At 64.4% G+C, this 56,799-nt stretch carries 52 protein-coding genes (2 of these 52 running past the window's edge); 30 read left to right on the plus strand and 22 right to left on the minus strand.

What is annotated here, in order from left to right; genetic code table 11:
- From HB860_RS04825 to HB860_RS04845, 5 genes are all read left to right on the plus strand, one after another.
- Positions 1-933, plus strand: the 3' portion of a protein-coding gene (locus HB860_RS04825; RefSeq protein WP_247625895.1) for a carbohydrate porin. Its footprint begins 558 nt before the window's first position; only the last 933 of its 1,491 coding nucleotides appear in the window; the start codon falls outside the window, past its left edge; the stop codon is at positions 931-933.
- 154 nt (positions 934-1,087) lie between these two features.
- Entirely contained in the window at positions 1,088-2,002 is a 915-nt protein-coding gene (locus HB860_RS04830; protein WP_247625960.1) for an aminoimidazole riboside kinase, read from the plus strand.
- 82 nt (positions 2,003-2,084) lie between these two features.
- Entirely contained in the window at positions 2,085-3,449 is a 1,365-nt protein-coding gene (locus tag HB860_RS04835; protein ID WP_247625896.1) for a sucrose-specific PTS transporter subunit IIBC, read from the plus strand.
- On the plus strand, positions 3,449-4,864 hold the full coding sequence (locus HB860_RS04840; RefSeq protein ID WP_247625897.1) for a glycoside hydrolase family 32 protein: 1,416 nt from the start codon (positions 3,449-3,451) through the stop codon (positions 4,862-4,864). Before HB860_RS04835 ends, HB860_RS04840 begins: the two co-directional genes overlap by 1 nt.
- A 27-nt stretch (positions 4,865-4,891) precedes the next feature.
- Positions 4,892-5,902: a substrate-binding domain-containing protein gene (locus tag HB860_RS04845; RefSeq protein ID WP_247625898.1), complete on the plus strand. Its 1,011-nt coding sequence runs from the start codon at positions 4,892-4,894 to the stop codon at positions 5,900-5,902.
- Positions 5,903-5,971: 69 nt separating this feature from the next.
- Here the strand turns inward: HB860_RS04845 and HB860_RS04850 are convergent, their stop codons facing one another.
- The 3 genes from HB860_RS04850 to HB860_RS04860 form a co-directional block, all read right to left on the minus strand.
- Positions 5,972-6,700, minus strand: a complete 729-nt coding sequence (locus HB860_RS04850; RefSeq protein ID WP_139436338.1) for an MgtC/SapB family protein — start codon at positions 6,698-6,700, stop codon at positions 5,972-5,974.
- A 228-nt stretch (positions 6,701-6,928) separates the two neighbouring features.
- Entirely contained in the window at positions 6,929-7,294 is a 366-nt protein-coding gene (locus HB860_RS04855) for a hypothetical protein (RefSeq protein WP_247625899.1), read from the minus strand.
- A gap of 365 nt (positions 7,295-7,659) precedes the next feature.
- On the minus strand, positions 7,660-7,845 hold the full coding sequence (locus tag HB860_RS04860) for a YgaP family membrane protein (RefSeq protein WP_043132505.1): 186 nt from the start codon (positions 7,843-7,845) through the stop codon (positions 7,660-7,662).
- A 92-nt stretch (positions 7,846-7,937) separates the two neighbouring features.
- Between HB860_RS04860 and HB860_RS04865 the strand changes: the two genes are divergently transcribed.
- The 9 genes from HB860_RS04865 to HB860_RS04905 all read left to right on the plus strand — a co-directional run bounded on the left by HB860_RS04865 (position 7,938) and on the right by HB860_RS04905 (position 17,697).
- Positions 7,938-8,252: an ArsR/SmtB family transcription factor gene (locus HB860_RS04865; RefSeq protein ID WP_247625900.1), complete on the plus strand. Its 315-nt coding sequence runs from the start codon at positions 7,938-7,940 to the stop codon at positions 8,250-8,252.
- On the plus strand, positions 8,252-8,665 hold the full coding sequence (locus HB860_RS04870) for a YeeE/YedE family protein (RefSeq protein WP_247625901.1): 414 nt from the start codon (positions 8,252-8,254) through the stop codon (positions 8,663-8,665). Before HB860_RS04865 ends, HB860_RS04870 begins: the two co-directional genes overlap by 1 nt.
- A gap of 13 nt (positions 8,666-8,678) precedes the next feature.
- Entirely contained in the window at positions 8,679-9,125 is a 447-nt protein-coding gene (locus tag HB860_RS04875; RefSeq protein ID WP_247625902.1) for a YeeE/YedE family protein, read from the plus strand.
- Between the two features lie 41 nt (positions 9,126-9,166).
- Positions 9,167-10,237 carry an efflux RND transporter periplasmic adaptor subunit gene (locus tag HB860_RS04880; protein WP_247625961.1) on the plus strand — a complete coding sequence of 357 codons (1,071 nt, stop codon included), beginning with the start codon at positions 9,167-9,169 and terminating at the stop codon, positions 10,235-10,237.
- Positions 10,230-13,382: an efflux RND transporter permease subunit gene (locus tag HB860_RS04885; RefSeq protein ID WP_247625903.1), complete on the plus strand. Its 3,153-nt coding sequence runs from the start codon at positions 10,230-10,232 to the stop codon at positions 13,380-13,382. Before HB860_RS04880 ends, HB860_RS04885 begins: the two co-directional genes overlap by 8 nt.
- Positions 13,383-13,461: 79 nt before the next feature.
- The gene (locus tag HB860_RS04890) at positions 13,462-14,601 is read left to right on the plus strand and encodes an efflux RND transporter periplasmic adaptor subunit (protein ID WP_247625904.1); all 1,140 of its coding nucleotides are present in this window, start codon (positions 13,462-13,464) and stop codon (positions 14,599-14,601) included.
- Entirely contained in the window at positions 14,594-15,283 is a 690-nt protein-coding gene (locus HB860_RS04895; protein ID WP_139436348.1) for an ABC transporter ATP-binding protein, read from the plus strand. The genes HB860_RS04890 and HB860_RS04895 overlap by 8 nt, the downstream gene beginning before the upstream one ends.
- A complete protein-coding gene (locus HB860_RS04900; RefSeq protein WP_247625905.1) occupies positions 15,284-16,498 on the plus strand; it encodes an ABC transporter permease in 1,215 nt (404 codons plus the stop codon).
- Complete coding sequence (locus HB860_RS04905) at positions 16,498-17,697, plus strand: ABC transporter permease (protein ID WP_247625906.1); 1,200 nt, start codon at positions 16,498-16,500, stop codon at positions 17,695-17,697. The genes HB860_RS04900 and HB860_RS04905 overlap by 1 nt, the downstream gene beginning before the upstream one ends.
- On the opposite strand, the gene HB860_RS04910 is transcribed toward HB860_RS04905, so the two are convergent.
- The gene (locus HB860_RS04910) at positions 17,694-20,150 is read right to left on the minus strand and encodes a diguanylate cyclase domain-containing protein (protein ID WP_247625907.1); all 2,457 of its coding nucleotides are present in this window, start codon (positions 20,148-20,150) and stop codon (positions 17,694-17,696) included. The two genes, HB860_RS04905 and HB860_RS04910, sit on opposite strands and share 4 nt — an antisense overlap.
- A gap of 396 nt (positions 20,151-20,546) precedes the next feature.
- Here HB860_RS04910 and HB860_RS04915 point away from each other — a divergent pair, with 396 nt between their 5' ends.
- The gene (locus HB860_RS04915; protein ID WP_247625908.1) at positions 20,547-21,563 is read left to right on the plus strand and encodes a lipoate--protein ligase A; all 1,017 of its coding nucleotides are present in this window, start codon (positions 20,547-20,549) and stop codon (positions 21,561-21,563) included.
- A gap of 173 nt (positions 21,564-21,736) precedes the next feature.
- A complete protein-coding gene (locus HB860_RS04920; protein WP_247625909.1) occupies positions 21,737-23,431 on the plus strand; it encodes a pyridoxal phosphate-dependent decarboxylase family protein in 1,695 nt (564 codons plus the stop codon).
- A 70-nt stretch (positions 23,432-23,501) separates the two neighbouring features.
- Here the strand turns inward: HB860_RS04920 and HB860_RS04925 are convergent, their stop codons facing one another.
- The 9 genes from HB860_RS04925 to HB860_RS04965 form a co-directional block, all read right to left on the minus strand.
- The gene (locus HB860_RS04925; RefSeq protein WP_247625910.1) at positions 23,502-23,858 is read right to left on the minus strand and encodes a copper-binding protein; all 357 of its coding nucleotides are present in this window, start codon (positions 23,856-23,858) and stop codon (positions 23,502-23,504) included.
- Positions 23,859-23,899: 41 nt separating this feature from the next.
- The gene (locus HB860_RS04930; RefSeq protein WP_247625911.1) at positions 23,900-27,028 is read right to left on the minus strand and encodes an efflux RND transporter permease subunit; all 3,129 of its coding nucleotides are present in this window, start codon (positions 27,026-27,028) and stop codon (positions 23,900-23,902) included.
- Entirely contained in the window at positions 27,025-28,542 is a 1,518-nt protein-coding gene (locus HB860_RS04935; RefSeq protein WP_247625912.1) for an efflux RND transporter periplasmic adaptor subunit, read from the minus strand. The genes HB860_RS04930 and HB860_RS04935 overlap by 4 nt, the downstream gene beginning before the upstream one ends.
- A 273-nt stretch (positions 28,543-28,815) precedes the next feature.
- Positions 28,816-29,265 (minus strand): hypothetical protein, encoded by a 450-nt coding sequence (locus tag HB860_RS04940; RefSeq protein WP_247625913.1) that lies wholly within the window; start codon positions 29,263-29,265, stop codon positions 28,816-28,818.
- Between the two features lie 153 nt (positions 29,266-29,418).
- Positions 29,419-32,538: an efflux RND transporter permease subunit gene (locus HB860_RS04945; protein WP_247625914.1), complete on the minus strand. Its 3,120-nt coding sequence runs from the start codon at positions 32,536-32,538 to the stop codon at positions 29,419-29,421.
- Positions 32,539-32,547: 9 nt separating this feature from the next.
- On the minus strand, positions 32,548-33,747 hold the full coding sequence (locus HB860_RS04950; RefSeq protein WP_247625915.1) for an efflux RND transporter periplasmic adaptor subunit: 1,200 nt from the start codon (positions 33,745-33,747) through the stop codon (positions 32,548-32,550).
- 271 nt (positions 33,748-34,018) lie between these two features.
- Positions 34,019-34,825: an exodeoxyribonuclease III gene (gene xthA, locus HB860_RS04955; protein ID WP_247625916.1), complete on the minus strand. Its 807-nt coding sequence runs from the start codon at positions 34,823-34,825 to the stop codon at positions 34,019-34,021.
- A gap of 240 nt (positions 34,826-35,065) precedes the next feature.
- A complete protein-coding gene (locus HB860_RS04960) occupies positions 35,066-36,028 on the minus strand; it encodes an ion channel (protein WP_247625917.1) in 963 nt (320 codons plus the stop codon).
- Positions 36,029-36,087: 59 nt separating this feature from the next.
- Positions 36,088-37,734, minus strand: coding sequence for a tetratricopeptide repeat-containing response regulator (locus HB860_RS04965; RefSeq protein WP_247625918.1), 1,647 nt, complete (start codon positions 37,732-37,734; stop codon positions 36,088-36,090).
- A 256-nt stretch (positions 37,735-37,990) separates the two neighbouring features.
- Here HB860_RS04965 and HB860_RS04970 point away from each other — a divergent pair, with 256 nt between their 5' ends.
- Positions 37,991-38,416 (plus strand): Hsp20/alpha crystallin family protein, encoded by a 426-nt coding sequence (locus HB860_RS04970; RefSeq protein ID WP_139436372.1) that lies wholly within the window; start codon positions 37,991-37,993, stop codon positions 38,414-38,416.
- 42 nt (positions 38,417-38,458) lie between these two features.
- Here HB860_RS04970 and HB860_RS04975 read toward each other — a convergent pair whose 3' ends face one another.
- Positions 38,459-39,496 (minus strand): FAD:protein FMN transferase, encoded by a 1,038-nt coding sequence (locus tag HB860_RS04975; protein ID WP_247625919.1) that lies wholly within the window; start codon positions 39,494-39,496, stop codon positions 38,459-38,461.
- 301 nt (positions 39,497-39,797) lie between these two features.
- On the opposite strand from HB860_RS04975, the gene azu reads away from it, so the two are divergent.
- Together azu and HB860_RS04985 are read left to right on the plus strand one after the other, a co-directional pair.
- Complete coding sequence (gene azu, locus HB860_RS04980) at positions 39,798-40,238, plus strand: azurin (RefSeq protein WP_247625920.1); 441 nt, start codon at positions 39,798-39,800, stop codon at positions 40,236-40,238.
- Between the two features lie 199 nt (positions 40,239-40,437).
- Positions 40,438-40,641: a hypothetical protein gene (locus tag HB860_RS04985; protein ID WP_247625921.1), complete on the plus strand. Its 204-nt coding sequence runs from the start codon at positions 40,438-40,440 to the stop codon at positions 40,639-40,641.
- A gap of 12 nt (positions 40,642-40,653) precedes the next feature.
- On the opposite strand, the gene HB860_RS04990 is transcribed toward HB860_RS04985, so the two are convergent.
- Positions 40,654-41,214 carry a HutD family protein gene (locus HB860_RS04990; protein ID WP_247625922.1) on the minus strand — a complete coding sequence of 187 codons (561 nt, stop codon included), beginning with the start codon at positions 41,212-41,214 and terminating at the stop codon, positions 40,654-40,656.
- A gap of 137 nt (positions 41,215-41,351) precedes the next feature.
- On the minus strand, positions 41,352-41,774 hold the full coding sequence (locus HB860_RS04995; RefSeq protein WP_247625923.1) for a MarR family winged helix-turn-helix transcriptional regulator: 423 nt from the start codon (positions 41,772-41,774) through the stop codon (positions 41,352-41,354).
- An 81-nt stretch (positions 41,775-41,855) separates the two neighbouring features.
- Here HB860_RS04995 and HB860_RS05000 point away from each other — a divergent pair, with 81 nt between their 5' ends.
- The 3 genes from HB860_RS05000 to HB860_RS05010 all read left to right on the plus strand — a co-directional run bounded on the left by HB860_RS05000 (position 41,856) and on the right by HB860_RS05010 (position 43,720).
- A complete protein-coding gene (locus tag HB860_RS05000; RefSeq protein ID WP_247625924.1) occupies positions 41,856-42,158 on the plus strand; it encodes a DUF3861 domain-containing protein in 303 nt (100 codons plus the stop codon).
- 170 nt (positions 42,159-42,328) lie between these two features.
- Positions 42,329-43,297 (plus strand): nucleoside hydrolase, encoded by a 969-nt coding sequence (locus HB860_RS05005; RefSeq protein WP_139436384.1) that lies wholly within the window; start codon positions 42,329-42,331, stop codon positions 43,295-43,297.
- A gap of 93 nt (positions 43,298-43,390) precedes the next feature.
- On the plus strand, positions 43,391-43,720 hold the full coding sequence (locus HB860_RS05010; protein WP_247625925.1) for a DUF3634 family protein: 330 nt from the start codon (positions 43,391-43,393) through the stop codon (positions 43,718-43,720).
- A gap of 87 nt (positions 43,721-43,807) precedes the next feature.
- On the opposite strand, the gene HB860_RS05015 is transcribed toward HB860_RS05010, so the two are convergent.
- Positions 43,808-44,716 (minus strand): LysR family transcriptional regulator, encoded by a 909-nt coding sequence (locus HB860_RS05015; RefSeq protein WP_247625926.1) that lies wholly within the window; start codon positions 44,714-44,716, stop codon positions 43,808-43,810.
- A gap of 119 nt (positions 44,717-44,835) precedes the next feature.
- Here HB860_RS05015 and HB860_RS05020 point away from each other — a divergent pair, with 119 nt between their 5' ends.
- The 8 genes from HB860_RS05020 to HB860_RS05055 all read left to right on the plus strand — a co-directional run bounded on the left by HB860_RS05020 (position 44,836) and on the right by HB860_RS05055 (position 52,753).
- Positions 44,836-45,279 (plus strand): carboxymuconolactone decarboxylase family protein, encoded by a 444-nt coding sequence (locus tag HB860_RS05020; protein ID WP_247625927.1) that lies wholly within the window; start codon positions 44,836-44,838, stop codon positions 45,277-45,279.
- A gap of 500 nt (positions 45,280-45,779) precedes the next feature.
- Complete coding sequence (cyoA, locus tag HB860_RS05025) at positions 45,780-46,853, plus strand: cytochrome o ubiquinol oxidase subunit II (RefSeq protein ID WP_139436390.1); 1,074 nt, start codon at positions 45,780-45,782, stop codon at positions 46,851-46,853.
- Between the two features lie 3 nt (positions 46,854-46,856).
- Positions 46,857-48,833, plus strand: coding sequence for a cytochrome o ubiquinol oxidase subunit I (gene cyoB / locus HB860_RS05030; protein ID WP_139436392.1), 1,977 nt, complete (start codon positions 46,857-46,859; stop codon positions 48,831-48,833).
- On the plus strand, positions 48,754-49,449 hold the full coding sequence (locus HB860_RS05035; RefSeq protein ID WP_139436394.1) for a cytochrome o ubiquinol oxidase subunit III: 696 nt from the start codon (positions 48,754-48,756) through the stop codon (positions 49,447-49,449). The genes cyoB and HB860_RS05035 overlap by 80 nt, the downstream gene beginning before the upstream one ends.
- A 74-nt stretch (positions 49,450-49,523) precedes the next feature.
- Positions 49,524-49,856: a cytochrome o ubiquinol oxidase subunit IV gene (locus HB860_RS05040; RefSeq protein ID WP_139436396.1), complete on the plus strand. Its 333-nt coding sequence runs from the start codon at positions 49,524-49,526 to the stop codon at positions 49,854-49,856.
- 10 nt (positions 49,857-49,866) lie between these two features.
- Positions 49,867-50,760 carry a heme o synthase gene (gene cyoE / locus HB860_RS05045; RefSeq protein ID WP_010673685.1) on the plus strand — a complete coding sequence of 298 codons (894 nt, stop codon included), beginning with the start codon at positions 49,867-49,869 and terminating at the stop codon, positions 50,758-50,760.
- A 188-nt stretch (positions 50,761-50,948) separates the two neighbouring features.
- Positions 50,949-52,310 (plus strand): MFS transporter, encoded by a 1,362-nt coding sequence (locus HB860_RS05050; RefSeq protein ID WP_247625928.1) that lies wholly within the window; start codon positions 50,949-50,951, stop codon positions 52,308-52,310.
- A gap of 74 nt (positions 52,311-52,384) precedes the next feature.
- Positions 52,385-52,753, plus strand: a complete 369-nt coding sequence (locus tag HB860_RS05055; RefSeq protein WP_247625929.1) for a DUF1428 domain-containing protein — start codon at positions 52,385-52,387, stop codon at positions 52,751-52,753.
- Positions 52,754-52,841: 88 nt separating this feature from the next.
- Here the strand turns inward: HB860_RS05055 and tauD are convergent, their stop codons facing one another.
- The 5 genes from tauD to HB860_RS05085 all read right to left on the minus strand — a co-directional run.
- Entirely contained in the window at positions 52,842-53,693 is an 852-nt protein-coding gene (gene tauD / locus HB860_RS05060) for a taurine dioxygenase (RefSeq protein ID WP_247625930.1), read from the minus strand.
- Between the two features lie 106 nt (positions 53,694-53,799).
- Positions 53,800-54,630: a taurine ABC transporter permease TauC gene (gene tauC, locus HB860_RS05070; RefSeq protein ID WP_247625931.1), complete on the minus strand. Its 831-nt coding sequence runs from the start codon at positions 54,628-54,630 to the stop codon at positions 53,800-53,802.
- Positions 54,627-55,394, minus strand: a complete 768-nt coding sequence (gene tauB, locus HB860_RS05075) for a taurine ABC transporter ATP-binding subunit (RefSeq protein WP_247625932.1) — start codon at positions 55,392-55,394, stop codon at positions 54,627-54,629. The genes tauC and tauB overlap by 4 nt, the downstream gene beginning before the upstream one ends.
- Before the next feature lie 16 nt (positions 55,395-55,410).
- Entirely contained in the window at positions 55,411-56,385 is a 975-nt protein-coding gene (gene tauA, locus HB860_RS05080; RefSeq protein ID WP_247625933.1) for a taurine ABC transporter substrate-binding protein, read from the minus strand.
- 322 nt (positions 56,386-56,707) lie between these two features.
- A protein-coding gene (locus HB860_RS05085) for a YdcF family protein (RefSeq protein ID WP_247625962.1) crosses the window boundary here: on the minus strand, positions 56,708-56,799 show its end. 1,012 nt of this gene lie beyond the right edge of the window; only the last 92 of its 1,104 coding nucleotides appear in the window; its start codon lies off the right edge, out of view; it ends in the stop codon at positions 56,708-56,710.

The following is a 56,799-nucleotide window of genomic DNA, read 5'->3' on the forward strand; positions in this document are numbered from 1 at the left end:
AGCTTCAGCGGCCCCTTCCAGCACTCGGTGCTCTGGGCGGGCAAGCGCTTCGATCGGGACAACTTCGACATCCACTGGCTCGACTCCGACGTGGTCTTCCTGGCCGGGACCGGCGGCGGCGTCTACGACGTGCAGCTGGCCGACAGCTGGAAGGCGAACTTCTCCCTCTACGGGCGCGACTACGGCGACATCAGTGCCAGCGGTCTGTCGGACATAGAGAGCTACATCCTCACCATGAACAACCGCTTCGGCAACTGGCAGTGGATGCTGAACGGCCTCTCGGCCAAGGACAACGAGGCGCGCATCAACGACGGCGGCGTTGGCAGCGAGGCGGCGGACAAGGGGGCGCACACCCTGGTGGCCTACCACGCGGACAGCTTCTTTGGCATCAGCCCCGGCTTCTCCAAGGCCGCCGTGCTCTATGGCCATGGCCTGGGGGCCGAGCTCAAGGGACTGGGCTCCGACAGCGAGCTGCTGCCGGATGCCGACGCGGTGCGGGTCGCCGTGTTTGGCGCCACCGACCTCAACCCGCGCTGGCGTGTCGCTCCGGCCCTGCTGGCGGAGCAGAGCCAGGATCGCTACGTGAAAGGGGATGAATACCAGTGGCTGACCCTCAACACCCGGGTGGCCCAGGTGCTGAGCCAGAACGTAGAGCTGGTCTACGAGGCGGCCTGGCAGTACATGGACTTGGATCCCCAGGGCTACAAGGGGCGTCAGGCCGTGAGCGGCAACTTCACCAAGCTCACCTTCGCCCCCACCTTCAAGGCGCAGACCGCCGGCTTCTTCGAGCGACCCGAGTTGCGGGTGTTCGCCACCTGGATGGACTGGTCCTCCGAGCTCGACAACTACGCCAGCACAGATGCTATGGGCCAGAGCGATTTCACCGCCGGTGGCGAGTGGAACTTTGGCGTGCAGATGGAAACCTGGTTCTAGTTCGTTATCCCGATCACAAAAATGGCAGCCGGCGCCGGGATCTGTTGGTTGGCTAAAACGGTTTAGCTGATAATGCGGACCAAGAGAACAGAGCCCGGCTCTGGCAAATCCTGTGCAGCAGTGGAGTAGCAAGGTGGGGAATCGTGTGTGGGTAATGGGGGATGCGGTGGTGGATCTTATCCCGGAAGGGAAGGAGCACTACCTCAAGTGTCCGGGCGGTGCGCCCGCCAACGTGGCGGTGGGCGTTGCCCGGCTCGGCGGGGAATCGGCCTTTATCGGCCGGGTCGGCGCCGATCCCTTTGGCCGCTTTATGGCCGAGACCCTGACAAGGGAGGGCGTCGACATTCGCCACCTGAACCAGGATCCGGCCCATAACACCTCGACCGTGCTGGTGGAACTGGATGAAGAGGGGGAGCGCAGCTTCACCTTTATGGTGCGCCCCAGTGCCGACCAGTTCCTCGAGCCGGCTGACTTGCCCCGCTTCGAGGCCGGTCAGTGGCTGCTCACCTGCTCCATCGCGCTCGCCAACGAGCCGGTGCGCAGCAGTTGCCTGCAGGCCATGGCGGCCATCAAGGCGGCCGGGGGGCGGGTCTGCTTTGACCCGAACCTGAGGCCCGAGGTGTGGGGCAACCCGGCCGAGATGCTGCCGCTGGTACGTCAGGCCATGGCCCTGGCGGACGTGGTCAAGCTCTCGGTGGAGGAGCTGCAACTGCTGAGCGGCCTGGATGATCTCGCCGCGGGGCTCGCCACCCTTTCAGGGCCAGCCCTGGTGCTGGTGACCCGGGGGGCGGCCGGTGTGGTGGCCCGTGTGGGTGGCGAGTTGCTGGAGTGGGTGGGGCAGAAAGTGACGCCCATCGACACCACGGGGGCGGGGGATGCCTTCGTCGCCGGTCTCCTGGCGGCGCTGGCCGGGCGCTCGTCGCTGCCGACGCTGGCCGAGCTGCCCGCCATCCTGGCTCAGGCCCACGGCTGCGGGGCGCTCGCCACCACCGCCAAGGGGGCCATGACGGCGCTGCCCACCCACACCCTGCTGGATGAATTTTTGCGATCGGGCGCAAGCGGCCGTTGATCTGCGGCTAGAAGCCCGGCTCGACAGCCCCTACTCTCATGTGACAAGGGCCCGCCAGCTGGCGGGTCATAAGAGGAAGATTATGAATATCAGTGCGATAGCCAAGGATCTGGTGCCCCTGCTCGGGGGCAGGGAGAACATCGTCAGCGCCGCCCACTGCGCCACCCGGCTGCGGCTGGTGCTGGCGGACGACAGCAAGGTGAACAAGGCCGCCATCGACAAGCTGGACGGGGTCAAGGGGTGCTTCAGCAACGCCGGCCAAATTCAGGTCATTTTCGGCACCGGCCTGGTCAACAAGGTCTATGCCGAGTTCGTCACCCTGACCGGGACCGGCACCGCCAGCAAGGCGGAGCTGACCGACATGGCGACGGCCAAGCTCAATGTGGCCCAGCGCCTGGCGCGGACCCTCTCCAACATCTTCGTGCCCATCATTCCGGCCATAGTCGCGTCCGGCCTGCTGATGGGGCTGCTCGGCATGGTGCGCACCTACGGCTGGGTCAATGCCGACAGCGCGCTGTTTGTGATGCTCGACATGTTCAGCTCGGCGGCCTTCATCATACTGCCGATCCTGATCGGCTTCACGGCGGCGCGGGAGTTTGGCGGCCACCCCTACCTCGGGGCGACCCTCGGCGGCATTCTCACCCACCCGGCCCTGACCAACGCCTGGGGCGTGGCCGGCGGCTTCAAGACCATGGACTTCTTCGGGCTGGATGTGGCCATGATCGGCTATCAGGGCACCGTCTTCCCGGTGCTGCTGGCGGTCTGGTTCATGTCGCACCTGGAGAAACAGCTGAGAAGGCGCATCCCGGATGCGCTGGATCTCATCCTCACCCCTTTCCTGACCGTCATCATCACCGGCTTCGTGGCGCTGCTCTTTATCGGCCCGGCGGGTCGGGTGCTGGGGGATGGCATCTCGTTCGGCCTGAGCGCCCTCTATGAGCAGGCGGGCTGGCTGGCGGGGCTGGTGTTTGGCGGTACTTACTCGCTTATCGTCATCACCGGCATCCATCACAGCTTCCATGCCATCGAGGCGGGGCTGCTGACCAACCCGCAGATCGGGGTCAACTTCCTGCTGCCCATCTGGGCCATGGCCAACGTGGCCCAGGGCGGTGCCTGCCTCGCGGTCTACTTCAAGACCCGGGATGTGAAGATCAAGGCGATTACCGTACCGGCGGCCATGTCCTGCCTGCTCGGCATCACGGAGGCGGCGATCTTTGGTGTCAACCTGCGCTACATCAAACCCTTCCTGGCCGGTCTGTTCGGCGGGGCTTGCGGCGGCGCCTACGTGGTGGCGGCCAAGGTGGGCATGACGGCGGTGGGGCTGACCGGGATCCCCGGCATGGCCATCGTCCAGCCCATGAGCCTCATCCACTACGTCATCGGGCTGGTGATCGCCTTCGGTGCCGCCTTCGCCGCCTCCTACCTGCTCAAGTACAAGGTGGAGTGATGAAGGACGCCTATCTCCTCAACCAGGTTGTCCGGTCCCTGCTGGCCGGACAGCTCAAGGCGGCGGCCGATCCCCATCGGCCCCGCTGGCACCTGGCAGCCCCGGTGGGGCTGCTCAACGACCCGAACGGCTTTATCGAGCACGACGGGCGCTACCACCTCTTCTACCAGTGGAATCCGCTCGGTTGCGAGCATCGCAACAAGGGCTGGGGCCACGTCACCTCCACCGATCTGCTGCACTGGCAGCACGAGCCGGTGGCGCTCCTGCCCACCGAGGCCTATGAGAGCCACGGCTGCTATTCGGGCTCGGCGGTGAGCGACGAGCAGGGGCGCCTGACCCTCGTCTACACCGGCAACGTCAAATACCCGGATGGCAGCCGCACCGCCTACCAGTGTCTGGCCCGCGCCGACGGTGAGGGCGGTTTTGCCAAGCTGGGGCCTGTGCTGGATCTGCCGCCAGGCTACAGCGGCCATGTGCGCGACCCCAAGGTGTGGCACGACGGCCAGCAGTGGCTGATGGTGCTGGGAGCCCGCACCCTGGATGACAAGGGTGAAGTGCTGCTCTATCGCGGCGACGCGCTGGATGCCTGGACGCTGGTGGGCCCCATCGCCGGTAGCGGGCGCGGGGGGCTGGGGGACTTTGGCTATATGTGGGAGTGCCCGGATCTCTTCCCGCTAGGGGATCGCCATGTGCTGATCAGCTGCCCCCAGGGGATTGCCCCGCTGGGGGACGATTATCGCAATCTCTATCAGTGCGGCTGGCTGGCAGGCGCCTTCGACGGCGAGCGTTTCGTTCACGGCGCCTTCCACGAGCTGGACCGGGGCTTCGAATTCTATGCACCGCAAACCACCCAGGACAGCCAGGGGCGGCGCCTCTTGTTCGGCTGGCTGGGGTTGCCGGAGGAGAACGAGATGAGCCAGCCCACCATCCCCTATGGCTGGCTGCACCAGATGAGCTGCCCGCGGGAGCTGTTCTGGCAGGATGAGTGGCTCTGCCAGCGGCCGGTGGTGGAGCTCGCGGCATTGAAGGGGGAGCAGACCCGCTTCGAGGGGGCTGTGGACGAGCTGCCTGGCCTTGCCATCGATTCGGCCTGGCTCGATCTGCACCTCGGCGGGGAGGGGAGCCTCTGGTTCGGCACCCTGGTCGAGCTGCACTGGCAGCCGGGACGCATCATCCTGCGCCGCCAGAACTGGCAGAGCGGGGCCTGGGAGGAGCGATGCAGCCCCTGGCTTGGAGGCAAGATCACCGTCCTGTGCGACAGCTCCAGCCTGGAGTGTTTCGTGGACGGCGGCCGCCAGACCCTGTCTACCCGCTACTTCCCCGGTGAAAACCCAGTACTTTCCGCACGTTGCGGTGGTGATGGCAGCAAAATTTGTCTCGATCACTGGCCGCTGGCGGCCTGCCTAGTACAATAGCCCGGTCTCAGTGTGCCGGGAGGTCAGGTGGAGAAGAAGAAACGGATCACGATTGCCCAGATAGCCGAGCTCGCGGGGGTCTCCAAGGCCACCGCCAGCCTGGTGCTCAACGGCAAGAGTGCGGAGTACAGGATTGCCGACGATACCCGCAAGCGGATCCAGGCGGTGGCGGACGAGTGCCACTATCAGCCGAGCTTTCATGCCCGCTCCCTGCGCGAGAGCCGCAGCTACACCTGGGGGCTGGTGATCCCCGATCTCACCAACTTCGGGTTTGCCAGCATAGCGCGCGCCCTGGAGGCCCACTGCCGGGAGGCGGGGATCCAGCTGCTGATCGCCTGCTCCGAGGATGATCCCACCCTGGAGCAGCGGGTGGTGGACAACCTCATCAGCCGCCAGGTGGACGGCCTCATCGTCGCCTCCAGCGGCCACAGCGACGACATCTATGCCCGCATTCACGACCGCCTGCCGGTGGTGCAGCTCGACCGCCACATCGGCGAGTCGCGCCTGCCCATGGTGATCTCGGACGCCTGCAAGGCCACCGCCGAGCTGGTACGGGACATGGCGATCGAGTGCGACACCGAGATCTACTACTTCGGCGGCCTGCTGGATCTCTCCCCCAGCCGTCACCGGCTGGCGGGCTATGAGCTGGGTCTGCACCGGGCCGGGCTGGAGGCAGATCCCGCCCGGGTACGCCATCGCGACTATCAGCCGAGCTCGGGTTATCAGCTGATGGCCGAGCTGGTGGAGGAGCTCGGGGCGCCGCCCCGGGGGCTCTTCACCGCCTCCTTCACCCTGCTGGAAGGGGTGCTGCGCTACCTCAACGAGGCGGGGCTGATGGAGACAGGCATGCGCCTGTGCACCTTCGACGATCACGATCTGCTCGACTGCATTCCCATGCGCATCGACTCGGTGGCGCAGGATTGTCCGACCCTGGCCCGGGCCGCCTTCGAGCTGATGCAGCAGCTGATCGCGGGTAACCCTCCTGAGCAGACCGCCCAGGTGATCCCCCCCAGGGTGCGCTGGCGCAGTCGCCGCTAGTCATCCATCAGGTCTCATATGAAAAAGCCCCGCCATTGCTGGCGGGGCTTTTTGCTGTGGGCAGCGGGCTCAGTCCGTGGTGCTGGCGCGCCAGAAGATCTGCTTGATGCGGGGATGCTCCCCGAGCGTCTTCATCAGGGCGTCCAGCTCGTCGCCGTCGATGGAGGTGGCGAGCAGCACAGCCGAGATCTCGATGTCCTGCTCCCCGAAGGGCTCTATATCCAGCTCGCTCAGGGGGTAGTTGGCCTGCTCCAGCTTCTGCTCCAGCCAGGGCAGCACCTCTTTCTGGTGAGTGCGGCGGATGAGCGCCGTGACGCGGTAGGTCACCTCGGTGTCGGTATTGTCCACCGGATGACGGTTGATCTGATTGACCAGGGGGCGCAGCAGGGTGTTGGCCGCCAGCACGAAGAGGGCGCCGAGGATGGCCTCCATGGCGAAGCCGGCGCCGCTGGCCGCCCCCACCGCCGCCACGCCCCAGAGGGTGGCGGCGGTGTTGATGCCGCGGATGTTGCCCGACTCGCGCATGATGACACCGGCGCCGAGAAAGCCGATGCCGGAGACGATATAGGCCACCACGTGCACCACCCCATAGCTGCCGCCGTGCAGGTCATAGATGCGCTGGGCCAGGTTGACGAACAGGGCCGCCCCCACGGCGACCAGCACGTTGGTGCGAAGGCCGGCGGTGCGCTGGCGGTACTGGCGCTCCAGCCCGACCAGGCTGCCGAGCACGAAGGCGAGCAGCAGGCTGGCCAGGGTGTCGATCAGGGCAAGCAGATCAAATTGTTGCCACATTCTCATGGGGTACTCCTTCTGATGAGCGATGGCTGCACGCAATCCATGATGAAACGCCGCACAAGAGGGCGGAAGAGCCCTGCGATGATTGCGCTGCTGGCCAGCAAAAAATGAAACACGGCGTGCGGGGCGTCCCCTGTGCATCCCCATAGGTGCCGGGCAGAGAGCGCGCCCCAGAGTTCAGGGGGCCAGCATGGCCGGCCCCTGAACTCTGGTTAACACAGTATGGTGCTGTCAGGTGCGCCCGGGATCGCCACCGCGAGGGCGCAGTTCCCAGCGAACCGGGTGGGCGGCCCCGACCTGATGGACAAACTGCACCAGATAGCGGCGCTGGGGCGGGGTGCACTGGAGGTTGAGCACCAGCTCACGCCCGCCGCTGCGGCCCGGTGTCATGGACTGCATTGGGTGCAGCCCGGCCGGTTGCAGGGTGTGGTTCACCATCTCCAGCACCTGCTCCAGATCGGCGCGATCCTCGCAGCGGATCTGCAGCCGGTAGTGGTGCTGGCGCCGTTTGCCCCGCAGCCAGCGCGGCAGCATGCCAAGGCCCAGCTTGTTCAGCAGGGGGTGAGTCGATACAGACTGGGTTGATATCAAACGCATAGCAGCCTCCTTGTGGGAAGCAGAAACTATGCAGGCAAGGCGCCCATGGCCATTGGCCAGGAGTCACCCGACGTCAAGTGTATAAAGAGAAGAGGGGAGTGGATTTCCGCTTCTCGCAGGGCTGCGAGTTGCGGCAGAGGGACTCTGCGGCTAGCTCGCGACCAGGGTGCCGACGACAGGAGTCGGCGTGGATCTGTCACTTGATGAGTTGCCCACCGACGGTCTCCGCTATTGATTAGAGGCGACATGGTAGCCGATACGGCCGCCGGGGTAAACCCTGGGCCCCCGACAGCAACATATTGAAACAAAATGAGGTTTTACCACGAGGGAGCCATAGCTCCCTCGTTTTCATCGTCCGGTCTGGGCTATTTCATGCCCATTCGCTTCAGGATCATGGCGGCGGGGCAGAAGCCGGTGAACGCACTCTGTATCAGGTTGACCCCGACAAAGACGCTCAGCCAGACGAAGCCCGGGTGGACCCAGGCAGTGAGCAGCAGCGACAGCAGCAAGATGCAGCCTGCGACCACTCTGACTCCGTTATCGACTGTCATGTGTCTCTCCTCTTTTTTGGTTGTTTAGTGGTTGCTAATTTAGTGTTGATTTATACAATAGACTAAATATCAGCAATTGCTAATTTATGCTTATGAGCCCATTCGACGAGATGACCGGACACGCGACGGCGGCCGCCTCCCTGCTCAAGGCGTTGGCCCACCCTGAGCGCCTGATGGTGCTCTGCCAGCTGGTGGAGGGGGAGAAGGGGGTCGGGGAGCTGCTGGCCCACAGCCAGCTCGGGCAGTCGGCCTTCTCCCAGCAACTTTCGGTATTGAAGCGCCATGGCCTTATCCGTTCGCGCAAGGTCTCACAGCAGATCTACTACTCGCTGGTGAGCGAGGCGGCCGCCGATGTGCTGGCGGCGCTGCAAACCCATTTTTGTCACTCAGAAAATAAGGAATCTTGATGATGGAAAGCCAATGGCTGCTCTCTTTGGGCGGCGGCATGCTGGCGGGGCTGTCGGCCCTGATCCTGATGTTGTTCAACGGCAGGGTCGCCGGGATCAGCGGCATTCTGGCCGGCGCCTTGCAACACCGGGCGCCGTGGCGCTGGCTGTTTCTGCTGGGGTTGGGGGGCGGTGCCTGGCTGGCACTGACCCTGGGCTGGGCCACCATGCCCGCCTTCACGGGTCTGCCTGGCTGGCCCGTCGTGCTGCTGGCCGGCCTGCTGGTGGGCATAGGCACCCGCCTTGGCAATGGCTGCACCAGCGGTCACGGCATCTGCGGCATGGGGCGGCTCTCCCTGCGCTCCATCGTCGCCACCCTGACCTTTATGGCGGCCGGTGTCATCACCGTCTTTCTGACCCACCACCTCTTCTGACAGGTTGATTGCCATGAGATTGCTGACAAGTTTGCTCGCGGGTTTGCTGTTTGGGCTGGGGATGGCCATCTCCGGCATGGTGGATCCGGCCCGGGTCATCGCCTTTCTCGATCTGGCGGGAGGCTGGGATCCCAGCCTCGCCTTCGTGATGGGAGGCGCCCTGCTGGTCTTTATGCCGGGTTACTTCCTGCTGGTGAAGCCTCGCAGCCGGAGCCTGCTGGGTGAGCCCATCGTCGCCGTGCCGCCCCCCGTGCTGGATGGATCCCTGGTAGGCGGAGCCGCGCTGTTTGGCATCGGCTGGGGGCTGGCGGGCATCTGCCCTGGGCCAGCCTTGAGTCTCATTTCCAGCGGGCAGCCCATGATAATGTTGTTTATAGCGGCCATGGTGGCCGGGATCTTGCTGGTCGACCGGGTGCTGGTTCACGCACGGAACAAGGCTCGCCAGCCCCATACCGCCTGATCCCGTGAAGTGACTGATGACGCTAGGGAAGGAGAGTGATGATGGAAAAGATCCGGTTGCTGGGGATCACCTTGCTGGTGATGACATCGCAGGCCATGACATCCACCCAGGCCCTGGCCGCAGCAGGGGAGCCTATTGCCCCACTGACAGAGCCCCCGCAGACAGAGCCCTTGTTGACAGTGGCGCCACAGCCGGTGACCGACTGGCTGACCCTGGATGGTACCGTCAGCGCCATCCATCAGGGGACTGTGGCGGCCCAGACCAGCGGCCGGGTCTCCCGCATGCTGGTGGATGTGAACGACGAGGTGGTGGCGGGGCAACCGTTGCTGGAGATCAGCGGCAAAGAGCAGTTTGCCGCCGTCACGGGGGCCGAGGCGCGACTAGCCCGGGCGCAGGCCCAGCAGGTGGAGGCAGAGCGCCAGCTCGCCCGCTTTCAGGCGCTGATTGCCAAGGGGGTGATCACCCGCGCCCAGCTTGATAATGCCGAGGCCTCCGATCGCGCCGCCCGCGCCGAGGTGAATGCGGCCGATGCGGCCCTCACTCAGGCCCGCGAGGCCTACGGTTATACCCGCATACTGGCCCCCTACGCCGGTGTGGTGACCAAACGGTTGGTGGAGTTGGGGGAGACGGTGGCCCCGGGTACGCCGCTGCTCTCCGGCTTCTCCCTTGACGAATTGCGAGTGGAGGTGGAATTGCCCCAATCCGCGCTCGCCCTCGCCGGTCAACCTGCGGATGTGCAGGTGCTGCTGCCCGATGACAAGACCGTTACCCCCGCCAAACTGACCCGCTTCAACTATGCCGACAGCCAGAGCCACGCCTTCAAGTTGCGCCTCGACCTGCCGCCGCAAACCGCCGGGGTATTGCCCGGCATGTGGCTCAAGGTGCAGCTCAAGCAGGGTGAGCGTCAGGTGCTGCAGGTGCCGGACCGCTCCCTGCTGCGGCAAGGGGAGTTCAACGGTGTCTATCTGCAGCAGCCCGCTGGCTGGGCCTTGACGCCGGTGCGGGTCGGCCATTGCGTCGAGGGACAGTGCGAGATCCTGGCCGGTCTGCAAGCCGGTGACAAGCTGGCTCCCGATGCCTGGGCGCAGCAGCAGGAGGTGGCCCATGAGTAGCGAGCTGAACGGCAACAAGGAGAGGCTGGGGCCTGCCGGTCGGCTGGCTGCGCTGTTTCAGGGCTCGGCCATCACTCCGCTGTTGGCGCTGGTGGGGCTGTTGCTCGGCCTGTTTGCTGTACTGGTGACCCCCAAGGAGGAGGAGCCGCAGATCGATGTCACCTTCGCCGATGTCTACATTCCCTTCCCGGGAGCCACTCCGGCTGAAGTGGCCTCTCTCGTCACTACCCCTGCCGAGCAGGTGGTCTCCCAGATAAAGGGGATCGATACCCTCTACTCCTTCTCCCAACCCGATGGGGCCCTGCTGGTAGTGGTGTTCAAGGTGGGGGTGAGCCGCGAGCAGGCCATCGTCGATCTCAACAACCAGCTCGACTCCAACCGCGACTGGCTGCCACAGGGGATCGGGGTCGGTCAGCCATTGGTGAAACCCCGGGGGATCGATGATGTCCCCATCGTCAGCCTCACGCTCTGGAGTAAGCAACTGGGGGCCCCCGAGCTGACCCGGGTCGCCCATGAGCTGGAGACCGAACTCAAGCGCATTCCCGGTACCCGCGATATTTACACTCTTGGCAGCCAGCGCGCCGTGCTGCGGGTGATGCCGGACCCGGCGCCCCTCAGCGCCCATGGCATCAGTTGGGGTGAGCTGAGTCAGCGAGTTGCGGCCGCCAATCAGGTGGGCCCGACACAGGCCATCGAGCAAGATAACCGGGAGATCAAGGTGCAGGTGGGGCAGTTTCTGCAAAGCGAGCAGGAGGCCCGCGAGCTGGTGGTGGGGCTGCACGACGGCAAGCCGGTCTATCTGGGGGAGGTGGCCAGTGTCTCTCTGGGTCAGGAGACCCCGACCAAGCGCAGCTGGATGGGGCTGGGGCAGGCCAGTTATCCGGCGGTGACGCTGGTCATTGGCAAGCAGCCGGGTCAGAACGCGGTCGATGTGGCCAAGCGGGTAGAGGCGCGGGTCGAGAGCCTCAAAAATCGACTCATTCCGACTGGCGTCGAGGTGACGGTGACCCGGGACTACGGCGTCACCGCCGAGACCAAATCCAACACTCTCATCGGCAAGCTGATTTTTGCCACCACGGCGGTGGTGCTGCTGGTACTGGTGAGCATGGGCTGGCGCGAGGCACTGGTGGTGGGCGTTGCCATCGTCATCACCCTGGCACTGACCCTGTTTGCCAGCTGGGCCTGGGGTTTTACCCTCAACCGGGTATCGCTGTTTGCGCTGATCTTCTCCATCGGCATCCTGGTGGATGACGCCATAGTCGTGGTGGAGAACATCTACCGCCATCGCGGCCTGGGCAAGGGGGTGCTCAAGGATCTTATTCCGGGGGCGGTGGACGAGGTGGGGGGGCCGACCATACTGGCGACCCTGACCGTTATCGCGGCCCTGTTGCCGATGGCCTTTGTCAGCGGCCTGATGGGCCCCTACATGAGCCCCATTCCCATCAATGCCAGCATGGGGATGCTCATCTCCCTGCTGGTTGCCTTTATCTTCTCCCCCTGGCTGGCGAACCATTTGCTCAAGGGTGAGGTGCACGCTACCCACGGCGAGGCCAAGGCTGATCTCTTTCACCGGCTGATGACCCCTTTTCTGATCGGTGACGGCGCCAAGCGGGCCAGACACAAGCTCTGGCTGGCCATCCTGCTGCTGGTCGCGGGCGCCGCCGCCATGCCGGTGGTGCAGTGGGTGGTGCTCAAGATGCTCCCCTTTGACAACAAGTCGGAATTCCAGCTGGTGCTCGATATGCCGGAGGGGGCGACCCTGGAGCAGACCGAGCGCACCCTGCTGGCGGTCGGGCGGGAGCTTGCCAAGGTGGCGGAGGTGAAGGATTACCAGATCTACGCCGGTACCGCAGCCCCCATCAATTTCAACGGCCTGGTGCGCCACTACTTCATCCGCAGCGGCGCCAACGTGGGGGATATTCAGGTCAATCTGGTGGACAAGCATGAACGGGATCGCAGCAGTCACCAGATTGCCCAGTCGGTACGGGCACCTCTGCAGGCTATCGCCAGCGCGGTGGGGGGCAACCTCAAAGTCGTGGAAGTGCCACCCGGCCCGCCGGTCTGGTCACCCATCGTTGCCGAAATCTATGGCCCGACACCGGCCGCCCGTGAAGCGGCGGCGCGCGCCGTTCAGGCCCGTTTTGTGGCCACGGCGGATCTGGTGGACGTGGATATCTATCTGACCGACCCGCAGCCAAAGTGGCGGCTGGTGGTGGATCGCAGCAAAGCGGCCCTGCTCGGGGTCGATCTCGGGGATCTGGTGAATACCCTCAATGGTGGGGTGGGTTATCAGGATGCCAGCTGGCTGCAGGGGCACGGCGCCAAGTATCCGGTGCCGATCCGCATCGAACTGGCCCCCGGTGACAAACGGGATCTGGCGGGCGTACTGGCCCTCAAGGTGCGCAGCCAGAGCGGCCAGCTGGTACGGCTCTCCGAGCTGGTGAGTCGCCGTGACGAGGTAGCCCCCAGCTATATCATGCACAAGAATATGCAGCCCATGGTGATGGTGGTGGCCGACATGGGCGGCCATACCGACAGCCCGCTCTACGGCATGTTTGCCGCCGGTGCCGACATCGACCTGCCCCAATATTACGTGCAGCAGCCCGACAAGCTGGGGGAGGTGGCGCTGTTGTGGGACGGGGAGTGGAAGATCACCTACGAGACCTTCCGCGACATGGGGATCGCCTACGGGGTGGGGATGATCCTCATCTACCTGCTGGTGGTGGCCCAGTTCCGCTCCTATCTGGTGCCGCTCATCATCATGGCCCCCATTCCGCTCACCCTCATCGGGGTGATGCCGGGCCACGCCCTGTTGGGGGCTCAGTTTACCGCGACCTCGATGATCGGGATGATCGCGCTGGCCGGGATCATCGTACGCAACAGCATCCTGCTGGTGGACTTTATCGAGCAGCAGCGCCGCGCCGGAGTGGCGTTCGAGCAGGCGGTGATCGAAGCGGCGCAGGTGCGGGCCAAACCCATCATGCTAACGGCGCTGGCCGCGATGATCGGGGCCCTGTTTATCCTCGATGATCCCATCTTCAACGGACTGGCCATCAGCCTGATTTTCGGGATCCTGGTCTCCTCCTTGCTCACCTCTGTGGTGATACCCTTGCTCTATTATGCCCTGCTCTCCCGACGCTCATGACGGGAGGCACTAGCGAAGGCGAAATGATGCCCTGCTCTCCTGCCAGACGTGACGGGAGTCAATAGCGAAAGGATGCGCGATGAAGAGAGGCTGGCTGTGGTGGGCGGCGGGTGCCGGGGTGGCGGTGGCGGCCCTGGCATGGTGGTGGCGACCCCAGGGGACGCCGGTCAAGCTGGTGGCGGTGGGGCGAGGGGATGTGCTGGTGACCCTGGTCAACACCCGGGCCGGCACCATCAAGTCGTGCCAGCGGGCCGGGCTCAGTCTGCCCGGTGGCGGCGTGGTGGCGCAGATCGCCGTCAAGGCCGGGGACAAGGTGGCGCAGGGGGATCTGCTGCTGACCCTCTGGAGCGAGGACATTCGCGCCGATCTCAGCCGCGCCCGCGCCCAGCAGGCCCTCGGCAAGACCCAGCGCGAGGAGCGCTGCAGCGAGGCCGCCTACTACGAGCGGGAGGCCAACCGGCTGGCCACCCTGCTCGCCAAGAACCTCACCTCCCGCACCCTGGCGGAGCAGGCCCAGAACCTGGCCGATACCCGCCGCTATATCTGCCGGGCCTCCCGCCAGCAGGAGCGGGTGGACGAGGCGCTGGTCGCCCAGGTGGAGGCCCGCCTGGCCGAGCGCCGACTGTTGGCGCCCTTTGCCGGGGTGGTGGCCGAGGTCAACAGCAAGCTTGGCGAATACATGACCCCCTCACCCCCAGGGGTGGCCATGCCCCCCGTCATCGATCTCATCGACGATCGCTGCCTCTATGTCTCGGCCCCCATAGATGAAGTGGATGCCGCCCGCCTCAGGGTGGGCCAGAGCGCCCGGGTTCTGCTCGATGCCATGCCCGGGCGCGACTTTGCCGCCACCGTCACCCGTATCGCCCCCTATGTGAAGGAGCTGGAGAAGCAGGCTCGCACCGTGGAGGTGGAGGCGGCGCTCACCGCCCCGCCGAGCGACGTGCCCCTGCTCATCGGCTACAGCGCCGATCTCGAGGTGGAGGTGACCCGCGCCACCGATGTGCTGCGGGTGGCGGCCAGCAGCCGGGCCGACGATGGCAGCGTGCTGCGGCTGGAGGGGGATCGGCTGGTGCGGGTGCTGCCCCGCTGGGGGGTGGAGAACTGGAACTGGATTGAGGTGGCGGAGGGGCTGGCCGCCGGTGACAGGCTGGCGGCCCAGCCCGGCCAGATAGTCGGGGAGGGGCCCTTCACCGCCGCCAAGGAGCAGACGGATGAGTGATCTCATTCGCCTCGAGGCCGTCAGCCGTCGCTTCACCCTGGGGGGCACTGAGGTGGCGGCCCTCGCGCAAGTCTCCCTGCGGGTCGCCGAGGGGGAGTATCTGGCAGTGATGGGCCCCTCGGGCTCCGGCAAGTCGACCCTGCTCAACGTGCTGGGGCTCTTGGACCGGCCAGACGAGGGGCGCTACTGGCTGGGAGGGGAGGACACGGCCACCCTGTCAGAGCCCGCGCTGGCCCGGCTGCGGGGCCAGCGCATCGGCTTCGTGTTCCAGTCGTTTCACCTCATCTCCCGCCTCACCGCCCGGGAAAACGTCGAGCTGCCGCTGATGCTGTGCGGCGTCCCCCCCGCCGAGCGCCACAGTCGCAGCCAGCGCCTGCTGGAGGAGCTGAGGCTGGACAATAGAGCCGACCACAGGCCCGCCGAGCTCTCCGGCGGTCAGCGCCAGCGGGTCGCCATCGCCCGGGCCATGGCCATGGCGCCGCGCCTCATTCTGGCGGACGAGCCCACCGGCAACCTGGACTCCCGCTCCGGGGAGGAGGTGATCACCCTGCTTGAGGGGCTCAACCGGGAGCAGGGCATGACCCTGGTGGTGGTGACCCACGACCCTCGCCTCGGCGAGCGGGCGGGCAGGCGGCTCTCGATGGATGACGGCCGCATCAGCAGCGACAGCGGCGGGGGCTGAATGCGACGCCCCGATGCCCTCCGCTTCGCCGCCGTGGCCCTGCTGCGCCAGCGCACGCGAGCGCTGGTGCTGATCCTGGCGGTGAGCCTGAGCGTCACCTCGGTGCTGCTGCTCACCGCGCTGGGAGAGGGGGCGAGGCGCTATGTGGCCGAGCAGTTCAGCTCCCTTGGCAAGGATCTGCTGGTGATGTTCCCGGGCCGCAAGGAGACCACGGGCGGGCTGCCGCCGGTGACCGGCAACAGCCTGCGGGAGATCACCCTGGATGACATGCACTACCTGGGCCAGCATCAGCCCCAGCTCAGGCTGGTGCCGCTGGTGATGGGCTTTGCCGAGGCCAAGCAGGGGGCCCGGGTGCGCCAGACCATACTGCTTGGCAGCAGCAACGACTTGCGGCATACCCACGGGCTGACCCTGCTCGCCGGCCGCTGGCTGCCGGGGGAGGCCACAGAGGACAGGCCGGTCGCCCTGCTCGGAGACGTGGCGGCCCGTGAGTTGTTCGGTCAGGCGGATCCGGTCGGCCAGTGGCTGCGTTTTGACAATCGCCGCTTTCGGGTGGTGGGGGTCTTCACCAGCCAGAGCAGCAATCTGGGGATGGACATGGCCGAGGCGGCGCTGATCCCGGTCGGCAGCGCCATGGGGCTGTTCAATACCGAGGGGCTGTTTCGCCTGCTGATCCAGCCGTTGGCCGGGCAAGCTGTGCCCCCGCTGATCACGCGGCTGGAGCAGCTGATGCAGGGGCGCCACGGGGTGCTCGATATCACCCTGGTGCGGCGTGACGCCATGCTGGCCACTTTTTCTACCATTCTGGCCACCCTCACCCTGGCGGTCGCCGGTATCGGGGCCATCAGCCTGCTGGTCTCCGGCATCATGATGATGAATCTGGCGTTGATCAGCACCCGCCAGCGCACTGGCGAGATAGGCCTGCTCAAGGCGCTGGGGGCCGACAGCCGCCAGATCCGCCAGCTGTTCTTGTGGGAGGCGCTGCTGCTGAGCGGCGGTGGCGCCCTGTTTGGCACGGCCCTGGGCTATGCCCTGGTGGCCCTCGCCGCGCTGATCTGGCCGAGCTTCCCGGCTGCGGTGCCCTGGCTCGCGACCCTCTGCACCATACCCGCTGCCCTGCTGACCGGGCTCTTCTTCAGCTGGCTGCCCGCCTCCCGGGCGGCGCGGCAGGATCCGGTCAGCAGTCTGCGCAGCGGGCAGTGGAGCGGTGGCTGATGCGCGCCGCTGATCTGCTGTTCTGGCTCTGGCGCGCCTTGCTGGCAGGGCGCAGCCGCAGCCTGCTGTCGGCGCTCGGCATCGCCATCGGGATCGCCTCCGTGACCCTGCTCACCGGCATAGGCGAGGGGCTCAGGCTCTATCTGCTCGACAGCTTCTCCCAGTTCGGGACCCGGCTGATCGCCGTGACCCCGGGCAAGACCGAGACCGCCGGCGGCCCGCCAGGCATCCTCTCCAGCAGCCGCCCCCTGCTGCTGGAGGATGCCGATGCCCTCGCCAGGTTGCCAGGGGTAGAAGCCGCCCTGCCGGTGGTGCAGGGGCAGGGGGAGGTGCGCAGCCGGGGGCTGACCCGCAGCACGGCCATTCTGGGCACCGGCTCGGCGGCGCTCCTTGGCTGGCGCCTTACCCTGGTGCAGGGGCGCTTTCTGCCCGCGGACGACAGCGCCATGCCCCGCGCCTATGCGGTGCTGGGCGCCAAGGTGGCCGCTGAGCTGTTCCCGGGCGGCGACGGGCCGGGGAGTCTGCTGCGCGCCGGTGATCGCCGCTTTCGGGTGGCCGGGGTGCTGGCCCCCAAGGGACAGTTTCTCGGCTTCGATCTGGACGACATGATCTATCTGCCCGCCGCCCATGCCCAGGCGCTGTTCAACAAGGAGGGGCTGCAGGAGATAGACGTCATCTATGGGGCCGGGCAGGGGGAGGCCGAGATCACGGCCCAGATCCGGCGGGTGCTGACGGCCCGTCACGGCGCCGAGGATTTTACCCTCACCTCCCAGCAGGACATGCTGGCGAGCCTCGACAAGATACTCACCATCATCAAGCTGGCGGTCGGCGGGCTCGGGATCATCTCGCTGCTGATCGGGGCGGTCGGCATCTTCAGCATCATGAGCATCGCCCAGCAGGAGCGGATCCCCGAGGTGGGCCTGCTGATGGCGCTGGGCTGCCCGCGGCGGCGCATCCTGCTGCTGTTTCTGCTCGAAGCCGTGGTGCTGGCGCTGCTGGGGGGCGCCATGGGGCTGGCCCTGCTCGGGGGGCTCAAGCTGCTGCTCGCCCTGCTGGCGGCCGGCTTGCCGCTCAGCCTCCATCCCCTCTATCTGCTGCTGGCCCTGGGGTGCAGCGCCCTGGTCGGTCTGCTGGCTGGGGTCGCCCCGGCGCTGCGGGCGGTGCGCCTGGACCCCGTGGTCGCCCTGCGGGGGGACTAGGCGACGATCTCGGTCATCTGCCCGGGGGGCGCTGGTGTGAACAGGGGGAAGTAGCGCCTGTCCGCCTGGCTCATGTGGCCGACCACCAGCTCCTGAAGGATGAAGTTGAGCAGCTCGTCGTTGCCAAGCGTCCCCGCCCTGGCGGCGGCCATCAGCTGGGAGGCCTTCTCCAGCAGCCTCTGGTGATCCCGTCGATGGCTGGCCAGCTCCCCATAGTCGTATTCAGCCAGCAACTGCTCTTCGAAGGCGAAGTGCTGGCGGGCCATCTCGAACAGGCTCGCCAGACTCTCCAGAAACGGCTCGGGATGTTCGCCCGGATCCTTGATGTGCTCCAGCAGGCGGTTGGCCAGCATGAAGAGCCGGTGATGCTCGGCATCGATGCGGGGATGGCCGCACTCATGGCCGGGATGCCACAGCAGGGCCCCCTGCGCCGGATCCCAGGTGGTCGTGAACAGGCAGACCCGGCCACGGCCCTGGTTCTTTGCCTGATACATGGCCTGGTCGGCGTGGTGCATCAGGGTCTTGGGATCGGTGCCGTGCTGCGGATAGAGGGCCACCCCTATGCTGCTGGAGATGCGCAACGCCTGCTGCTCGAGCAAGAACGCATGATGCAGGCTCTGGTGCAGCTTGTCGGCTACCCCCAGGGCGGCGTCGCCGGTATCGGGCAGCAGGATCACGAACTCGTCGCCCCCCAGCCGCGCCACCAGATCCTCTTCGCGCACGCAATGGCCCATGCGCTCGGCCACCAGCTTGAGCAGCAGATCCCCGGTCTCGTGGCCGAAGGTGTCGTTGATGGGCTTGAAGTGGTCGAGATCGATGAAGATGAGGGCCAGGGGACGTTCGGGCGCCTGCTGCAGCCTCTCTTTCAGCCGCTGTTGCAGCAGGCGGCGATTGGCCAGGCCGGTGAGGGGGTCGTGGAAGGCGAGACGGCGCATCATCTCCTCCCGGGCCGCCCGCTCGGTGATATCCCGGGTCACCCCCAGGATGGCGTCCGGTCGCGCCCGGGTGTTGCCGTGCAGGGTGGTGACCGTCTCTATGGCCACCAGATGCCCATCCTTGTGGCGCAGCTGGGAGTGGATGACGCAGCGGGTCTGGGCCTGCTCACCCCGTTGCCAGGCGGCCAGGGCGGCGCTCATCTCCTCGCGCAGCTGTCGCCTGGATTCGTCGGGCAGCAGTTGCTTGAGGGACATGGTGAAGAGCTCGTCGGGCTCGTAACCGCTAAGGGGGCCTATGGCCGGGCTGACGTAGCGAAACCGCAAGGAGGCGGTGTCCATGGTCCAGATGACGTCGGCGCTGTTCTCCGCCACGAAGCGATAGTGCTGCTCGCGCTGGGCCAGCTCCCGGGTGAGCCGCTGGCGATCCCGCGCCTCCTGGCGCAGCCGCAGATGGAGATACAGGAAGATGCCGAGCAGGGCCAGCAGGGAGAAGGTGATCAGCATGGCCACCGCCACGCTCCTGTCGAGCAGTTGCCGCTGCTGGCGCAGGCTGGCCTGGGCACTGTTGTAGATGAAGGGGGCCAGGTTGGGCACCGCCTTGATCATGCCGGCATCCAGATAGGTTCTGGCGATCTGCAGCCAGCGCTCCTGCTGCATGTAGCCCGGCTCTATGAGGTCGGGCTGCATCAGCGCCCGGGTTTCGCGGGCCTCGAACGCCAGCTGCTCGCGTCCGGCCCCACTCGGATACTGCGTCATGATGAGGTCTATCATCTCCTCGGGATTGTCCATGGCATAGCGCCACCCCTTGAGGCTCGCCTGCAGGAAGGCATGGACCCGCTCCTGCCCGGTGGCGAGCTCGTGCTCAGAGGTAAAGAGGTTGTCGCCGTAGAAGTCAAAGCCGATGTCGCGGGGATTGAACACCCGGTAGGGGATGTTCAGTTGAGTCAGGGCGAAGGGCTCGGTGGAGCTGTAGGCGCTGATGGCGTCAGCCTTGCCGGTCAGCAGCGCCTGCAGCCCCTGCTCGTAGGGGAGGGTGTTCCACTGCCTGGCCTGCGTATAGTGATGCAGATAGGTCAGCAGCTCGTTGGATCCCGGCTCCAGCATCAGGCGCTTGCCGGCCAGATCCGCCGGGGTGCGGATATCGGGTCTGTCCAGGGTCAGCAGCACCAGGGGGGAGTGCTGCAACATGGCGGCGAGCACCACCACGGGGCGACCGGCGGCCCGGGCCAGCAGCAGATCGCTGCCACCGATGCCGAAGTGGGCCCGGCCCGTGGTCACCTCGTTGATCACGTCGGTGCGGGGACCGGCCTCGCGCAGGCTGACCTGCAGACCGGCGTCCCGATAGAAGCCCTTGGCGATGGCGGCATAGTAACCGGCAAACTGGAACTGGTGCTGCCATGGCAGTTGCACTGTGACGTGCTCGTCTGCGTGCAGGGAGGGGGTGATCAGGGCGGATATCACCACCCATATCGACAGTAGCCAGCAGCCAGGCTGGCAGGATGCATCGGACTCCGTCATACCGCTATTCTCTCGGGAGGTGCTCTGCTGGCTAGAGTCAGACAATTTCTTCTCCTTCGCAAGGGGAGGAAAGCCCATAAAGCAAAGGAATGCGGGCTATTAAAACTCATTTTTGTGTCATTCATCACGCTGGGTGGAGGAATAGGGCATTTTGGCACCTCATCTGGCCTGGCAGCGGCCCCTGGTGGATGAAAAAGAGAGTCATTCCATGTACCTCTTCGTGCTTACAGGCTGCTCCGTTGCTGATGGATTGCATTTTTTAGGCGCTTTCAGGTCAACTCCGGCCACCGCAGCCATAGTGGATGGCCGAACGGGTGGCTGGGGCCGTGGTCAGGGGAGGACGCCCCGGGAGCAGGGTGGTATGGTAGTCTCCCCTTTTTCCAATGAGGTCCCCCTATGTCTCCCTTGCGCCTGCTGGTCTCCGACTCCCACGATCCCCTGTTCAACCTGGCGGTGGAGGAGTGCATCTTCCGCCAGATGGACCCCGCCCAGCGGGTGCTGTTCCTGTGGCGCAACGCCAATACCGTGGTGATAGGCCGGGCCCAGAATCCCTGGAAGGAGTGCAACACCCGCCGCATGGAAGAGGACGGCGTGACTCTGGCACGGCGCAGCAGCGGCGGTGGGGCCGTGTTCCACGATCTCGGCAACAGCTGCTTCACCTTCATGGCGGGCAAGCCCGGCTATGACAAGGGCGTCTCCACCGCCATCGTGCTGGATGGCCTCAAGCGGCTGGGGATCGCGGCCTCTGCCTCGGGGCGCAACGATCTGCTGGTGGCCACGGCGGACGGGGATCGCAAGGTGTCGGGTTCCGCCTACCGGGAGACCCAGGATCGCGGCTTTCACCACGGCACCCTGCTGCTGGACGCAGACCTCGGCCGTCTGGCCAACTACCTCAACCCCGACCCCAAGAAGCTGGCGGCCAAGGGGATCACCTCGGTGCGCAGCCGGGTCGCGAACCTCTGCGAGCTGCTGCCGGGGATAGATCACCAGCAGGTGAATGACGCCCTCATCGAGGCCTTCTTCCACTACTACGGTGAGCGGGTAGCGCCCGAGCATATCTCCCCCGAGCGGATGCCGGATCTGCCCGGCTTCGCCGAGACCTTCGCCCGCCAGCGCAGCTGGGAGTGGAACTTCGGCCATGCCCCTGCGTTCAGCCATCAGCTGGACGAGCGTTTCGGCTGGGGCGGGGTGGAGCTGCATTTCGATGTGGAGAAGGGGGTGATAGGACGGGCGCAGATCTTCAGCGACAGCCTGGATCCGGCCCCCCTGGATGCCCTGGCCGAGCGGCTGGTGGGGGCGCCCTACCGACCCGAGGCGATGGCGGCGCTGCTGCACTCGCTGATGGGGGAGTTCCCGGCCAGGGCCCACGAGCTGGCGGAGCTGGAGGCCTGGCTGTTGACGGCCCTGCGCTGAGAGGCATGACCCGGATCACGAAACGGAGCACGGGCTCCGGCGCAGGGGGGCCGCCAGCCCCCGACTGCCGTGGTCATGATAAAAAGTAGGGCAGGCCATTAGTTATTGTCGCTGTCTCCTGCGCCGCCCCGGGGGTATAACCGGGGCACATTTGCAGTACTAATGGTCTTATCATGAGCGATCTTGTCTATCTGAAAGATGACGGCGTCAACGCCGTCCACCCCGAATTCTCCGCCCGTTTCGCCACCGTCAAAGCCAACTTCTTCTCCCGTAACCCCGATCTCTGGCCGGTGTTTCGCGAGCCCGGTTTCGCCACCCTCAACGAGTTTCGCGCCCGTGGCCTGGCGCCGGATGCGCGTCTGAACGCCTGGCCAGATGGCCGCGCCCGCCTCGCGGATCTCTGCGAGACCATGCCGGTGCCCGCACAGATGCGCACCCCGGGGGAGCCCATGACGGAGCTGCTGTTTGCCGGCGCGCTGTCCAAAGACTGGGAGAACCCCTCCAGCGTCGAGAACGTCATCACCATGTCGGCGGATCCCGCCATCTACGGCGCCCAGATGGGGATCCTCGCCAACCCCAACCTGGTCTACTCCGAGTATGCCGGGGTGGCCGAGGAGCTCGAAAAGAAGGTGGTGCGCCAGATTGCCCTGCTGGCGGGATACGATCCGGCCCGCGCCACCGGCATCTTCACTCAGGGGGGGACCTTCTGTAACCTCTATGGCTACCTGCTCGGCATCCGCAAGAGTTTGCCAGAGGCCAAGCACAAGGGGCTCGGCCACTATCAGGACTACCGCATCATCAACTCCCAGGGCGGCCACTACTCCAACATCACCAACCTCTCCCTGCTCGGGGTGGACATAGAGAACAAGACCATCCGCATCCAGGTGGGCGAGAACAACGACATCGATCTCGCCGATCTCGAGCGCACCCTGACCGCCTGCTTCGCCTTGAAGCACGTGGTGCCCACCATCATGCTCACCATGGGGACCACGGACACCTTCGGGGTGGACCGGGTCAAGCCTGTGGTCGAGCTGCGGGATCGCCTCTGCGAGCGGTTCGAGGTGGCAGTCAAGCCCCACATCCACGTCGACGCCGCCATCGGCTGGTCGATGATCTTCTTCCTGGACTACGACTTTGCCGCCAACCCGCTCGCCATCAACGGCGCCACCCTGGCGGGCATAGAGCGCAACGTGGCGCGCTTTGCGGAGCTGAAATACGCCGACTCCTTCACCGTGGACTTCCAGAAGTGGGGCTATGTGCCCTACACCTCCAGCCTGGTGATGATCAGGGAGCAGGATGACCTCAAGGCGATGGAGAACGACCCGGAGAACTTCTCCTACTTCGAGCGGGACATTCAGGGCCAGACCCACCTGCAGTCCACCATCGAGTGCTCCCGGGGGGCGAGCGGCCTGTTCGGCGCCTATGCGGCCCTCAACTACCTGGGGGTGGAGGGCTATCGCACCGTGCTGGCCCACTGCCTGCAGAATGCCAACTACTTCCGCTTCCGCCTGAGCCAGCTCGGCAACGTCAAGCTGGTGGCCCAGGAAAACCAGGGGCCGAGCGTGGGCTTCAAGATCTACAACCCCGAGTGGGTGAGCGATCCGGAAGCCGAGTTCGCCTTCGAGCTGGCCCGCAGCCCGGACGCGGCCTACAAGGCGCGGCTGGCCCGCAACACCGAATACCACCGCAACCTGTTCAAGCAGCGCGGCAAGGTGGGGCTCTACACCAACTGGGTAGAGGCGGTGGCCCACTCGGAGTACGACGCGCGCGGCAAGTACTCCTATATCGCCGGGGAGAAGGCGGTCTTTATGAACCCCGCCTGCACCCGCGAGCAGATCGATGCCTTTATCGACCATATTCGCGGCTGAATCCGGTCGAGATCGCAGATAAAACAACGGCGGGTCTGGTGCCCGCCGTTTTTATTGTTGTGGTGAGCCGTTACTGCTTCTGGATGGCCATCACCGTCAGCTTGCCCGCCGGGTTCTCGGCGTGAAAGCGCACCGCATCCCCCACCTTGAGCTCCTCCAGCAGGGCCGGATCGGCCACCCGAAACACCATGGTCATGGCCGGCATCTTGAGGTTCGCGATGGCCTCGTGCTTGATGCCGACCTTGCCGTTTTGCCCGTCGATGCGAGTGATGATGCCGCGGGTCATGGTCATGTCGCCCGCCTCCGCCAGGGTCATCCCCTCCATCTGGGACATGTCGTGCCCCTCGTGGTTCATGGTCATCTCGGCCTGAGCCTGCATGGCGCCAAGGCCGAGCAGCAGGGTCAAAGTGAGCGTCTTGTAGTTCATCTGATCTTCCTTAACGTCGTTGATTTGGTTGTGCATCAGGGTTATTCGGCCTGTTCGTTCACGCTTTGGTCCAGGGCATGGCGTTTCCACAGATAGAAGGCGGCGGGCAGCACCAGCAGGGTCAGCACCAGCGCGCTCACCATGCCGCCGATCATGGGGGCGGCGATGCGCTGCATCACCTCGGAGCCGGTGCCGTGGCTCCACATGATGGGCAGCAGGCCGGCGATGATGGTCACCACCGTCATCATCTTGGGGCGCAGGCGCAGGGCGGCGCCGTGGATGACTGCCTGGTGCAGGCCTGCCTTGTCCGGCTTGCCGCTCGCCACCAGGTCATCCCAGGCGTGGTTGAGGTAGACCAGCATCAGGACGCCGGTCTCCACCGCCACCCCGGCCAGGGCGATAAAGCCCACCCCCACCGCCACCGAGAGGTTGAAGTCGAGCAGCCAGAGGGTCCAGATCCCGCCCACCACGGCGAGCGGCAAGGTAGTGAGGATGAGCAGCACCTCCTGGAAGCGGCGAAACGCCAGATAGAGCAGCAACACGATAATGGCGACGGTCAATGGCACCACGTAGGCGAGGCGCGCCTTGGCCCGCTCCATGTATTCGTATTGCCCAGACCAGGTGAGGGCATAGCCCGCCGGCAGCGCCAGCTGCTTGTCCACCTCGGCCTTGGCCTCTGCCACAAAGGAGCCGATGTCGCGGCCGCGAATATCGACGTAGACCCAGCCGTTCAGGCGCGCATTCTCGCTGCGCAGCATGGGGGCCTCGTCGCTGATATAGACCCGGGCCACGTCCGCCAGCGCGATGCGCGCGCCGCTCGGGGTCACCAGCGGCAGCAGCTCCAGACTGGCTACCGAGTCGCGATAGCTCTGGGGGTAGCGCAGGTTGATGGGGTAGCGTTCGCGACCCTCTATGGTCTGCCCCACCTCCATGCCGCCCACCGCGGTGGCGAGCACCGCCTGCACGTCGGCGATATTGAGGCCGTAACGGGCAGCCTTGAGCCGGTCGATGTCCACCTTGACGTAGCGGCCGCCGGCCACCCGCTCGGCGTAGACCGATGAGGCCCCTTCCACCTTGCCGACGATCTGCTCCAGCTGCTGGCCGAGCTGCTGAATGACCTTGAGGTCCGGCCCCGCTATCTTGATGCCGACCGGGGTCTTGATACCGGTGGCCAGCATGTCGATGCGGGTCTTGATGGGGGGCACCCAGGCGTTGGTGAGGCCGGGGAAGCGGATGAGGGAGTCGAGCTCCTCTTTGAGCTTCTCCGGGGTCATGCCGGGGCGCCACTGATCCCGGGGCTTGAGCTGGATGCTGGTCTCCATCATCACCAGGTCTGCAGGGTCGGTGGCCGATTCGGCGCGCCCCGCCTTGCCGAACACGTTCTGCACCTCGGGGACGGTGCGAATGAGCTTGTCGGTCTGCTGCAGGATCTCCCGCGCCTTGCCCACCGAGATATTGGCCGCGGTGGTGGGCATGTACATGATGTCCCCCTCATCGAGCGGCGGTATGAACTCGGAGCCCAGGTACTTGAGCGGCCAGAAGCCCGCTACCGTCACCACCGCCGCCAGCATCAGCGTGGTTTTCGGACGGGCCAAGACGGCCTTGAGCAGCGGCACATAGCCCTGGCTTAGCCAGCGGTTCAGCGGGTTGGCCTGTTCCGCCAGCACCTTGCCGCGGATGAAGTAACCCATGATCACCGGCACCAGCGTGATGGCGAGTGCGGCCGCAGCGGCCATGGCGTAGGTCTTGGTGTAGGCGAGGGGGTGGAACATCCGCCCCTCCTGCGCCTCCAGCGCGAACACCGGCAGGAAGCTGATGGTGATGATCAGCAGGGAGAAGAAGATGGCGGGCCCCACCTCTATGCTCGCCTCGGTGATGATGCGCCAGCGGTTCTTGTCGGTGAGCGCCTCCCGCTCCATATGCTTGTGGACGTTCTCGATCATCACGATGGCGCCATCCACCATGGCGCCGATGGCGATGGCGATGCCGCCGAGCGACATGATGTTGGCGTTGATCCCCTGCAGGTGCATCACGATAAAGGCCACCAGAATAGCGATGGGCAGGGTGATGACCACCACCAGGGACGAGCGCAGGTGGAACAGGAAGGCGAGGCAGACCAGCACCACCACCGCGAACTCCTCAATGAGCTTGCCGGAGAGGTTGTCGATGGCGCGCTGGATAAGATCGGATCGATCGTACACTGTGACGATCTCCACCCCTTCCGGCAGGCTGCTTTTCAGCTCAGCCAGTCGCGCCTTGACCCCGTCGATGGTGTGCTGGGCATTCTCGCCATAGCGCATGACTATGATGCCGCCCACCACTTCCCCTTCGCCGTTGAGCTCGGCAATGCCGCGCCGCATCTGGGGGCCGGTGACCACATCCGCCACATCCCCCAGCAGCAGCGGGGCGCCGCGTACAGTGGTACCGAGCGGGATCTGCTTCAGATCCTCCACGCTCTTGAGGTAGCCATTCGAGCGCACCATGTACTCCGCTTCCGCCATCTCGATGACGGAGGCGCCGGTCTCCTGGTTGCCCTGCTGGATGGCGGTCTCGATGAGGGAGAGCGGGATGCCGTAGGCGCGCAGCTTGTCCGGGTCGACCCGTACCTGATACTGGCGCACCATGCCGCCCACGGTGGCGACCTCGGAGACGCCGTCCACCGTCTGCAGCTCGAACTTGAGCAACCAGTTCTGCAACGAGGTGAGCTCGCTGAGGTCATGCTTGCCGGTTCTGTCCACCAGGGCGTACTGGTAGACCCAGCCCACCCCGGTGGCATCGGGGCCGAGCTGGGGGCGGGCAGAGGCGGGCAGATTGGGGGCCACCTGGCTCAAATACTCCAGCACCCGGGCACGGGCCCAGTAGAGGTCGGTGTTGTCGTCAAACAGCACATAGACGAAGGAGTCGCCGAAGAAGGAGTAGCCGCGCACCGTGGTGGCCCCCGGCACCGCCAGCATGGCGGTGGTGAGCGGGTAGGTCACCTGATCCTCCACCACCTGAGGCGCCTGGCCCGGATAGGAGGTCTTGATGATCACCTGGACGTCGGAGAGATCCGGCAGGGCGTCCACCGGGGTCTGCTTCACCGACCAGAGCCCCCAGGCGGTGAGCATGAGGGTCAACAGCAGCACCAGAAAGCGGTTGCCGACGGACCAGCGAATGATGGAAGGGATCATGACTTCTTCTCCATCTCGGGCATCGCCATCTGATGCTGGCTATGGTCCATGCCTTCCATCTCATCCTTTACCGGCGCATCAGCGCTGGCCGGAGCACTCTCCTGATGGATGCTGGTGATGCGGTACTCATCCCCCTCCTGCAACACCTGCAGATGGAGAGTCTGTCCCTCGGCCAGCTTGCTGATGTCGACCCCGTCCGCCACGGTGAACGCCATCTCCATGGCGGGCCACTGCCACTCGGGGATGGGCTGGTGGGAGACCATCAGGGTACGGTTGGCCAGATCGATGCTCTCAACCTCGCCCTGGGTCCACACCTGGGCGGGGCGCACCGCCGTCATGCGCTGGAAGTCAGAATCGATGGCCGATTCGGAGTCGAGCAGGAACTGGGCCGAGCTGACTATGCTGTCCCCCGCTTCGACTCCCTCCCTGATGGCCACCTTGTCGCCAAACTGGGGGCCCAGGGTGACGGCGACCGACTTGAAGCTGCCATCCCCCAGCGCCAGCACCAGCCTGTCCTGGCTGCCGGTGCGGATCACCGCTTCGCTCGGCACCACCAGCCGGGGTTCCCCCTGCCCGGTGCGAATGCTCACCTTGGCGAACATATTGGGTTTCAAAAACTCGTCCGGGTTGGCGAAGCGCAGCCGCACCTTGAGGGTGCGAGTGGCGGCATCCAGGGTCGGGTAGAGGTAATCGACCCGGCCCTGCCAGTGGCGGCCGGGGGCGTAGTCCAGGGTCATGGTGACCGGATCCCCCACCTTCAGCTGGGCCGCCTGGCGCTCGAACACCTCGGCACTCACCCACACCTGTTTGAGGGTGCTGATGTTGAACAGCGCCGCGGCGGGCTCCACATACTGGCCCTCGCGCACCTTGAGCTCGGAGACATAACCGCTGCTCGGGGCATAGATGCGCACCGTCTCCTGCACCTGGCGGCTGCGCTTGAGGGCCGCTATCTGATCAGCCGGCACCTGCAGGGACTTGAGCTTGCCCTCGGCGGCGCGCAGCAGCAGGGGGTTGGCGGTGTTGAGCGCCAGCAGATACTCGTGCTGGGCGTTGACCAGATCCGGGGCGTAGAGCTCGTAAATCAGGCTCCCCTTGCTGACCTGCTGCCCCTCGCTCTTGATGGCGAGGGTGCGGATCCAGCCTGCCATACGGGCGTTGACCGCCTCCAGCCTGTCCTCGTCATAGCCGACATAGCCCACCGTCTCGATCTGCTGGTGGATGGGCAGCTTTTCGACCTTGGCGAGTCGCACCCCCAGGTTCTGCTGGATCTCGGGGCTGATGGTGACGGTGCCGGGGGAGCCGCTTTTCTGCTCCTCATAGACGGGGATGAAGTCCATCCCCATGTTGTCCTTGGCGGGGCCATCGCGCTTGTCGCGGGGATCCATGGGGTTGACCCAGTAGAGCGGCGTCTTCTCGGCGCTGGCGCCATTGCCAGGCAGGTGGCTGGCGACCCAGTAGCCGCCACCGGCGCCTAGGGCCAGCAGCAGGGCGGACATCAACAGTGTCTTGTTCATGACAGGCCTCCGGTGCGCGGGAGGCGAAGGGGCGACTGGCACGGCCGCGCGCAGGCAGACCGGGTAACTGGGGTGGATGACATGGTATCTCTTCTCTTCTGTCAGGCCGCCGAGTGGGTGATGGGTAAGGCATCACGGGCGGCAAACGGGGCGCAGCTGTGTCAGCGCGCACGGCTCCCTGCGAGCGGGCCGGTTTGGCCAGGGCACAGGGTCAGGCAAGGCGGCAGAAAACGGGCAAGCCGAGGCTTGCCGCCGCCGCGAGAGAAGCGCTTTCTAGTGGCGCAGCACCGACAGCATCAGGTGTCGGCGCGGCCAGGAGGGAGGGTGGGTGCCGCGGGATCGCAGGAAGGGATCCCGCAACCAGTTGTCCAGAACGTTGCCAACCGTCCCGAGGGGCAGCAGCAACAGGGGCAGGGCGAGCAGGGTCAGCAGGGCGGCCAGCAGCGGCAGCCCGGCCCCCATGGGCGAGGTGAGGCCGCCGTGCATCTGGCACTCGTCCTGATTGGGGTCGGCGGCCGCGTAGCCATCACCGCCGTCGTGGCAGGAGAGCCCCTGCATGGCCGCAGGCATGGTGGCGGCCCCGTTCATGGCGAGGGAGGAGGACGTCGCCTCCTCACTCGCCGCCGCGCCATGCCAGCCGATGCAGAGGGTGAGATTGCAGACGAGCAGCAGCCCCAGCAACAGCCGGGCGATGAGCACTGTGGGCAATCTCGATGACAACATGGGCGGTTTCCCTGGGACGGATGGGCCGAGTCTAAACCTTGCCGAAAGGTGAAGGTCAAGGCGTGGCAAACCCCGTCAGCCAAAGAGTTGATATGGATTAAGAAATGGCGGGATTGCGAACAAAAAAGCCCCCGCATGGGCGGGGGCTCAGGGTCAGGGTTTGGGGGGCTGGGCTCGCGACTCCGATCGATTCATGATGAGGCGGAAGAAGAGCGGGATGAAGAAGATGGCGATAAAGGTCGCCGCCAGCATGCCGCCTATCACAGGCCAGCCGAGGGCATGGCGGCTGGCGGCACCGGCGCCGCTCGAGGTCACCAGCGGCACACAGCCGAGGATGAAGGCGAGCGACGTCATGGCGATGGGACGAAAACGCAGCCGCGCCGCCTCCAATGCCGACTCGAGGAGGCTCATTCCCTCCTCGTGCTTCATCACGGCGAACTCCACTATGAGGATGGCGTTCTTGGCGGCAAGGCCGACGAGGGTCACCAGCCCTATCTGGAAGTAGACGTTGTTGGTCAGCCCCACAGTCCAGGTGGCGAGCAGGGCGCCGAACAGGGCGAAGGGCACGGCGGTGATCACCGCAAACGGCAGTGTCCAGCGCTCATACTGGGCCGCCAGGATGAGGAACACCATCAGGATGCCGAAACCGAACGCGGTGCCGGCGCTGCCTGCGGCCTCTTTCTCCTGATAGGCGGAGCCGGTCCAGGCCAGGGTGGCCTCATTGCCCAGGGTGTCGTTGGCAACCTCCTCCAGTGCGGTTATGGCCTGGCCCGAGCTGTAGCCCGGTGCGGGTTGGGCCATGATCTTGGCCGCCTGGAAGATATTGAAACGCTCCACCAGCTCGGGACCCGTGGTGTCACGCACCGTCACCAGGCTGCTGAGGGGGATCATATCCCCCTTGTTGGAGCGCACATAGACGTTGCGAATGTCGCTCTTCCTGGCGCGGTAGTCCGCCTCGGACTGCAACTGCACCCGGTAGGTGCGGCCGAACTGGTTGAAGTCATTGACATAGACCTGGCCGAAGGTGGCCTGCATGGTGTCGAACACGGCGTTGATGGGCAGCCCCAGCGCCTTGGCCTTCTCGCGGTCGAGATCCAGGAAGACCTGGGGCACATTGGCGCGATAGGTGCTGGTGACGCTGGCCAGTTCGGGGCGTTGCTTGGCCGCCTCCAGCAGGCTGTCGACCTCGGCGGCGAAGGATTTCGCATCGCCGCTGCCGCGGTTCTGCAGATAGGCCTCCAGGCCGCCAGTGGTGGACATGCCCTGGATCGGGGGCGGGTTGAAGGAGGCGACGAAACCATCGGACTGCCCCATGGCGCTGAGCCCCTGCAGTGTCTTGGCCAGGGAGAAGGAGTCCTGACCCTCACCCTCGCGCTCGCCCCAGGACTTCAGGGGGAGGAAGCTCACCCCCCGGTTGCTGACGATGGAGCTCGACAAAATGTCAAAGCCGGAGAAGGTCACCACGTCCTGCACATGAGGGTTGGCCATGGCGATCTGGTCGTACTGATTGGCCACCGCCTGGGTGCGGGTCAGGGAGGCGGCATCCGGCAGCATGACGGCGGAGAGCAGGTAACCCTGATCCTCGTTGGGCACCAGCTCCCCCGGCACCTTCATCAGCAGGCCGTAGATGGAGACCAGGATCACCGCGATGATGGTGAACGCCACCCCGACCCGGCGGTTGAGGAAGGCCACCCCGCGTACGTAGCGGGCGGTGAGGCTGTCGAACATCCGGTTGAACCAGACGAAGAAGCGGGCGGGTTCATGATGGCCCTCTTTGAGCAAGATGGCGCACAGGGCCGGCGACAGGGTCAGGGCTATCAGACCCGAGATAGCGACCGAGACGGCGATGGTGATGGCGAACTGCTTGTACATCACCCCCGTCATGCCGCCCATGAAAGCGACTGGCAGGAAGACGGCGCAGAGCACCAGCACTATGGCCACCACAGGGCCTGAGACCTCCTGCATGGCGAGAATGGCCGCCTCCTTGGGGGAGCACTTCTTCTCGCGCATGATCCGCTCGACGTTCTCCAGCACCACTATGGCGTCATCCACCACTATCCCGATGGCGAGCACCATGCCGAACAGGGTCAGCAGGTTGATGGAGAAGCCCAGTACCAGCATGCCGGCGAAGGTGCCGATGAGCGACACCGGCACAGCAATACAGGGGATCAGGGTGGCACGCAGGTTCTGCAGGAACAGATAGACCACGATAAACACCAGCACGATCGCCTCGAACAGGGTGTGCACCACCTCCTCGATGGAGATCTTCACGAACTCTGTGGTGTCGTAAGGGATGCGGTAATCCACATCCTGGGGGAAGCGGGCCTTGAGGCGCTCCATGGTCTCATGGACCTGGTTGGCCACAGCGACGGCATTGGCCCCCGGCTGCAGGTAGGTGAAGATCCCCACCGCCGGCTTGCCATTGAGGCTGGCGGTCACATCGTAGTCCTTGCCGCCGAGTTCGACCCTGGCCACATCCCGCAGACGGATCTTGGAGCCATCCGGCATGGAGCGGACGATGATGTTCTGGAACTCGGTCACGTCCTCGAGCCGGCCCTTGGTCTGCACCGTGTAGGTGAAGTCGATGGGCGCCGTGGTGGGCTGGGCGCCTATCTTGCCGGCCGCGAACTGGGTGTTCTGCTCGCGGATGGCGCCTATCACGTCGCTCGGAGTGAGCTCGAGCTGAGCCAGCCGGTCCGGCCGCAGCCAGATACGCATGGCATAGTCGGTGCCACCGAACAAGGTGATGTCGCCGACCCCAGGGATGCGCTTGAGCTCATCGATGATGTTGAGCAGAGCGTAGTTGGAGAGGTAGGTGGTATCGAAGGTTCCCTTGGGCGAGGCCAGGGTGACGACCTGGAGGATGGAGGTCGACTTCTTGCGTACCGTGAGCCCCTGTTGTTTGACGTCATCGGGCATCTGCGCCATGGCGGCGGAGACCCGGTTGTTGACGTTGATGGTGGCCTGATCCGGGTCCGTCCCTATCTTGAAGTAGACGTTGAGGTTCATCTGGCCATTGGAGGCGGAGGAGGACTGCATGTAGATCATGTCCTCCACCCCGTTGATCTGCTGCTCCAGAGGCGCGGCGACCGTTTTGGCGATCACTTCCGGGGTCGCCCCTGGGTAGTAGGTGGTGACCGAGACCACGGGTGGGGTGATCTGGGGATACTGCTCGATGGAGAGGGAGCGCATCGCCGCCAGCCCGGCCAGCACTATGATGATGGAGATCACGCTGGCGAAGATGGGGCGCTCGATGAAGAACTTGGAAAACATAGAAACTCCTTACTGAGCGCCGCTGCGACTGATGACCTCGGCGCTGATCGCCTTCATCTGTTCCGGACTGACGGGCTTGACGGTGGCGCCGGGACGCGCCTTCATCAGGCCTTCGGTCACATAGCGTTCTCCCGCCTTGAGGCCGCTTTCGACCAGGACGCCGCCCTCGACACTCTGGCCGAGCTTGACCAGACGAGGCTCAACCTTGTTGTCGGCACCGACCACCATCACCATGCGATCGGCCTGGGCTTGCTGTATGGCGCGCTCGGGGATCAGGATGGCATTCTTGCGCACCCCGAGTTCTATGGTCATGCGCACGAACTGGCCGGGCAGCAACTTGCCTTGCTTGTTGTCGAAGATGGCGCGGGCACGAATGGTGCCGGTCTGGGGATCGACCCTGTTATCCGAGAAGTTGATCTTGCCCGCGTCGGGATAGACGGAGCCATCTGCGAGGCGGATATGGGTGCGCCAGTTAGTGCTGTCCTGGGCTTGCAGCTTGCCGCTCTTGAGGGAGTTCTCGAAGGTGAGGCGATCCTGCTCCGAGTAGGAGAAGTTCACATAGAGAGGATCGAACTGGGTGATGGTAGTGAGCAGGCCACTGTCGCCGCTGGTGGTGATGAGGCTGCCCTCGGACTGTGAACTCTTGCTCGCCATGCCGTCTATGGGGGCGGTGACCCTGGTGTAACCGAGGTTGAGCGCCGCCTCCTTCACCTTGGCCTGGGCGGCTTGCAGGGAGGCCAGCGTTGCCTCGTAGTTCGCTATGGTGTCGTCATAGTCCTTGCGACTCACCACCTGGCGACGATAGAGGGGAATGGTGCGATCCTTGTCTGCCCTGGCCTTGTTGAGGCGGGCCTGCTCCTGGGCCAGGCTGCCTTGCGCCTGCTCCAGCGCCGCCTGATAGGGGGCGGGATCGATCAGGAACAGCTCTTGTCCCTCGGTGACCGGCTGGCCCTCCACATAGGTGCGCTTGAGCAGGATGCCGCCGACCCGGGAGCGCACATCGATCTCGCGAAAGCCGGCGGTCTCGCCGACCACTTCGGTGGTGAGGGGCACATCGGCAGGGGTGACGGTGGCCACCACCACGGGGACCGGGGGCAGTGTCTGGGCCTGGGCGCTTTTGTCGTTGCCACAACCCGTGAGCGCACTGGCGAGTGCCAGGGCCATAAAACCGCGTTTGAATGCTTCTTTCCTGGCGCCTGAAACCTTCATCTTCACACTCCTGCCGGTTGAGCCACTATGGTTGTGTGCAACTTGGATATCAATGGGGGCTGTTAATGACATGTTTGCACATTTAACGTTTTGCAATACAAGGGTTTTTTAATAATAGAGTGACAAAGTTGAACCTGAGCTGTTGGCTCGGGACCTTACGGCGGGAGGAGAGGTGGGGCGCGACAGCCTGTGACAGGGACGGTGAAAGGGTAGGCAGCGAGGAGCAAGCAAGTGCCAGTGGGGGCCTGATGCCCCCACTGGCGGGCGTTCATCAGGCGAAGCAGGTCCAGATGGGGGCGTGATCCGAGGGTTTCTCGATGCCGCGCAGCTCGTAGTCGATGCCGGTCTCGGTCACCTTGTCCTTCAGGGCGTCGGAGGCCATGATGAGGTCGATGCGCAGGCCCCGGTTCTCGTCAAAGCCCCTGGAGCGGTAGTCGAACCAGGAGAAGCGCTCGCACTCGGTGGGGTTGGCGGCGCGGAAGGTGTCGGTCAGGCCGAACCCCTTGAGGCGCTCCATCCACTCCCGCTCTATGGGCAGGAAGGAGCACTTGCCATCCCGCAGCCAGCGCTTGCGGTTCGCCTCGCCGATGCCGATGTCGAGATCCGTGGGGGAGATGTTCATATCCCCGATCAGCGCTATCTGGTCGTCCGGGCTGTGGTGGGTCTCGAGGTAGTGCTGCAGGTCCTCGTAGAACTTCTGCTTGGCCGGGAACTTGGTCTCGTGATCCTGGCTCTCCCCTTGCGGGAAGTAGCCGTTCATCACCTTGATGATGGAGCCGTCTTCCCGTTTGAAGCTGGCCATGATCATGCGGCGCTGGGCGTCTTCCGGATCGGTGGGGAACCCCTTCTGCACCTCGATGGGGGCCTGCTTGCTCATGATGGCGACCCCGTAGTGACCCTTCTGGCCGTGAAACACCACGTGATAGCCCATGGCCTCCACGTCCGCCACCGGGAAGGCCTCGTCGTGCACCTTGATCTCCTGCAGGCCGATCACATCCGGCTGGTGCTTGTCGATGATGGCTTGCAACTGATGAAGACGGGCGCGCAGGCCATTGATATTGAAAGAGATGATCTTCATGTTCGGGGTGCTCATGTCGTTTTTATTAGTCGCTATTGGACTAGGAATCCGGTCTGGATGCAAGTTCCGGGGGACGCCCTGTGCCGCTCCTGAACTTGCATCGGAACCTGTTCACTATCTGTCGGCAAGGTGAAGCGCAGGAACCTGAGTGTATAGGTATGCATGAGAGCGTCTGGTGACACATCAGCGAGCAGCACATGCGCCCTGGAAGCGGCCTCACAGCAAGATCGTGGACAGGTTTTAGCGGGTCATCTTCTTGACAAACACCACCACGAACAGCGCCAGCGTGAAGCTGCCGGTGAAGGCCTCGAAGGCGGCGAAGATCCGCGACAGGCCGACCGGAGTGAAGTCGCCATAGCCCAGGGTGGTGAAGGTCACCACGCTGTAGTAGAGGCATTCGAGCAGGAAGATGGCGTTCTCTTCGAGGGTCGCCTCCGGGCGGTAGATGAGGTGGTTGCCCGCGAAGTTGAGACCGCAGAAGAAGTAGAAGATGCTGCAGATGAAGATGAGCAGCAGGGAGAAGAGCACCACCCGCATGGGGGCCTCCCCGTAGCCGCAGAAGAGATCCACTATCCAGGAGGCGAAGCGGTGATAGGACCAGAACGGCATCTGCAGGCGGCGCATGGTGAGCTCCTGCTGGATGTAGCGGCCTGACATGGTGAAGATCCCCTGGGCCTCCGAGGCCTTGCGCAGATCCCGATAGGTCTCTTCCGCCTCCTTGAACCAGACGCGGGCCTGCACCGGATCCCGCTCGCGTCGCCCCTTCCTGTCCTGCATCAGGCGCCTGCCGGTGTCCAGGTTGTCGAGCCGGGTGTTCTTCCAGCGGATGCCGAGCAGGTTGACGTCGTGCAGCTCGGCGCAGTGCAGGTTGGCCTCGCTGAGGTCGGCCTTCATCAGGCTGCCGCCCTTGATGCGAATGCCAAAGAGGTGGGCGCCCCTCAGGTTGGCGCGATAGAGGTTGCACTGCTCCAGCAGGAACCCCTGTGGCCCCTCTCTGTTCACCAGGTTGAGACCGGCGAGATCGGCGCGGGCCAGTTGCAGACCGTGGCACAGGCCCCCCTGGCGCACATAGCGCTCCAGCGCCGCGGCCGTGTCCGGTGACGAGTGGGAGGCGTGGGGGTCGTGCCAGTGGCACAGGTCGTGATCCCCCGCCTCTTCGCTGCAGTGGCGGCCATCTGCCACCAGGTATCGGCACATCCCCATGCTGTCGCCCCTCCTTGTCTGAGTCTGTATCAGCATAGGTGAGGGAGAGGTGCCGCTGGCTAGGCTAGCTGGTTAAATTCCTGGCGCAGCTTGCGAAAGCGATCCTGCTGGGCGGGATTGAGGGGGATGCCTTCCAGCACCTCCAGGGTTTCCTTGCACTCGGCGCCAAATTCCGGGCTCTTGCGGTTCTTCTGCATCAGCTGCAGCAGCACCTGGATCTTGTTGAGGGCGGCGCCGGTATTGGCGGGAGCCCGGCGCAGGGCTTCGCGGAAATGGCCGAGGGCCTGCTCCAGCTCCCCGCTCTGGTAGGCCTTGATGCCGAGATCGTTGAGCTGCTGGTAGCGCTGACGGCGCTCCTGCACCGTCTTGTCGTCGCGGGTCACCTGGATGCAGGTGGTGAGCAGCCTGTCTTCATCCTCCGCCAGCAGGGATTGCAGGCTCTCGGCGTACTCGAACTCCCCGAGCTGGTAGAGGGCGAGTATGGTCTCGCCGAGCAGGGCGGGGGGCATGGTCTCGGGCTTGTCGAGCCAGTTCTGGTTGGCGCGATAGAGCATCTTCTTGCCCTTGAGCAGCTCCCCCAGGGCGATGCGCACCCTGGCCTGACAGATCTGCTCGAACACCGGGTAGTTGAACTCCGACATCATCAGGGAATCCCGAATGCGCGACAGGGCCGAGTTCACCTGCTTTTGCAGGTTGGCGATGTGATAGCCGTCGTTGCTGTTGAGGGCGTACAAGGTGAGGGTCTGGATATAGGCCCCGAGATAATGCGGCGTGCGGTGGATGGAGTTGCGCGACAGGTCGATGAGGGCGAGCAGCACATCCTTGGCCTGGCCGTAGTCGTGGCGCTGCAGGCACACCTCTGCCAGCCGGCGGGAGAGCTGCACCGACTGGGGGGAGATGTCCACCGCCCGGCGCAGCTCCTGCTGGGCCAGCTCCTCCTTGCCAAGGGAGAGCAGGGACTCCGCCAGCCAGAGGTGGGCCTCCACCATCAGGGGGGTGTTCTTGAGCGTCGCCTGCAGGTGGCTCACCGCCTCGTCATAGAGCGCCAGACGGTAGCAGGCCTTGCCCAGGGTCAATCTGGCCCAGCTGTTCTCCTGGGCGGCCAGCAGCTGGCGCATCAGGCTGCGTGCCTCCTTGGCCTGGCCGAGCTTGAGCTGGGTGTCGGCCTGCAGGCAGCGGCAGAAGTTGGCAAAGCGCGGCACCGCATCGGCCTGTCTGGCACAAGCCTCGATCAGCGCCGGCATATCGTTCTGGGTGAGGGCGATGAAGACGCTCTCCAAGGACTGGCGACGGGCGAGGGCACGCTTCAAGCGAAACGAGAACTGCTCCTGGGAGAAGGGCTTCATCAGGTATTCGTCGGGCTCGGCCTCGAGCGCGCTCAGCACCATGGCGCGAGAGCTGTCGCTGCTGACCATGATCACCACGCTCTGGGGCGGGATCAGCTGCTGGTCCCGCAGGCTCTCCAGCAACTGGCGACCGTTCTCGCCCGCTCCCAGCTCGTAGTCCAGCAGATAGATGTCGAAGCTCTCCTTCTGGCAGCGGCGGCGCGCCTCGTCGGCGGAGTTGATGTAGGTGATGCGGTTGATGCCGATGTTGATCAGCATCGCCTTCATCATCATCTGAAAGGATCGCTGCTCGTTGACCAGCAGGATGCGCCTGGGTTTGGGCTGGGCTTTCTTCTCTGGTGCGGGATCCGGTGTCTGCATCTGTCTTGCATCGAGGCGCTGCGGGCTGGTGGGAGAAGTGTGCCACCAAAGTCCGCAGACAGGCAATTGAACATGGGAAGGGGCCCCGTTTTTCCCGCCAGGGCAAGAGGCAGTCCGCAAAAAATCATGGTGCGCCCTTGATCTTCATCAACCGGACGCGAGATGGCAGTGGCGCGGTTCGGCCCGGTTTTTAGACTTGAAGGGAGGCAGATCCCGGCGATCTGCAGACATCACCCGCACCACAAGGAGGAATCAAATGAGTTTGCTACCGAGCCGCACCAGCCTGTTTGATGACCTGTTCCACGACATGGCCTCCGGCTTCTACATCCGGCCCCTGCACGGGGATCCCCTGCCCAGCCGGATCACGCTGGATCTGAGGGAGAGCGACGGCGGTTACCTGCTGCAGGCCGAGCTGCCCGGGGTGGCCAAGGAGGACATCCACGTGGACGTGCACGGCAAGCTGGTGACCCTGAAGGCGGAGATCCGCCAGCACGACAGCCAGAGCAAGGAGGAGAGATCCCTGCGCAGCGAACGCTACTATGGCAGCGTGTCGCGCACCGTCGAGCTGCCGGTGGAGGTGGCGCCGGATAAGGTCAGCGCCCGCTTCGAGAACGGCATCCTCACGTTGCAACTGCCCAAGCAGGCGGTCACCCCGGCGCCCCATCGCGTCCCCATCGAATAGCGCGCCGTCATGAAAAGGCCCCGCATTGCGGGGCCTCGTCGTTCATGGCTGGCTGCGCACCAGGTAGGGGGCAAACTCAGGGGTGTGGCGAGCCGCAAAGCCCGTGGCCGTCTTCTCGATGAGATAGACCGCCAGCTTGTGCTCGGTGGCAAAGGCCATCGCCTGCTCGGGCCCCATCACCATGAGGGCGGTGTCGAGGGCGTCGGCCTCGAGCGCGGTGGGGGTGATGACGCTGGCGGAGACCAGCTTGTGGGTGACGGGCTCGCCGGTGGCGGGATCTATGATGTGGGAGTAGCGCCGGCCATCGAGCTCGTAATAGTTGCGGTAGCTGCCGGCGGTACTGAGGGCCATGCCGTTCGGGGTGACCACGTCCTCGATGGCGCCCGGCCTGTCCGAAGGCTCGACGATGGCCACCCGCCAGGGGTTGCCCTTGTCGTTGTGCCCCTTGCTGCGTACGGCGCCCGCCACCTCGACGAGGTAGTTGTACACCCCCTTGCGCTCCAGCAGCGCGGCGATGTCATCGGACGCCGCCCCTTCCCCCAGGGTGGAGAGATCCAGATAGAGGTCGGGGATGGCCTTGCCAAGCAGGAAATGGTCCCCTTGCGGCGTCAGGCTGAGCTTGTCGATGCCGACCCGCTCCCGCGCCCGGGCGATCTGCTCTGCGGTGGGCCGCTTGACCGGGCGCTTGTCCGGCCCGAAGCCCCACAGGTTGACCAGGGGGCCCACGGTGACGTCCAGCTTGCCCTGGGTGAGGCGCCCCGCATCCATGCCCTGTTGCACAATCTTCGCCATGCTGGCCGGTATGGGCATGGGGGCCTTGCCTGCATCCTGGTTGAAGCGGGAGATGAGGGAGCCTGGATCATAGGTGGAGATCTCCTGGTTGATGCGTGCCAGCAGGGCATCGACCTCTCCCTGCAGCGCGGCCTGGCCGCCGGGGAAGGGGTCGCTCAGGGTCACCGCATAGTAGGTGCCCATGGTGTTGCCCTGAATGCGGGTCTGGGTCGGCGCCGGCTGACAGGCGGTCAACAGCAGCATCAGGGAGAGCAGCAGGCCGCGGGGGGCCAGGGAGAGGGTCTTCATCTTGCATTCTCGCGGGAGTCATCGACGGGGGAGCAGCTTAGCCAAGGGCGCCGCCATTGACGAGCCCCGGTGGCCGGGTCCGGGTGAAAATAATTAAGCCGCGCTGGGGTGAAGCCGGCCGATCTGTTCCACAGTTCAATGGACTCGGGGAGTGACCTGGTCCGCAGCTTTGAGCAAAAGCGGCAGCCCTTCGGTGACATTTGGGTACAATGAAGATCGATCATGACAGCATCTTTGCGTGTCGACGTGCGATTCGCCAGACAAGGGTGTTGCCATTCCTCGCCAATCAAAGGAGAAGATGATGAAAAAGGTGTTAACCCTGCTGCTTCTGAGTTCCCTGGCTGCCCCGGCGCTGGCCGATGAGTGCGCCCTGGTCATCGAAGGCAATGACGCCATGCAGTTCAATCAGAAGGAGATGAGCGTGCCGGCCACCTGCAAGGAGGTGACTGTGACTCTCAATCACACGGGCAAGCTGCCGGTGGCCAACATGGGTCACAACTGGGTGCTGGCCAACACCGCCGACTATCAGGCCATCGCCACCGCGGGCATGAGCGCCGGCGTCGATCACGACTACCTGCCCAAGGACGACGCCCGTATCCTGGCGCACACCAAGCTGGTGGGGGGCGGCGAGAGCACCAGCGTCACCTTCAAGACCGACGGGCTGGCGGGCAAGGATCTCACCTTCTTCTGCTCCTTCCCCGGCCACTTCGCCTTGATGAAGGGCGCCTTCAAGGTCGGTTGAGCCGCACTGGCCTGACGGGAAAAAGCCGGGATATCCCGGCTTTTTTGTGTCCGCTTGCCGTGATTGCGGCATCAGTTGGATGCCCATGAGGGCGGTATCGCGCGCCGTTTCATGATCCGGCGCGGGGTGAGTGGGGACGGAAGAGGATAAGATAGGCCCCTTTCGGACCTGATGGTCCGCTCAAGAGGAACAGGTTGTCGTGAGAAACGCCATCAAGTGGGTGGTCGGCTGTTGCCTGCTGCTATGCGCCATCGCGCTGGCAGCAGAGCCCCCGGTCAAGAAGAGCAGGAGCGGCATCTGCCATCCCCAGGGCGGCACCTACTACAGTCGCACCAAGCACTACACCCCCTACGACTCCATGCAGGCCTGTCTCGACAGCGGGGGACGAGCCCCCAAACGCTGACGGTATGCCGGATCAGCCGATGGGCTGCAGGGTAAAGAAGGCGAGGGTGGTCTTCTTGCCGCACTCGAAGTGGATGCTCTCCTCCCCCTTGACCACCAGGGTCTCGTTGATGGCCACTGCCTGGCCTGCCACCGTCAGCTGGCCGCTCAGCAGGTGGCAGAGGTAGGTCTTGTCCACCTCCAGGGTGAGGGTCAGGGGGAAGGGCACATTGAGCACCCGCACGTTGGCGCCGATGCGTTCCGGGTCGTAGATGAGCCCCAGATCCGTCACTTCCTTTTTCAGCAGCTCGCAGTGGGTCTCGTCATCCCCGCTGAAATGGGCCGCCTCGAAGGTGGCATAGGGGTGGCCGTTGAGCACGAAACCGGCGCCGCTGACGGGCAGCAGGATGCGCTGATAACCGGGAAATTTGGAGAAGGGGCCCGCCGCCTTGATGGGGGCCGAGCTAAGCCGGTAGTCAAAATCGAGCTTCTCCAGGCTCGAGCCCGGGGGGGAGACAAGGATCTGGGCCGTGGTGCCCTGCCTGTTTTTCCAGGGCATCTTCAGCTGGTCAGACTCTTTAATCAGGGTGATCACGTTGGCGCCTCGGCGAGGAGTGGGAAGAGAGGGGCCAGTGATACCATCTCCGGGAGTGGCTCACAAGGCGGCGTCAGCGGGGGCCGTGCTGGTTGGCCACAAATCAGGCAATGGAGCCCTTGATGCAGGTGTTGGATCTAATCGGTTGATCCCAGCCCTTTTTCTATCTTGCCCAGCAGTTGCTGCAACTGCTCTACCTCTGCCGGTTCCAGCAGGGAGCACAACCGCTCGTCGAGCAATGCGGCCAGCTGCTCCCCCTGGTTGACGCGCTCGCAGGCCAGCGGGGTCAAGGCCAGACAGATGCTGCGTTTATCCGTCGGATGGGGCCGTTTCTCTATCATCCCCTGTCTCTCCATCTCCTGCAGCAGGCGTGTCACCTGCGCCTTGTCGCGGCCCGTCAGCTGTGCGATGAGCTGTGGTGTGGCCGGATCCTGTGCGTGGATCAGTTGCAGCACCTTGTAATGGAGGGGGCTAAGGGCGATCTGCTGTGCCCGAAAATGCTGCGCCAGGGCGATTCTGTAGTGATCGAGGATCCGGAAGAGACGGTTTGATAGCTTCATGGTTGATAAAGTCAACTTAAATTGGTTTAATTGATTTTATCAACCATATGGGCAAAAGCCCAGCCCGAGAGGAGATGAAAGATGCCACACCCGTATCGTGTACAGGTCCAGGCGCTGGACCGCGAGGTGCCCCCGTTGCAGTTCGATTGCCAGAATCACGACGACATATTTGCCATCCTGGCGCTCAGCAAGGGGAAGCTGCCCATGTCGGAGCAGGAACATCAGGCGTTTATCGTCGGATTGAAGCTGTTCGGCGAAGTGATGATGCAGCATCGCAAAGAGGAGCTGTTCAAGGGGCTTCTCCCCCATTTCAAGCAGTTCATGGGGCAGCTGAAACGCACTGTCAGGGGACAGGAGGCCGAGGTAGAGCCGTCCCGGCAGTGATGTCAGCCTGATCCGGAAGGCAAGGCAAGGGCTAGTGCCCACCATGGCGCAGCCCGGTTTTTGTCATGACGCCAGCATGCTTGAGGCAGATGAAACCCCAGGCTGTGATCCTGACGCTGTTAATCGGGCCCGGGGTCGCTACACTGGCACTTCTGCCGTATGGAGGCCCCATGACCCACAAGATCATTCTGGATACCGATCCCGGTATCGACGACGCCATGGCAATACTCTTTGCCGAGGCCCACCCCGCCATCGACTTGCTCGCCATCACCACAGTGTTTGGCAATGCCACCATAGAGAACGGGACCCGCAACGCCCTCTGGCTCAAGCAGAAATACGGCATGAAGGCAGAGGTGGCCCAGGGCGCCGCCGCGCCGCTGCTGCGCGAGCCCGTGGGGCCGACGACAGTGGTGCACGGCCCGAGCGGGCTGGGGGACGTGGAGGCGGGGGAGGTGACCCTGACCCCGGATCCCCGCCCGGCCTGGCAATACATAGTCGAGACGGTGAAGGCCAACCCCGGCGAGATCACCCTGGTAACCATCGGGCCGCTGACCAACCTGGCGCTGGCGCTCGAGGCCGCCCCCGAGATCACCTCGCTGGTGAAGCAGGTGGTGGTGATGGGGGGCGCCTTTGGCGTCAACGGCCATCGCGGCAACGTGACCCCCTATGCCGAGGCCAACATTCACGACGATCCCGAGGCGGCCGACCGGGTGTTCACCGCCCCCTGGCCCGTGGTGATCATCGGGCTGGACGTGACCCAGCAGAGCTTCTTCAGCAGTGCCTACCTGGATGCCCTGCGGGACGACGCCGGTGAGCCCGGCCGCTTCCTGTGGGCGGTGAGCCGCTTCTACCTGCGCTTCTATTCCGAGCGCATCGGCCTCAATGGCTGCCACGTGCACGATCCGTCCGCCATCGCCTATGTGATCGATCCCGAGCTGTTCACCCTGCGGGAGGGGCCGGTGCGGGTCATCGACCATGGCCCCGCCATCGGCCACACCCTGCAGAAGTTCGACGGCAAGTCCCACCCCCATGATGAGTGGGCGGGCTATCCGGCCCAGCGGGTCGGGGTGGCGGTGCGGGATCAGGCCCTGCTGGCGCTCTATCGCGACACCCTGGTGGCCTGGGGCAAGGATTGCTGAGACGGGGATGGGCAAAACGTGATGTCCGCCCACTCCTCGCCGACCGCCGCCACATATACTGACGCACATCAAGGCAGGCAAAGGGAGAGATAGATGGCCTGGTTGTCGTTGTTGGTGGCGATCGCCCTGATAGGGTGGTTGATGACGCTGGGGCGTGGCGCCCTGTTCGAGATCCGGCTTGCCCCTGGCAAGGTGCAGGTGAAGCGAGGCTCGGTGCCGCCGCGCTTCCTGGCCCAGGCCAAGCAGATCCTGCAGCAGGAGCCGGTACGGGGGCGCATCCTGGGTCAGCGCGATGGCAACGGGGTCAGGCTGGTCTTCTCCCGCTCCATCCCGGAGCCCGTGGCCCAGCGCCTGCGCAACGTATTCCCTTACGGGGACTACAGGGGCGCGGCCCAGACCCCGGATGGGCGCAACGCTCGCTGACCGCGTTCTGTTGACGCTGTCGTTCACTTCCGGCGCCGGGCACTCTGCCCGGCGTCTGCTTTTCCCTCAGGCCAGAGCGCGCCGCTATCAGCGCGGCCCTTGCAAGGGCTTCATCACCTCGATCAGAAAGTCGATGAAGGCGCGGGTCTGGGGCTTCAGGAAGCGGCCGCCCCTAAACACCGCATGGATCTCGTCATGACGATCCTCGTACGGGGAGGCCTGCCACCCGGGCAGCAGTGGCAGCAAGGTGCCGCTGTCCAGCCCCTGCTGCACCATCCAGCTCGACAGCAGCAGTATGCCGGCGCCCGCCTCGGCCGCGCACAGCAGCGGCGTGCCGCCGACCGAGGCGAGGTTGCCCCGCACCGCGACCCTGTGCCGCTGCGCCCCTTGCCGGAAATACCAGTGCTGGCGCTGACGGCCATGGCCGCGGATGAGGCAGTTGTGGTGTGCCAGCTCATCGGGGTGGGTTGGCTCGCCGTGGCGGGTCAGATAGGCGGGGGAGGCGACCAGCAGGGTCCGGTTGGTGAGCAGATGGCGGCTATGGAGGCCGCTGTCCACGGGACGCCCGATGCGCACCGCCAGGTCCACGTTTTCGGCGTCGAGATCCACCAGCCGGTTGTCGAGCTCGATCTCGAGCCGTACCCCGGGGTAGCGGGCCAGGAAGGCCGGCAGGCGCGGCGCCAGCCAGGTGGTCCCGAAGCTCTCGAACACCGAGACCCGAAGCGGGCCCTCTGGTGCCACCGGCAGGGGTTGCAGGGATTGCACCAGCTGATCCGCCTCCTCCAGCAGGCGTACCGAGCGGGCCAGGAAGTACTCCCCCTGCTCGGTCAGCACCAGCTGGCGGGTGCTGTGCTTGAACAGGGGGATCCCCAGCTGTTGCTCCAGCGCATCTATGGTGCGGGTCACCGAGGAGGGGGCCAGGTTGAGGGCGCGGGCGGCCCGGGAGAAACTGCCCGACTCCACCACCTGAGCCAGGATACGGACGCGATCCAGCATGGGTATACCTTTGCGGTAAATGCAAAACTGTTGCAGGTTGTGGCGGTATTCTATCCATGGATGAAAGCGTGAACAATGTGCTCATCGCCCATGGGGGCGCTCATCCAAGGAGTCTTGCCATGTCTCACCGTATCCAGCTCGCCAGCCAGATCCCCGCCGCCATCCAGGCCATGCGGGGGCTGGAAACCTATCTCGGCGGCACCGACATTCCCCTGTCGCTCAAGGAGCTCATCAAGCTGCGGGCCTCCATGCTCAACGGCTGCGCCTACTGCATCGAGATGCACGCCGAGGTGGCGATGAAGCACGGCGACAGCCCCCAGCGCTTGCTGGCGCTGTCCGCCTGGCGCGAATCCCCGCTGTTCGATGCGCGAGAGCGGGCCGTGCTGGCCCTGACCGATGAGGTGACCCTGATCGGCGAGCGAGGGCTTACCGAGGAGACCTACCAACGGGCCCTGGCCCTGCTGGGGGAAACCCTGCTGGCCCAGTGCCTGATGCAGGTGGTCACCATCAATGCCTGGAACCGCATCGCAGTGGCGACCCGAATGGAGCATAAACACCCCTGAGGGAGACCCCGTGGTGGGGTGTCGTCTCAAGCGGGCCTTGCATGAGGCCCGTTTTTCATGGCGAGCCCCAGACAGGGCAACCCCTTCTGCGCTTCTTTCGGTCCCGGGAAGTTAATCATACATTCGTTTGATTAATTATTTTTTTATTTCCCCTCGGAATATACGCATCCAGATCAAGGAATGGCGAGGGCGCTTGTGCATCAAGAGGGGGTTGAATGGCTCTTTTTTGCCCTGTTTCTCCCTCTGAAAATAAGGGTAATGGACCATTTTGATTGATTGGTGAGCGATTTTGGCGGGGAGATAAATTAACGGGAGATGAATTGAGAGTCTGTGAATTTAATAAATTGGTCGCTGTCAAGCGATTAACATCTGATACCTGTTTTCACCACCCTTGGAACATTTTTGGGATTAATTTTTCATGTTGTTCACATGCCGGTCTGATGCAATAAAATGCGGCATTTTTATTATACCAATAAGCCTTGAAACGATGAGGACATTGCATGAGACCTTTTGAAGTAAAGAGGGGCTTGGGCGCTTTGCTGTTGATGGCAACCGCTGGCTTGCTGAGTGGCTGCGACATGGCTCTGATGAGCCCCAAGGGGCAGGTTGGTCTGGAGCAGAAGTCACTGATATTGACCGCACTCGGGTTGATGTTAATCGTGGTGATTCCTGTGATTATTATGACGGTGGCATTTGCTCGTAAATACAGAGCATCCAATACCACTGCCAAATACACCCCGGATTGGTCCCACTCCAACAAGATTGAAGCGGTCGTCTGGACCGTGCCCGTCATTATTGTCGCCATCCTGGCGGTGATTACCTGGAAAACCTCCCACTCCCTCGACCCCTACAAGCCGCTGGAATCTGACGTCAAACCGATCCAGGTCGATGTGATTTCGCTGGACTGGAAATGGCTGTTCGTCTATCCGGAGCTGGGGATCGCCTCGGTCAACGAGCTGGCCTTCCCGGTCAACACCCCGATCAACTTCCGGGTGACCTCAGACACAGTGATGAACTCCTTCTTCATCCCCCAGCTGGGCGGTCAGATCTACGCCATGGCCGGGATGCAGACCAAGCTGCACCTGATTGCCAACGAGGCGGGTCAGTACAAGGGGATCTCCGGCAGTTACAGCGGCGCCGGTTTCTCTGGCATGAAGTTCAAGGCGATTGCCACCCAGGACCAGGCCGGTTTCGATGCCTGGGTCGCCAAGGTGAAACAGTCTCCCAAGATGCTGAGCACCATGGGTGAGTTCGATGCCCTGGCCAAGAAGAGCGAAAACCACCCGGTTGAGTACTTCGCCAGCGCCGATCCCAAGCTGTTCGTCAATGTGATCAACAAGTTCATGGGCGGCATGTCCCATGGCGGCCATGACGCTGCAAAAGATGGCGCCATGGACCACGAGGCCATGAAGCATGACGCCGCGAAAGCAGAACCCATGGACCACAAGGCCATGAACCATGACGCTGCAAAAGCAGAACCCATGGACCACGCGGCCATGAGTCACGACGAGCATGCCGGACACATGGCCACGTCCATGGCTGACAAGAGTGTGAAAGCAGGATCCGAGGAATAATCGATGTTTGGAAAATTGACACTCGAGGCTGTTCCGTACCATGAACCCATCATCATGGTTACGATAGCCGGTATCATCTTGGGTGGGCTGGCGCTTGCCGGTCTCATCACTTATTACGGCAAGTGGCAATATCTGTGGAAAGAGTGGTTCACCTCGGTAGACCACAAGCGCCTCGGTATCATGTATCTCATCTTAGGGATGGTCATGCTGCTGCGCGGCTTCGCCGATGCGGTCATGATGCGTGGTCAGCAGGTCATGGCCTCCGCCGGTAGCGAAGGCTACCTGAACGCGCACCACTACGATCAGATCTTCACCGCCCACGGCGTCATCATGATCTTCTTCGTGGCCATGCCGCTGGTGATCGGCCTGATGAACATCGTGGTGCCACTGCAGATCGGTGCCCGTGACGTCGCCTTCCCCTTCCTGAACAACCTGAGCTTCTGGTTTACCGCCGCGGCCGTGGTGCTGATCAACGTCTCCCTCGGGGTCGGTGAATTCGCCCAGACCGGCTGGCTGGCCTATCCGCCCTTGTCGGGGCTGGAGTTCAGTCCCGGGGTCGGGGTCGATTACTGGATCTGGAGTCTGCAGATTTCCGGGTTGGGTACCCTGCTGACCGGTGTCAACTTCTTTGCCACCATCATCCGGATGCGTGCCCCCGGCATGACCATGATGCGTCTGCCGGTGTTCACCTGGACCGCCCTGTGCGCCAACATCCTGATCATCGCCTCCTTCCCGATCCTGACCGTCACCATCGCCCTGCTCACCGCAGACCGTTACCTGGGTACCCATTTCTTTACCAATGACATGGGTGGCAACATGATGATGTACATCAACCTGATCTGGGCCTGGGGTCACCCCGAGGTGTATATCCTGGTGCTGCCGGTGTTCGGGATCTTCTCCGAAGTGGTGGCGACCTTCTGCAAGAAGAAGCTGTTCGGCTACACCTCCCTGGTGTGGGCGACCGTGGCCATTACCGTGCTCTCCTTCGTGGTCTGGCTGCACCACTTCTTCACCATGGGGTCTGGCGCCAACGTCAATGCCTTCTTCGGCATCACCACCATGATCATCTCCATCCCGACCGGGGTGAAGATCTTCAACTGGCTGTTCACCATGTACCGCGGTCGCATCGAGTTCACCTCCCCCATGCTGTGGACCGTCGGCTTCATCATCACCTTCACCGTGGGTGGCATGACAGGGGTACTGCTCTCGGTGCCGGCCGCCAACTTCGTGCTGCACAACAGCCTGTTCCTGATCGCCCACTTCCACAACGTCATCATCGGCGGCGTGGTGTTCGGTTGCTTCGCCGGTATCACCTACTGGTTCCCGAAAGCGTTCGGCTTCAAGCTCGATGACGTCTGGGGCAAGCGTGCCTTCTGGTTCTGGATCACCGGCTTCTTCGTGGCCTTCATGCCGCTCTACGTGCTGGGCTTCATGGGCATGACCCGTCGTGTCAGCCAGAACATAGATCCCGAGTTCCACGGCTGGCTGGTGGTTGCCGCCTGCGGCGCCGGCCTCATCGCCATCGGCGTCTTGTGCCAGCTCATCCAGGTCGTGGTCAGTATCCGTGACCGCGAGAAGAACCGTGACTGGACCGGCGATCCCTGGGGTGGCCGTACCCTGGAGTGGGCCACTTCCTCTCCGCCGCCCTTCTACAACTTCGCCATCGAGCCCAAGGTGACCGGTCTGGACGCCTTCTGGGAAGCGAAAGAGGACGGCAGCGCCTATCGCCAGCCGGCCAAGTACGCTCCCATCCACATGCCGAAGAACTCAGGTGCCGGTGTCATCATCGCCGCCTTCAGCGTGGTGTTTGGCTTTGCCATGATCTGGCACATCTGGTGGATGGCCATCGCCGGCTTCGTCGGCATGATCGCCACCTGGATCATCCACAGCTTCAACGACGATGTGGACTACTACGTACAGGTTGACGAGATCGAGCGCATCGAAGGTCAGCATTTCGACAATATCAACAAGGTGGCTTAACTCCATGGCGACTGACGTTCTACATCACTCTCACGGTGCCCATGAGGATGGGCACCATGATGCCGGTGCCACCAAGGTATTCGGCTTCTGGATCTACCTGATGAGTGACTGCATCCTGTTCGCGACCCTGTTCGCGACCTATGCGGTCCTGGTCAACGGCACTGCCGGCGGCCCCACCGGCAAGGACATCTTCGAACTGCCGTTCGTGTTCGCCGAAACCATGCTGCTGCTGCTGAGCTCCATCACCTTCGGGTTCGGCATGCTGGCCATGAACAAGAACAAGGTCTCCGCGGTCAACACCTGGCTGCTGGTCACCTTCCTGCTTGGCGCCGGCTTCATCGCCATGGAGATCTACGAGTTCCATCATCTGATCGTCAACGATGCTGGCCCGGATCGCAGCGGCTTCCTCTCCGCCTTCTTCACCCTGGTCGGTACCCACGGTATCCACGTGACCAGCGGCCTTATCTGGATCATCGTGATGATGGTCCTGATCAGCAAGAAGGGGCTGACCGAGCGCAACCGCACGCGCCTGATGTGCCTGAGCCTGTTCTGGCACTTCCTCGACGTGGTGTGGATCTGCGTCTTCACCGTGGTCTATCTGATGGGGGTCATGTAATGAGTCATTCCGTTGACAATATTGACTGTGCCAGCCACGACAGTGTCAGAACCTATCTGAAGGGGGTCATGTAAATGAGCACTCATTCCGTTGACAATCACGGCGCCAGCCACGGCAGCGTCAAGTCCTACATGACCGGCTTCGTGCTGTCACTCATCCTGACCGCAATCCCGTTCTGGATGGTGATGGACGGCTCCGCCTCCCATGCCATGGTGCTCGGCACCGTAGTGGCCATGGCGGTGGTGCAGATCTTCGTGCACCTGGTCTACTTCCTGCACATGAACACCTCCTCCGAGGAGCGCTGGAACCTGGTGGCACTGGTCTTTACCGTGCTCATCATCGCCATCGTGGTCGTGGGTTCCCTGTGGATCATGTACAACCTCAACATCAACATGATGGTTCACTGAGCGGGTTGATGTGATGATGAAGCAATACCTGCAAGTGACCAAGCCGGGCATCATCTTCGGTAACCTCATCTCGGTTATCGGCGGCTTCCTGCTGGCCTCGAAGGGGAGCCTGGATGTGCCCCTGTTCATCCTGACCATGGTGGGGGTGTCACTGGTGGTGGCCTCCGGTTGCGTGTTCAACAACTACATCGACCGGGACATCGACTGCATCATGGAGCGCACCAAGAACCGCGCCCTGGTGAGGGGGCTCATCGCCCCCGGTGTGTCGCTCTGGTATGCGACGGCCCTGGGCGTTGCGGGCATTGCACTGCTCTACTTCGCGGCCAATCCGTTGGCCGCCTTGCTGGCGGTGCTGGGCTTCCTGGTCTATGTGGGGGTCTACAGCCTCTACATGAAGCGTCATTCGGTCTACGGCACCCTGGTCGGCAGCCTCTCCGGCGCCGCGCCACCCGTCATCGGCTACTGCGCGGTGAGCGGTCAGTTCGACTCGGGGGCGCTTATCCTGCTGGCTATCTTCAGCCTGTGGCAGATGCCGCACTCCTATGCGATTGCCATCTTCCGCTTCAAGGATTACCAGGCCGCCAACATCCCGGTGTTGCCGGTGGTGAAGGGGATCCCGGTGGCCAAGCTCCACATCACCCTCTACATACTGGCGTTCATGGTGCCGACCCTGATGCTGTTCCTCGGCGGCTACGCCGGTTACAAGTATCTGGTGGTGGCCACCGCGGTGAGCGTCTGGTGGCTGGGGATGGCGCTGTCCGGTTACAAGGCGGCGGTGGATGACTCCCTCTGGGCCCGCAAGCTGTTCATGTTCTCCATCGTCACCATCACGTGTTTGAGCGTGATGATGTCGGTGGACTTCCAGCCGGACGCAGCGCCCGTGCTGGTGAGCATGCTGCCCTGAGGCAGATGCCAGCCAGACTCGGTGTTGTGATGCAACGCGGGAAAATCAATAGAATCCAGAGCCGGGAACCTTCCCGGCTCTGTTATTATGAGGCCCGCCCCACGGGGCACCTTGTCGGTTTTTTCGGGTGTGGCGTGCCTTGTCATCCGCCCCTTTCTGTCTCCTCTCCCTGACCTATCGAGGCCATCATGAATGATTTCACCATGACGAGGGGCGAGCGCCGCGCGACCTGGGCGCTCGGCTCCGTCTTCTCGCTGCGCATGCTCGGCATGTTCATGGTCCTGCCGGTGCTGACCACCTACGGCATGTCCCTGGCGGGCGCCTCGGAGGCGCTCATCGGCCTTGCCATCGGCATCTACGGCATGACCCAGGCCCTGTTCCAGATCCCCTTCGGCCTGCTCTCCGATCGCATCGGCCGCAAGCCCCTCATCGTCGGCGGCCTGCTGATGTTTGCGCTGGGCAGCGTCATCGCCGCCCTGAGCGACTCCATCTGGGGGATCATCGTCGGGCGCGCCCTGCAGGGGAGCGGCGCCATCTCCGCCGCCGTCATGGCGCTCCTGTCGGATCTCACCCGGGAGCAGAATCGCACCAAGGCCATGGCCTTCATCGGGGTGAGTTTTGGCATCACCTTCGCCATCGCCATGGTGACAGGCCCCCTGATCACCCAGGCGGTGGGACTCTCCGGTCTGTTCTGGCTCATCGCCCTGCTGGCGCTGGCGGCCATCGCCATGGTGATCTGGGTGGTGCCGACCCCGGCGGCCCACCTGCAGAATCGCGAGTCCGCCATGGTGCGGGGCGGTTTTCGCACCGTGCTCACCAACCCGCGCCTGCTCAAGCTCAACCTCGGCATCCTCTGCGTTCACACCCTGCTGATGTCGAGCTTCGTGGCGCTGCCGCCCCTGCTCGAACAAGCGGGCCTGGCTCGGGAGCACCAGTGGCAAGCCTATCTGGTCACCATGCTGGTCGCCTTCGTGAGCGTGGTGCCCTTCATCATCTATGCCGAGAAGCACCGCCAGATGAAGCGGGTCTTCATCGGGTGCGTGGGGGTGATGCTGGCCGCCGAGCTGGTGCTCTGGCAGAGCGGCCTGCAGCTCTGGGGCCTGCTCGCCGGGCTGCAGCTCTTCTTCATCGGCTTCAATGTGATGGAGGCCCTGCTGCCGTCCCTCATCAGCAAGGAGTCCCCGCCCGGCTACAAGGGCACCGCCATGGGGGTCTACTCCACCAGCCAGTTCCTCGGGGTCGCCATCGGCGGCAGCCTGGGGGGCCTGCTCTACAGCCTGGGGGGCGGCCCCCTGGTGTTTGGCGGCTGCGCCGTGCTGGCCCTGCTCTGGCTCGGGGTCAGCCTCACCATGGCGGAGCCTCCTTATGTGAGCAGCCTGCGCATCGTGCTGCCGGAGGGGGTCGAGGCAACCCCGGCGCTGGAGCAGCGGATCCGCGCCTGCGACGGGGTGAGCGACGTGCTGCTGGTGCGCGAGGAGCACTCCCTCTACGTGAAGGTGGACAGCAAGCGCCTGACCCGCAGCGATCTGGAGCGGCTGGTCTCTCTCTGAGGGTGACCGGGCCCCGAGGGCGGCCAGGGGCACGGCTGCTATGCTGAGATCCTCAACCACAGGAGGAACCTCTCATGTCATATGTAGACGGATTCGTGATCGCCGTGCCCACGGTCAACAAGCAGGCCCTGATCGATCATGCGGGGCTGTTTGACCCCATCTTTCTCGAATATGGGGCCACCCGGGTGCTGGAGTGCTGGGGGGATGACGTGCCCCACGGCAAGCAGACCGACTTCTACCGCGCGGTGGCGGCCAAGGAGGACGAAGCCGTGGTCTTCTCCTGGGTGGAGTGGCCGAGCAAGGCGGTGCGGGACGAGGCCATGACCAAGATGATGAAGGACCCCAGGATGGATCCAACCAGCCCCACGCACCAGACCATGCCCTTCGATGGCGCCCGCATGATCTTCGGCGGCTTCACCACTGTGCTGGAGCTCAAGGGCTGAGGGCCGTCAGCGACCCCCAGGCCTGTCAGAAATGTCAAAGCCCGCCATTCGGCGGGCTTTTTCATTGGGCGAGGGGACGTCGCGCGAGTCAGCTCGGGCGCCAGAAGGGCTTGTCCCCGAGGATGGTGGCCCTGTGCATCACCCGGCGTGCCGGCAGGTAGTCGGCATTGGCATAGTGCTGGGTCACCCTGTTGTCCCAGATGGCGATGTCGTTCTCCCGCCAGCGCCAGCGCACCTGAAACTCGGGGCGGCGGATGTGCTCGAACAGAAAGCCGAGCAGTGCCTCGCTCTCCTTGGCGGGCAGCCCGGGCAGCCGGGTGGTGAACCCCTCGTTGACGAACAGGGCCTGCCGGCCGCTCACCGGATGGGTGCGGATCACCGGGTGGCGCAGGGGCGGGTGACGGGCCACGGCAGCCTGCCAGCGCTGTCGCTCCTCCTCGCTGCCGTCGTGGCGGTGAGCCGGGAAGGACTTGGTGAAGTCGTGCTCGGCTTCCAGCCCCGCCAGCAGGGTTTGCAGGGGTGGGGAGAGCGCTGCCAGCGCCGCTATGCCGCTGGCCCAGAGGGTGTCCCCCCCGGTGGGAGGCAGCTGCTTGGCGGCCAGAATGGCCAGCGCCGGGGGAGTTTCGATGAAGGTCACGTCGGTGTGCCAGTTGTCGTTGTCCGGCGGATTGTCGTCGTGGGTATCGAGCACGATGATCTCCTCGGCCTCCTCCGTGTGGGGGTAGACGGGGTGGATATGCAGATCCCCGAAGCGGTTCGCCAGCGCCCGCTGCGCTCGCGGGGGGATGGGCTGGTCGCGAAAGAACAGCACCTGGTATTTGAGCAGGGCGCGGTGGATCTGCTCGAACTGCCCCTGGGTCAGGGGCTCGGCCAGATTGACGCCGGCGATCTCGGCGCCGATATGGGGGCCCAGGGGGCTGATGGTCAGCTTGTCGGTCATTGTCTTGCTCCATGCCAGGGGGTGAGCCTGCGCTGCAGGGCGCACAGGCCCAGTTCCAGTACGAAGGTGATGTCAAGGATCACCATGGGAGCGGTCAGCTTGTGGTTCATTGTCCTTCTCCGTGCCAGGGGGTGAGCCTGCGCTGCAGGGCGCGCAGGCCCAGTTCCAATAGGAAGGCGATCAGGGCGATCACCAGAATGCCTGCCAGCACCACGTCGGTGGCGAGGAACTCGCCGGCGGACTGCACCATGAAGCCCACCCCCCGGGTGGCGGCGATCAGCTCGGCCGCCACCAGGGTGGACCAGCCCACCCCGAGTCCGATGCGCAGCCCGGTCAGGATGTCCGGCAGGGCGCCTGGCAGGATCACGTGCCACAGCACCTGGGGCCGGGATGCTCCCAGCGCCTGGGCCGCCCGTACTCGCACCGCGTTGGCGCTCTGCACCCCCGCCAGGGTCGCCAGGGCCACGGGGGCGAAGATGGCCAGATAAATGAGCAGCACCTTGGAGGTCTCGCCTATGCCAAACCAGATCACCATCAGGGGCAGGTAGGCGAGTGGCGGCACCGGGCGGTAGAGCTCGATGAGGGGGTCCAGCACGCCGCGCACCGTGGGGCTGAGCCCCATGGCGATACCCACAGTGATGCCAAAAAAGGCCGCCGCGACCAGGGCCACCAGGATGCGGCCGAGGCTCGCCCCCAGGTGCTGCCACAGGGTGGCATCCATAAAACCCTGGGGCCCGGCGATGGCAAAGAGCTGTGCCAGCACCCGCTGTGGGGGCGGCAGGAACAGGGGGTCGACCCAGCCAAGGTGAGCCACCAGCCACCACAGGGCCAGCAGGACGAGCAGGGTGGCGAGGCTCAGGGTCAGACGGCGGGGCAGGGGCCAGCCCGCTGCGCGTGCGTGGGTGACATCCCGTTGCCGGGCGAGGGCGAGGGTCATGGGAAGGCCTCCCGCTCTGCGAACACTCGCTCCAGCACGTATTCACGGCGCTCGATGAAGGCCGGGTCGGACTTGATGCTGCGGCAGGGCTCCCCGGCGGCGAAGCGGCGACCGAAATCCAGGGTCAGCCGCTCCATCACCCGTCCGGGGGAGGAGGAGAGCAGCACCAGCTCGGTGGCCATGAAGATGGCCTCCTCGATGTCGTGGGTGATGAGCAGCACCTGGCGCCGATGCTCGTGCCACAGGCGCAGCAGCAGGGTCTGCATCTGCTCCCGGGTGAAGGCGTCCAGGGCGCCGAAGGGCTCGTCCAGCAGGAGCAGGCGGGGCCGGGTAGCCAGGGCTCGGGCGATGCCGACCCGCTGGCGCTGGCCGCCGGAGAGCTGCCAGATGGCGCGATCGCCGGCGCCTTCCAGCCCCACCTGGCGCAGCAGTGCCTGGGCCTGTTCGGTGCGCTCGGCCCTGGGCACCCCCGCCAGTTGCAGGCCGAGGGTCACGTTGTCCAGCACGTTGCGCCAGGGCAGCAGCCCCTCACTCTGGAACACCACGCCGCGCTCGGCGCCGGGGCCGGTGACCTGTTTTCCCTCGAGGCTTATCTGGCCGTGGTGGCAGGGCTCGAAGCCCGCCACCAGGTTGAGGAGGGTGGTCTTGCCCGAGCCCGAGGGGCCGAGCACCACCATCAGCTCCCCCTCGGGCAGGGAGAGGCTGATGTTGTCGAGCACTCGCCTGCCGGCGTACTCGGCGGACACATGAGAGAGCAGCAGCATGGTCGTCTCCTCCGATTTACTGGGCCACGGCTTTCACGAAGCGATCGGTCACGAACTGGCGGTAATCCGAGGCGGCGCTTGGCACCTTGCCCTGGCTCTCGAGGAAGCGGGCGGTATCGATGATGGTCTGGTTGACCAGGCTGCCCAGCTCGGCGCTCTGGGCCTTCGCATCGAGATAGGTATTGCCCTTCACCAGGGCGGGGACGTCCGCCTCGGGAACGCCGCTCAGCTTGGCCAGCTTGGCGAGGTTGTCCGGCTTGGTGAGCCAGCCGTCGGGGTTGGCCAGGTAGTCGCGCTGGGCGGCCAGGGTGCTGTTCACGAAGGCCTGCACCACTTCGGGGTGGGCCTTGGCAAAGTCCTTGCGCACCACCCAGACGTCCAGGGTCGGCGCCCCCCAGTCACCCACCTGGGCGGAGTCGGTCAGCACCTTGCCCTCCCTGGTGAGCTGGTTGAGGGCGGGGGCCCAGACATAGGCGCCGTCGATGTCTCCCCGCTGCCAGGCGGCGATGATGGCCGGCGGTTGCAGGTTGACGATCTGCAGCGTCGCGGGGTCGACGTTCCAGTGCTTGAGGGCCGCCAGCAGGCTGTAGTGGGTGGTGGAGGTATAGGGCACGGCGATGCGTTTTCCCGCCAGATCCTCTGGCCCGGTGAGCCCCTGTTTCACCACCAGGGCCTCGGACTCTCCGAGCTTGGAGGCGAGCAGGAACACCTCGATGGGCAGGTTCTGGCTCGCCGCCACCGCCAGGGGGCTGGAGCCGATGTTGCCTATCTGCACATCGCCGGAGGCGAGCGCCCGCACCACGCTGGCGCCGCTGTCAAACTTGCGCCAATCCACGGTGGCGCCGCTCTCCCTGGCGAAGGTGTTGTCGGCCTGGGCCACCTTGGCGGGCTCGGCCGAGGTCTGGTAGGCCACGGTGACCTCGAGGGCCTGGGCGGACTGGCCGAGCAGCACTGAGGCCGCGAGCCACAGAGAGATGCCTTTTGCTGTCATGATGCACTTCCTTGTTGGGGGTGTTGGAAGCCACATCTTTATCTGAACATCCCCGAGTGCGAAGGAACGAGAAGGGTGCTCTCATGCCGTTTGGTTCTTAGAAAAAGAACGGTAAATCAATGATCTGTTTGAGATATGCCGGGAGGTGAATAGCTTGCTCGCCCACCGTCTATCGAATGGCTGGCGCAAGGGGCAAAGCGCCAGACCCCAGGGGCCGGAAAGTGCGCACAGGGGCAGGCCAGCAGGGAGGGCAGAGGGGCCGCAGTGGCTAGCAGGGGGAGGTGAGGGGCTTGGGCCCCGCCAGGGTGGCGGGGCCAGGGGATCAGCGCTCCACCAGCGGCGCCGAGCGGTAGCTCCAGAGGCCATAGGTGCGCAGGGCATCCCGGTAGATGCCGAGCAGCTCCTCGGGGCTTG

Origin of the sequence: Aeromonas genomosp. paramedia (assembly GCF_023093515.1) — a bacterium.
In the GTDB taxonomy this organism is placed as follows: Bacteria; Pseudomonadota; Gammaproteobacteria; order Enterobacterales; family Aeromonadaceae; genus Aeromonas.

Coding starts and splice junctions, on each gene's coding strand:
- HB860_RS04830 (WP_247625960.1), top strand. CDS start 1,088: ATGGGGGATGCGGTGGTGGATCTTATCCCGGAAGGGAAGGAGCACTAC.
- HB860_RS04835 (WP_247625896.1), top strand. CDS start 2,085: ATGAATATCAGTGCGATAGCCAAGGATCTGGTGCCCCTGCTCGGGGGC.
- HB860_RS04840 (WP_247625897.1), top strand. CDS start 3,449: ATGAAGGACGCCTATCTCCTCAACCAGGTTGTCCGGTCCCTGCTGGCC.
- HB860_RS04850 (WP_139436338.1), bottom strand. CDS start 6,700: ATGAGAATGTGGCAACAATTTGATCTGCTTGCCCTGATCGACACCCTG.
- HB860_RS04855 (WP_247625899.1), bottom strand. CDS start 7,294: ATGCGTTTGATATCAACCCAGTCTGTATCGACTCACCCCCTGCTGAAC.
- HB860_RS04860 (WP_043132505.1), bottom strand. CDS start 7,845: ATGACAGTCGATAACGGAGTCAGAGTGGTCGCAGGCTGCATCTTGCTG.
- HB860_RS04865 (WP_247625900.1), top strand. CDS start 7,938: ATGAGCCCATTCGACGAGATGACCGGACACGCGACGGCGGCCGCCTCC.
- HB860_RS04870 (WP_247625901.1), top strand. CDS start 8,252: ATGATGGAAAGCCAATGGCTGCTCTCTTTGGGCGGCGGCATGCTGGCG.
- HB860_RS04875 (WP_247625902.1), top strand. CDS start 8,679: ATGAGATTGCTGACAAGTTTGCTCGCGGGTTTGCTGTTTGGGCTGGGG.
- HB860_RS04880 (WP_247625961.1), top strand. CDS start 9,167: ATGGAAAAGATCCGGTTGCTGGGGATCACCTTGCTGGTGATGACATCG.
- HB860_RS04885 (WP_247625903.1), top strand. CDS start 10,230: ATGAGTAGCGAGCTGAACGGCAACAAGGAGAGGCTGGGGCCTGCCGGT.
- HB860_RS04890 (WP_247625904.1), top strand. CDS start 13,462: ATGAAGAGAGGCTGGCTGTGGTGGGCGGCGGGTGCCGGGGTGGCGGTG.
- HB860_RS04895 (WP_139436348.1), top strand. CDS start 14,594: ATGAGTGATCTCATTCGCCTCGAGGCCGTCAGCCGTCGCTTCACCCTG.
- HB860_RS04900 (WP_247625905.1), top strand. CDS start 15,284: ATGCGACGCCCCGATGCCCTCCGCTTCGCCGCCGTGGCCCTGCTGCGC.
- HB860_RS04905 (WP_247625906.1), top strand. CDS start 16,498: ATGCGCGCCGCTGATCTGCTGTTCTGGCTCTGGCGCGCCTTGCTGGCA.
- HB860_RS04910 (WP_247625907.1), bottom strand. CDS start 20,150: ATGACGGAGTCCGATGCATCCTGCCAGCCTGGCTGCTGGCTACTGTCG.
- HB860_RS04915 (WP_247625908.1), top strand. CDS start 20,547: ATGTCTCCCTTGCGCCTGCTGGTCTCCGACTCCCACGATCCCCTGTTC.
- HB860_RS04920 (WP_247625909.1), top strand. CDS start 21,737: ATGAGCGATCTTGTCTATCTGAAAGATGACGGCGTCAACGCCGTCCAC.
- HB860_RS04925 (WP_247625910.1), bottom strand. CDS start 23,858: ATGAACTACAAGACGCTCACTTTGACCCTGCTGCTCGGCCTTGGCGCC.
- HB860_RS04930 (WP_247625911.1), bottom strand. CDS start 27,028: ATGATCCCTTCCATCATTCGCTGGTCCGTCGGCAACCGCTTTCTGGTG.
- HB860_RS04935 (WP_247625912.1), bottom strand. CDS start 28,542: ATGAACAAGACACTGTTGATGTCCGCCCTGCTGCTGGCCCTAGGCGCC.
- HB860_RS04940 (WP_247625913.1), bottom strand. CDS start 29,265: ATGTTGTCATCGAGATTGCCCACAGTGCTCATCGCCCGGCTGTTGCTG.
- HB860_RS04945 (WP_247625914.1), bottom strand. CDS start 32,538: ATGTTTTCCAAGTTCTTCATCGAGCGCCCCATCTTCGCCAGCGTGATC.
- HB860_RS04950 (WP_247625915.1), bottom strand. CDS start 33,747: ATGAAGGTTTCAGGCGCCAGGAAAGAAGCATTCAAACGCGGTTTTATG.
- xthA (WP_247625916.1), bottom strand. CDS start 34,825: ATGAAGATCATCTCTTTCAATATCAATGGCCTGCGCGCCCGTCTTCAT.
- HB860_RS04960 (WP_247625917.1), bottom strand. CDS start 36,028: ATGGGGATGTGCCGATACCTGGTGGCAGATGGCCGCCACTGCAGCGAA.
- HB860_RS04965 (WP_247625918.1), bottom strand. CDS start 37,734: ATGCAGACACCGGATCCCGCACCAGAGAAGAAAGCCCAGCCCAAACCC.
- HB860_RS04970 (WP_139436372.1), top strand. CDS start 37,991: ATGAGTTTGCTACCGAGCCGCACCAGCCTGTTTGATGACCTGTTCCAC.
- HB860_RS04975 (WP_247625919.1), bottom strand. CDS start 39,496: ATGAAGACCCTCTCCCTGGCCCCCCGCGGCCTGCTGCTCTCCCTGATG.
- azu (WP_247625920.1), top strand. CDS start 39,798: ATGAAAAAGGTGTTAACCCTGCTGCTTCTGAGTTCCCTGGCTGCCCCG.
- HB860_RS04995 (WP_247625923.1), bottom strand. CDS start 41,774: ATGAAGCTATCAAACCGTCTCTTCCGGATCCTCGATCACTACAGAATC.
- HB860_RS05000 (WP_247625924.1), top strand. CDS start 41,856: ATGCCACACCCGTATCGTGTACAGGTCCAGGCGCTGGACCGCGAGGTG.
- HB860_RS05005 (WP_139436384.1), top strand. CDS start 42,329: ATGACCCACAAGATCATTCTGGATACCGATCCCGGTATCGACGACGCC.
- HB860_RS05010 (WP_247625925.1), top strand. CDS start 43,391: ATGGCCTGGTTGTCGTTGTTGGTGGCGATCGCCCTGATAGGGTGGTTG.
- HB860_RS05015 (WP_247625926.1), bottom strand. CDS start 44,716: ATGCTGGATCGCGTCCGTATCCTGGCTCAGGTGGTGGAGTCGGGCAGT.
- HB860_RS05020 (WP_247625927.1), top strand. CDS start 44,836: ATGTCTCACCGTATCCAGCTCGCCAGCCAGATCCCCGCCGCCATCCAG.
- cyoA (WP_139436390.1), top strand. CDS start 45,780: ATGAGACCTTTTGAAGTAAAGAGGGGCTTGGGCGCTTTGCTGTTGATG.
- cyoB (WP_139436392.1), top strand. CDS start 46,857: ATGTTTGGAAAATTGACACTCGAGGCTGTTCCGTACCATGAACCCATC.
- HB860_RS05035 (WP_139436394.1), top strand. CDS start 48,754: ATGTGGACTACTACGTACAGGTTGACGAGATCGAGCGCATCGAAGGTC.
- HB860_RS05040 (WP_139436396.1), top strand. CDS start 49,524: ATGAGCACTCATTCCGTTGACAATCACGGCGCCAGCCACGGCAGCGTC.
- HB860_RS05050 (WP_247625928.1), top strand. CDS start 50,949: ATGAATGATTTCACCATGACGAGGGGCGAGCGCCGCGCGACCTGGGCG.
- HB860_RS05055 (WP_247625929.1), top strand. CDS start 52,385: ATGTCATATGTAGACGGATTCGTGATCGCCGTGCCCACGGTCAACAAG.
- tauD (WP_247625930.1), bottom strand. CDS start 53,693: ATGACCGACAAGCTGACCATCAGCCCCCTGGGCCCCCATATCGGCGCC.
- tauC (WP_247625931.1), bottom strand. CDS start 54,630: ATGACCCTCGCCCTCGCCCGGCAACGGGATGTCACCCACGCACGCGCA.
- tauB (WP_247625932.1), bottom strand. CDS start 55,394: ATGCTGCTGCTCTCTCATGTGTCCGCCGAGTACGCCGGCAGGCGAGTG.
- tauA (WP_247625933.1), bottom strand. CDS start 56,385: ATGACAGCAAAAGGCATCTCTCTGTGGCTCGCGGCCTCAGTGCTGCTC.